Source organism: Escherichia sp. 20412-1, assembly GCF_003027595.1.
GTDB classification, from domain to species: Bacteria; Pseudomonadota; Gammaproteobacteria; order Enterobacterales; family Enterobacteriaceae; genus Escherichia; species Escherichia marmotae.
Genome location: NZ_PYQM01000012.1, coordinates 56,595 through 110,896 on the forward strand (window position 1 = coordinate 56,595; position 54,302 = coordinate 110,896).

General features: G+C 50.7%; 52 protein-coding genes and 1 tRNA gene (1 of these 53 only partly in view). 27 read left to right on the forward strand and 26 right to left on the reverse strand.

Features of this window, described 5'->3' with window-relative positions:
- The 9 genes from modD to dhaK all read right to left on the reverse strand — a co-directional run.
- Window positions 1-99: the beginning of a ModD protein gene (gene modD / locus C7B16_RS10920; protein ID WP_016262064.1), read on the reverse strand. The gene continues 756 nt to the left of window position 1, outside the view; the window shows 99 of its 855 coding nt (coding positions 1-99); the start codon lies at window positions 97-99; its stop codon lies off the left edge, out of view.
- The gene (locus C7B16_RS10925; protein ID WP_107179696.1) at window positions 96-908 is read right to left on the reverse strand and encodes a class I SAM-dependent methyltransferase; all 813 of its coding nucleotides are present in this window, start codon (window positions 906-908) and stop codon (window positions 96-98) included. The genes modD and C7B16_RS10925 overlap by 4 nt, the downstream gene beginning before the upstream one ends.
- A gap of 9 nt (window positions 909-917) precedes the next feature.
- The gene (locus tag C7B16_RS10930; protein ID WP_000173307.1) at window positions 918-1,676 is read right to left on the reverse strand and encodes an ABC transporter ATP-binding protein; all 759 of its coding nucleotides are present in this window, start codon (window positions 1,674-1,676) and stop codon (window positions 918-920) included.
- A complete protein-coding gene (locus C7B16_RS10935; protein WP_001261268.1) occupies window positions 1,673-2,659 on the reverse strand; it encodes a FecCD family ABC transporter permease in 987 nt (328 codons plus the stop codon). The genes C7B16_RS10930 and C7B16_RS10935 overlap by 4 nt, the downstream gene beginning before the upstream one ends.
- Complete coding sequence (locus C7B16_RS10940) at window positions 2,659-3,681, reverse strand: iron ABC transporter substrate-binding protein (RefSeq protein WP_107179697.1); 1,023 nt, start codon at window positions 3,679-3,681, stop codon at window positions 2,659-2,661. The genes C7B16_RS10935 and C7B16_RS10940 overlap by 1 nt, the downstream gene beginning before the upstream one ends.
- Before the next feature lie 338 nt (window positions 3,682-4,019).
- A complete protein-coding gene (locus tag C7B16_RS10945; RefSeq protein ID WP_001516536.1) occupies window positions 4,020-5,717 on the reverse strand; it encodes an alpha,alpha-trehalase in 1,698 nt (565 codons plus the stop codon).
- Between the two features lie 133 nt (window positions 5,718-5,850).
- Complete coding sequence (gene dhaM, locus C7B16_RS10950) at window positions 5,851-7,269, reverse strand: dihydroxyacetone kinase phosphoryl donor subunit DhaM (RefSeq protein WP_107179698.1); 1,419 nt, start codon at window positions 7,267-7,269, stop codon at window positions 5,851-5,853.
- 10 nt (window positions 7,270-7,279) lie between these two features.
- Window positions 7,280-7,912, reverse strand: a complete 633-nt coding sequence (dhaL, locus tag C7B16_RS10955) for a dihydroxyacetone kinase subunit DhaL (RefSeq protein WP_001516534.1) — start codon at window positions 7,910-7,912, stop codon at window positions 7,280-7,282.
- Between the two features lie 10 nt (window positions 7,913-7,922).
- Window positions 7,923-8,993, reverse strand: a complete 1,071-nt coding sequence (gene dhaK, locus C7B16_RS10960) for a dihydroxyacetone kinase subunit DhaK (protein WP_000733746.1) — start codon at window positions 8,991-8,993, stop codon at window positions 7,923-7,925.
- Window positions 8,994-9,219: 226 nt separating this feature from the next.
- Here dhaK and dhaR point away from each other — a divergent pair, with 226 nt between their 5' ends.
- Window positions 9,220-11,139, forward strand: a complete 1,920-nt coding sequence (gene dhaR / locus C7B16_RS10965) for a dihydroxyacetone kinase operon transcriptional regulator DhaR (protein ID WP_001516533.1) — start codon at window positions 9,220-9,222, stop codon at window positions 11,137-11,139.
- A 37-nt stretch (window positions 11,140-11,176) separates the two neighbouring features.
- Here dhaR and C7B16_RS10970 read toward each other — a convergent pair whose 3' ends face one another.
- From C7B16_RS10970 to pth, 3 genes are all read right to left on the reverse strand, one after another.
- The gene (locus tag C7B16_RS10970; RefSeq protein ID WP_016248797.1) at window positions 11,177-11,359 is read right to left on the reverse strand and encodes a hypothetical protein; all 183 of its coding nucleotides are present in this window, start codon (window positions 11,357-11,359) and stop codon (window positions 11,177-11,179) included.
- A 191-nt stretch (window positions 11,360-11,550) separates the two neighbouring features.
- A complete protein-coding gene (gene ychF / locus C7B16_RS10975; protein ID WP_000505858.1) occupies window positions 11,551-12,642 on the reverse strand; it encodes a redox-regulated ATPase YchF in 1,092 nt (363 codons plus the stop codon).
- Between the two features lie 116 nt (window positions 12,643-12,758).
- Window positions 12,759-13,343 (reverse strand): aminoacyl-tRNA hydrolase, encoded by a 585-nt coding sequence (gene pth / locus C7B16_RS10980; RefSeq protein ID WP_000152932.1) that lies wholly within the window; start codon window positions 13,341-13,343, stop codon window positions 12,759-12,761.
- Between the two features lie 276 nt (window positions 13,344-13,619).
- Here pth and ychH point away from each other — a divergent pair, with 276 nt between their 5' ends.
- Window positions 13,620-13,898 (forward strand): stress-induced protein YchH, encoded by a 279-nt coding sequence (gene ychH / locus C7B16_RS10985; RefSeq protein WP_000823885.1) that lies wholly within the window; start codon window positions 13,620-13,622, stop codon window positions 13,896-13,898.
- A 59-nt stretch (window positions 13,899-13,957) separates the two neighbouring features.
- Here ychH and dauA read toward each other — a convergent pair whose 3' ends face one another.
- From dauA to lolB, 4 genes are all read right to left on the reverse strand, one after another.
- Window positions 13,958-15,637 (reverse strand): C4-dicarboxylic acid transporter DauA, encoded by a 1,680-nt coding sequence (gene dauA / locus C7B16_RS10990; RefSeq protein WP_107179699.1) that lies wholly within the window; start codon window positions 15,635-15,637, stop codon window positions 13,958-13,960.
- Between the two features lie 124 nt (window positions 15,638-15,761).
- Window positions 15,762-16,709: a ribose-phosphate diphosphokinase gene (prs, locus tag C7B16_RS11000; protein ID WP_001516529.1), complete on the reverse strand. Its 948-nt coding sequence runs from the start codon at window positions 16,707-16,709 to the stop codon at window positions 15,762-15,764.
- Between the two features lie 150 nt (window positions 16,710-16,859).
- The gene (gene ispE, locus C7B16_RS11010; protein ID WP_001516528.1) at window positions 16,860-17,711 is read right to left on the reverse strand and encodes a 4-(cytidine 5'-diphospho)-2-C-methyl-D-erythritol kinase; all 852 of its coding nucleotides are present in this window, start codon (window positions 17,709-17,711) and stop codon (window positions 16,860-16,862) included.
- Window positions 17,711-18,334, reverse strand: a complete 624-nt coding sequence (gene lolB, locus C7B16_RS11015) for a lipoprotein insertase outer membrane protein LolB (RefSeq protein WP_001130692.1) — start codon at window positions 18,332-18,334, stop codon at window positions 17,711-17,713. Before lolB ends, ispE begins: the two co-directional genes overlap by 1 nt.
- A gap of 213 nt (window positions 18,335-18,547) precedes the next feature.
- On the opposite strand from lolB, the gene hemA reads away from it, so the two are divergent.
- From hemA to kdsA, 6 genes are read left to right on the forward strand one after another with little or no spacing between them, the layout of a single operon-like run.
- Window positions 18,548-19,804 carry a glutamyl-tRNA reductase gene (hemA, locus tag C7B16_RS11020; protein WP_001516527.1) on the forward strand — a complete coding sequence of 419 codons (1,257 nt, stop codon included), beginning with the start codon at window positions 18,548-18,550 and terminating at the stop codon, window positions 19,802-19,804.
- A 41-nt stretch (window positions 19,805-19,845) separates the two neighbouring features.
- Window positions 19,846-20,928, forward strand: a complete 1,083-nt coding sequence (prfA, locus tag C7B16_RS11025) for a peptide chain release factor 1 (RefSeq protein WP_107179700.1) — start codon at window positions 19,846-19,848, stop codon at window positions 20,926-20,928.
- Window positions 20,928-21,761: a peptide chain release factor N(5)-glutamine methyltransferase gene (gene prmC, locus C7B16_RS11030; protein ID WP_061090499.1), complete on the forward strand. Its 834-nt coding sequence runs from the start codon at window positions 20,928-20,930 to the stop codon at window positions 21,759-21,761. The genes prfA and prmC overlap by 1 nt, the downstream gene beginning before the upstream one ends.
- Window positions 21,758-22,150 (forward strand): invasion regulator SirB2, encoded by a 393-nt coding sequence (gene sirB2 / locus C7B16_RS11035; RefSeq protein WP_000200357.1) that lies wholly within the window; start codon window positions 21,758-21,760, stop codon window positions 22,148-22,150. Before prmC ends, sirB2 begins: the two co-directional genes overlap by 4 nt.
- 3 nt (window positions 22,151-22,153) lie before the next feature.
- Window positions 22,154-22,963: an invasion regulator SirB1 gene (gene sirB1 / locus C7B16_RS11040; RefSeq protein WP_001257034.1), complete on the forward strand. Its 810-nt coding sequence runs from the start codon at window positions 22,154-22,156 to the stop codon at window positions 22,961-22,963.
- Window positions 22,964-22,998: 35 nt separating this feature from the next.
- Window positions 22,999-23,853 carry a 3-deoxy-8-phosphooctulonate synthase gene (gene kdsA / locus C7B16_RS11045; RefSeq protein ID WP_000811071.1) on the forward strand — a complete coding sequence of 285 codons (855 nt, stop codon included), beginning with the start codon at window positions 22,999-23,001 and terminating at the stop codon, window positions 23,851-23,853.
- Window positions 23,854-24,032: 179 nt separating this feature from the next.
- On the opposite strand, the gene C7B16_RS11050 is transcribed toward kdsA, so the two are convergent.
- Both C7B16_RS11050 and chaA read right to left on the reverse strand, forming a co-directional pair.
- Window positions 24,033-24,140: a type I toxin-antitoxin system toxin Ldr family protein gene (locus C7B16_RS11050; protein WP_032141347.1), complete on the reverse strand. Its 108-nt coding sequence runs from the start codon at window positions 24,138-24,140 to the stop codon at window positions 24,033-24,035.
- Between the two features lie 408 nt (window positions 24,141-24,548).
- Window positions 24,549-25,649 (reverse strand): sodium-potassium/proton antiporter ChaA, encoded by a 1,101-nt coding sequence (gene chaA, locus C7B16_RS11055; protein WP_001516524.1) that lies wholly within the window; start codon window positions 25,647-25,649, stop codon window positions 24,549-24,551.
- A 268-nt stretch (window positions 25,650-25,917) separates the two neighbouring features.
- On the opposite strand from chaA, the gene chaB reads away from it, so the two are divergent.
- Both chaB and C7B16_RS11065 read left to right on the forward strand, forming a co-directional pair.
- Window positions 25,918-26,148: a putative cation transport regulator ChaB gene (chaB, locus tag C7B16_RS11060; protein ID WP_001146437.1), complete on the forward strand. Its 231-nt coding sequence runs from the start codon at window positions 25,918-25,920 to the stop codon at window positions 26,146-26,148.
- A gap of 157 nt (window positions 26,149-26,305) precedes the next feature.
- Complete coding sequence (locus tag C7B16_RS11065) at window positions 26,306-26,932, forward strand: gamma-glutamylcyclotransferase (RefSeq protein ID WP_107179701.1); 627 nt, start codon at window positions 26,306-26,308, stop codon at window positions 26,930-26,932.
- 43 nt (window positions 26,933-26,975) lie between these two features.
- On the opposite strand, the gene ychN is transcribed toward C7B16_RS11065, so the two are convergent.
- Window positions 26,976-27,329, reverse strand: a complete 354-nt coding sequence (ychN, locus tag C7B16_RS11070) for a DsrE/F sulfur relay family protein YchN (protein ID WP_001516522.1) — start codon at window positions 27,327-27,329, stop codon at window positions 26,976-26,978.
- Window positions 27,330-27,512: 183 nt separating this feature from the next.
- On the opposite strand from ychN, the gene C7B16_RS11075 reads away from it, so the two are divergent.
- On the forward strand, window positions 27,513-28,907 hold the full coding sequence (locus C7B16_RS11075; protein ID WP_000087125.1) for a YchO/YchP family invasin: 1,395 nt from the start codon (window positions 27,513-27,515) through the stop codon (window positions 28,905-28,907).
- Here C7B16_RS11075 and narL read toward each other — a convergent pair whose 3' ends face one another.
- Both narL and narX read right to left on the reverse strand, forming a co-directional pair.
- Entirely contained in the window at window positions 28,908-29,558 is a 651-nt protein-coding gene (gene narL / locus C7B16_RS11080; RefSeq protein ID WP_000070491.1) for a two-component system response regulator NarL, read from the reverse strand.
- Window positions 29,551-31,347 carry a nitrate/nitrite two-component system sensor histidine kinase NarX gene (narX, locus tag C7B16_RS11085; RefSeq protein WP_107179702.1) on the reverse strand — a complete coding sequence of 599 codons (1,797 nt, stop codon included), beginning with the start codon at window positions 31,345-31,347 and terminating at the stop codon, window positions 29,551-29,553. The genes narL and narX overlap by 8 nt, the downstream gene beginning before the upstream one ends.
- A 338-nt stretch (window positions 31,348-31,685) precedes the next feature.
- Here narX and narK point away from each other — a divergent pair, with 338 nt between their 5' ends.
- The 12 genes from narK (at window position 31,686) to C7B16_RS11150 (ending at window position 47,288) form a co-directional block, all read left to right on the forward strand.
- Complete coding sequence (gene narK, locus C7B16_RS11095) at window positions 31,686-33,077, forward strand: nitrate transporter NarK (protein ID WP_000019812.1); 1,392 nt, start codon at window positions 31,686-31,688, stop codon at window positions 33,075-33,077.
- A gap of 391 nt (window positions 33,078-33,468) precedes the next feature.
- Window positions 33,469-37,212, forward strand: coding sequence for a nitrate reductase subunit alpha (locus C7B16_RS11100; RefSeq protein ID WP_000032963.1), 3,744 nt, complete (start codon window positions 33,469-33,471; stop codon window positions 37,210-37,212).
- A complete protein-coding gene (gene narH / locus C7B16_RS11105) occupies window positions 37,209-38,747 on the forward strand; it encodes a nitrate reductase subunit beta (protein ID WP_000702663.1) in 1,539 nt (512 codons plus the stop codon). The genes C7B16_RS11100 and narH overlap by 4 nt, the downstream gene beginning before the upstream one ends.
- On the forward strand, window positions 38,744-39,454 hold the full coding sequence (narJ, locus tag C7B16_RS11110; RefSeq protein ID WP_000571675.1) for a nitrate reductase molybdenum cofactor assembly chaperone: 711 nt from the start codon (window positions 38,744-38,746) through the stop codon (window positions 39,452-39,454). Before narH ends, narJ begins: the two co-directional genes overlap by 4 nt.
- Window positions 39,454-40,131, forward strand: a complete 678-nt coding sequence (gene narI / locus C7B16_RS11115; protein WP_001160120.1) for a respiratory nitrate reductase subunit gamma — start codon at window positions 39,454-39,456, stop codon at window positions 40,129-40,131. Before narJ ends, narI begins: the two co-directional genes overlap by 1 nt.
- 251 nt (window positions 40,132-40,382) lie before the next feature.
- The gene (locus C7B16_RS11120; RefSeq protein WP_010375753.1) at window positions 40,383-41,390 is read left to right on the forward strand and encodes a 3-oxoacyl-[acyl-carrier-protein] synthase III C-terminal domain-containing protein; all 1,008 of its coding nucleotides are present in this window, start codon (window positions 40,383-40,385) and stop codon (window positions 41,388-41,390) included.
- The gene (locus tag C7B16_RS11125; protein ID WP_000699365.1) at window positions 41,387-42,403 is read left to right on the forward strand and encodes an NAD-dependent epimerase/dehydratase family protein; all 1,017 of its coding nucleotides are present in this window, start codon (window positions 41,387-41,389) and stop codon (window positions 42,401-42,403) included. The genes C7B16_RS11120 and C7B16_RS11125 overlap by 4 nt, the downstream gene beginning before the upstream one ends.
- Entirely contained in the window at window positions 42,381-43,187 is an 807-nt protein-coding gene (locus C7B16_RS11130) for an MBL fold metallo-hydrolase (RefSeq protein ID WP_105263530.1), read from the forward strand. Before C7B16_RS11125 ends, C7B16_RS11130 begins: the two co-directional genes overlap by 23 nt.
- Complete coding sequence (locus C7B16_RS11135; protein ID WP_001516516.1) at window positions 43,184-44,470, forward strand: F390 synthetase-related protein; 1,287 nt, start codon at window positions 43,184-43,186, stop codon at window positions 44,468-44,470. Before C7B16_RS11130 ends, C7B16_RS11135 begins: the two co-directional genes overlap by 4 nt.
- Window positions 44,467-45,084, forward strand: a complete 618-nt coding sequence (locus C7B16_RS11140; protein ID WP_010375759.1) for a phosphatase PAP2 family protein — start codon at window positions 44,467-44,469, stop codon at window positions 45,082-45,084. Before C7B16_RS11135 ends, C7B16_RS11140 begins: the two co-directional genes overlap by 4 nt.
- Window positions 45,077-46,204: a sterol desaturase family protein gene (locus C7B16_RS11145; RefSeq protein ID WP_107179703.1), complete on the forward strand. Its 1,128-nt coding sequence runs from the start codon at window positions 45,077-45,079 to the stop codon at window positions 46,202-46,204. The genes C7B16_RS11140 and C7B16_RS11145 overlap by 8 nt, the downstream gene beginning before the upstream one ends.
- Window positions 46,191-47,288, forward strand: a complete 1,098-nt coding sequence (locus tag C7B16_RS11150) for a fatty acid desaturase family protein (protein WP_107179704.1) — start codon at window positions 46,191-46,193, stop codon at window positions 47,286-47,288. The genes C7B16_RS11145 and C7B16_RS11150 overlap by 14 nt, the downstream gene beginning before the upstream one ends.
- A 16-nt stretch (window positions 47,289-47,304) precedes the next feature.
- On the opposite strand, the gene C7B16_RS11155 is transcribed toward C7B16_RS11150, so the two are convergent.
- From C7B16_RS11155 to C7B16_RS11165, 3 genes are all read right to left on the reverse strand, one after another.
- Window positions 47,305-47,389: transfer RNA gene (locus C7B16_RS11155), tRNA-Tyr, on the reverse strand.
- A 159-nt stretch (window positions 47,390-47,548) separates the two neighbouring features.
- The gene (gene purU, locus C7B16_RS11160) at window positions 47,549-48,391 is read right to left on the reverse strand and encodes a formyltetrahydrofolate deformylase (RefSeq protein WP_000555861.1); all 843 of its coding nucleotides are present in this window, start codon (window positions 48,389-48,391) and stop codon (window positions 47,549-47,551) included.
- Between the two features lie 49 nt (window positions 48,392-48,440).
- Window positions 48,441-48,899, reverse strand: a complete 459-nt coding sequence (locus tag C7B16_RS11165) for a YchJ family protein (RefSeq protein WP_001516512.1) — start codon at window positions 48,897-48,899, stop codon at window positions 48,441-48,443.
- Window positions 48,900-49,011: 112 nt separating this feature from the next.
- Between C7B16_RS11165 and rssA the strand changes: the two genes are divergently transcribed.
- From rssA to galU, 3 genes are all read left to right on the forward strand, one after another.
- Window positions 49,012-49,923 carry a patatin-like phospholipase RssA gene (gene rssA / locus C7B16_RS11170; protein ID WP_024191887.1) on the forward strand — a complete coding sequence of 304 codons (912 nt, stop codon included), beginning with the start codon at window positions 49,012-49,014 and terminating at the stop codon, window positions 49,921-49,923.
- Between the two features lie 86 nt (window positions 49,924-50,009).
- Window positions 50,010-51,023: a two-component system response regulator RssB gene (gene rssB / locus C7B16_RS11175; RefSeq protein ID WP_001516510.1), complete on the forward strand. Its 1,014-nt coding sequence runs from the start codon at window positions 50,010-50,012 to the stop codon at window positions 51,021-51,023.
- 201 nt (window positions 51,024-51,224) lie between these two features.
- The gene (gene galU / locus C7B16_RS11180) at window positions 51,225-52,133 is read left to right on the forward strand and encodes a UTP--glucose-1-phosphate uridylyltransferase GalU (protein WP_000719000.1); all 909 of its coding nucleotides are present in this window, start codon (window positions 51,225-51,227) and stop codon (window positions 52,131-52,133) included.
- 143 nt (window positions 52,134-52,276) lie between these two features.
- Here galU and hns read toward each other — a convergent pair whose 3' ends face one another.
- Complete coding sequence (gene hns / locus C7B16_RS11185; protein ID WP_001287385.1) at window positions 52,277-52,690, reverse strand: histone-like nucleoid-structuring protein H-NS; 414 nt, start codon at window positions 52,688-52,690, stop codon at window positions 52,277-52,279.
- Between the two features lie 599 nt (window positions 52,691-53,289).
- On the opposite strand from hns, the gene tdk reads away from it, so the two are divergent.
- The gene (tdk, locus tag C7B16_RS11190; RefSeq protein ID WP_107179705.1) at window positions 53,290-53,907 is read left to right on the forward strand and encodes a thymidine kinase; all 618 of its coding nucleotides are present in this window, start codon (window positions 53,290-53,292) and stop codon (window positions 53,905-53,907) included.
- A gap of 225 nt (window positions 53,908-54,132) precedes the next feature.
- On the opposite strand, the gene C7B16_RS11195 is transcribed toward tdk, so the two are convergent.
- The coding region (locus C7B16_RS11195) for an integrase core domain-containing protein (RefSeq protein WP_143192592.1) at window positions 54,133-54,302 on the reverse strand (170 nt) is incomplete at its 5' end.

Consider the following 54,302-nt stretch of genomic DNA (forward strand, 5'->3'; position numbering starts at 1 on the left):
AGGCTGTTCACCGATGCCTAATGCACGTGTGGTCAGGTCACCTCCCTGGATATCCTCCAGAAGTAACGCATCGATTTGTGCCTGAGAAATGAAAATCATCGCAGTGCCTCCTGTGGCACGCTGTCCCACCAGATGAGTGCCCAGTCGCGGCTGGCAGGGGCGAGGGCGCGAGCATCCTGTTGTTGATACCAGCGATATAACCGTTCGCGTTCATCGTCGTTAAGCGTGCCGAGACTCCAACTGACGTTCTGCTCAAAACGTTCCCAGGTACTGTTATCCTGTTGGCAATTTTGCCCACGGATAAAATCAACGTGAGCATAAATTCCCATCTGATACAGCACGTTAAGTGCAAAGATATAGTTGGGTAATTCGATCACTTCCCGACCTGCCGCCCGCTGGATGGCAGGGGAGACGAACGAGGTACTGACAAGATGGGTGGTATAGACGCGTAACCCTGCCTGATTATTCAGTTTGGTCATCGCCTGGCGCATGTCAGCCACCAGCGTGGATCGGGAAGCCACGGCAATATCGCAGCGTGGCAGGTCACTCCAGTCCTCTTCCCAGGCGCGTTGGATCCAGTGGACATTGTCGGCCTTCATCGCGGCGGCGCGACGGGCGGCAACGTTCAGCATCCCCTGACTGTAATCAACGCCATAAACGGTAGTGACTTTATCAGCCAGTGCCAGTGACACAGTGCCCGGTCCACAGCCCATATCGAATAAGGAATTTGCGCCCTGCAGGTCAATTTTAGCGATCAGTTGTTGCAGATAGCTGTCCGTTGGCGAGGCGCAATTCTCGGCCATTTTTTCCGCCCGTTGATCCCAGTGATCTGGCGTTTTTTCTGTTCGGTGAGCCAGCTTTAATTGCTGAAGATAAAGGTCTGCAAAATCAATATCATCAATGAGCATGATTGTTCCTTAGCGTTTAATGGCAGAGAGGTGATGATGAATCTGGGCGGCGGAAACCCGATACAGGGCTGCCAGTTTGTCCATTGTCAGTTGTTCAGCCGGTAAGCCTTGTGTTACGCGTCCATCTGGCTCAACCCGGATAACGCTGTCGGCAATGGCGTTAGCATGTAGCGGATGATGGGTCGACATCAGCATCGTCATTCCGTTATTTTTTAGCTGCGCCAGGGTGTCCAGCAGTTGGATCTGATGACCAAAATCGAGGCTGGAGGCAGGTTCATCCAGTAACAACAAGCGTGGTTGCTGAAGCAGGGCGCGGGCGATTAATGCCATCTGGCGTTCACCGCCGCTAAGGGTATTCCAGCGCCTTGTCGCCAGATGCGAAATACCCAGCTTTTCCAGTTGCTCTGTGGCTTTCAGGCGTTCTTGCTTACCGGGGACGGAAAACGTCCCCATTATTGGAGTCAGTCCCATTAACACCATGTCCAGTACACTGAAAGCAAAAACACCGTCGTGAGCTTGCGGCACCCAGGCAATAGCTTGCGCGCGCTGGTGATGGCTAAGTTTCTGAACAGGTACGCCATCCAGCAAAATCTCGCCACCTGACAATGGAATCACGCCAAGAATGGTGCGCATCAGCGTAGTTTTACCGCAGCCATTGGCTCCCAGCAGGCAACAAATTGATCCCTGAGACAGGTTGAAGGAAACGTCGTGTAGCACCGGATGGCGGGAGTAACCCAGAGAAGCATGACGGACGGCAAGCAAAGTCACTGGCGACCTCCGCGTAACAACAACAGCAGAAAAAATGGTGCACCAACAAAAGCGGTCAGAATGCCGAGCGGGATTTCTGTTGTCCCAATGCTTCGCGCCAGTGTGTCGGTGAGCAGAAGCAGAATGGCACCTGTAGACATCGCCACAGGCAATAGTTGCTGATGGTTGTGACCAGTCAACAAGCGGGCAATATGTGGGACGACGAGGCCGATCCAACCAATAATTCCTGCTATTGCCACTGTGCTGGCGGTGATTAGCGTGGCGCAGATAATCAACCCTAACCTCAGGCGCGCAACATTCAGCCCCAGCGAGCTGGCTTCATCGTCGGAAAGTGTGAGTAAATTCATGCGCCAGCGGAGGAAAAACAGGGGCAGGGAGCCAATTAGAATGATCGGCGCAGCGTAGTAAAGATCACGCAAGGTTACGGTGGACAGCCCTCCCAGCAACCAGAAGGTTATTGAAGGTAACTGGGTGTAGGGATCGGCCAGAGTTTTTATTAGCGAAATACCGGCTCCGCATAGCGTACCCAGCGCAATACCGACCAGTACCAGAGTTAAGACCGGATCGTGGCGGGTAACCCGGCGTGTAATCAACCAGACACCCGCGACGACCAACAGTCCGCCGCAAAACGCGTACAGTTGGATGTAAACAATCGATAATCCCCACAGGATTGCCGCGCAGGCCCCGAGTCCGGCACCCGCGGAGACACCCAGAATATCTGGTGAAACTAAGGGATTACGGAACATACCCTGATAGGTGGTTCCCGCCCCCGCCAGCGCAGCGCCCAGTAACAGCGCAGCAAGAATGCGCGGTACGCGGATTTGCCAGAAGACAATGTGTTCCTGCACTGGGACATCTTCTTGACGAAGAATGAGCGCCAGCAACTGCTGCATATCGAGATGATAAGCCCCACTTACGGCAGCAAAAGTGATGCTGATGGCTGCCAGCAGCAAAAGCAAAATAAACCCGTTCACTGTTCTCATTAGCTCGCCACCATTTTTTGATAGTCGGCGTCACTTAATGTGCTATGCCAGAACAGTTGGGCGTAACGCTGCATATCATCTTTAAACTGGCTGTTGACTACGGGATCGAGCCAGGCATGCAATCGGCGTAACCCCAAAAGGCGATTGATTCCTGGTGGGGCATCCAGCCAGCCAAAGGGCAAACCAGTTAAAAATAAGATGCGTCGTTCCGCGACAGCTTTTACCCCCTGCCAGAGCGTGTCGTTACGGATAAAGTCAGCAGTGACGGGATCCTGAACCAGAATAATATCCGGCTGCCAGCGCAGCAGGTTTTCCATGGATACTTGCGCCAGCCCATGACGATCGGCAATTTGTGCAACATTGTGCAGACCTAATAATTCTGCCGCCTCAGTATGCAACGAACCTTGTAAACCTGTTTCCAGCCCCCGGGCACCACGCGCGGCATAAAAGCGAATGTTGGCAGCGGGCGAGGCGGCGAACGCCTGAGCTTCACGAACGAAACGGTTGGCGAGACTGGCTTGTTCTGCGGCGCGGTTTTCTTCGCCTAACGTTTTGCCCAGCGTTGTTAACTGTTCTGCGGATTGCTCCAGTTTCCCGTTAAGCAATAACCAGGGGATTTGTGTCTGCTCGCTAACCTGCCGGGCCTGGGAGATCCAGGTGTCATCTGTATTGCCGCAATCAACGACCAGATCGGGCTGCAATGCCATCAGCCCTTCCATCGAGAGCGAACTGGCGCGCCCGGCAAGCCGCCCAAGTTTAGGTAAATGGCGAATCGCCGGGGGTAATGGAATAGCCGCTTCGCGGGCAAAGTCAAAGGAAGAAAAACCGACCAGTTTTTCCGGAGCGACAGCCAGCAAAAGCAGATCCGCAGGCGCACCAGCGCTGACTATGCGCGTAATCTTTTTTGCGTCGGGGAGCATCGGTGAGGCCCAGAATTTAACGGGTTGTGCAAAGGACGGCAAATGATACAGGAGCAGGGTGGATGCAAGAGCCTGCGTAAACATCCGTCTGGTTAGTGGCATGAGTAATATCCTGACAATCAAAACCGCTATATATTTACATATATATCGATAAAGATCATGTTTGATATCAAGATTTATTTAAAGAAACAGATTGGTCTGCTTATTTGCTAAACAGCATTTTGTTTAACAAGAAAAATTATCAGGGAGAATGGGAGACAGACAAAAAATATAAATAGAATCGTAATGATTAATAAATTGATAATGCAAGATTTAACGCTTGCTCTGATATAAGGCGGCTAAGGTATAGAATGTATAATGAGCGATTTTTGATATTTCATGGAAAAAATGGGCAATGCCAATTTAATGTGCGGAATGACATTGCCCGATATACAGTAAATTTAAGGCGTAGGTTCCGCCTCTTTTTGTTTAACCGGCGGTGTTGTTGATTTACTGAGTGGGCGACTTGCCGGAACGTTGTCACACGGTTGCGCTTTCGGGCAGATCAAATCCAGCATTTTCAGCGTCACGCCGTTGGTCCAGCCAAAGCCATCCTGCAACGGATATTCGCCACCGCCGCCACCTGTTCCGGTGGTGCTGACATCATATTTTTCGACCAGCTTTTTCTCCCGGTCATAAGTGTGTTGAACATTGGTCAGGAAATTCCAGCTAATATCCATCGCCACCTCATTTTGCCCGTAGTTTTGCAATCCTTCGGTAGCAACCCATTGCAACGGTGCCCAGCCATTTGGCGCATCCCATTGCTGTCCACTTTTCACCGAGGTGGTGTTCAGTCCGCCAGGTTGCAGCAGATGCGTTCTGGTCGCCGTTGCCATTTTGCTGGCACGATCTTTCGCCGCAGCGTTGACATACAGCGGGAACAGGGCGGCGGCAGTTAACTGATTGCGTACTTTATGGCTCTTCAGATCGTAATCGGCATACCAGCCTTGCTGGTCGTTCCACAGGTATTTTTCGATCCCTTGCTGACGGGCATTGGCTAATGTTTCATATTGACTGGCCATCGCGTTATCCCCGGCGGCTTTACTGGCGCTGGCGAGAATTTTTTCCATTTTATACATCAGACTATTAAGATCGACCGGCACAATGCTGGTGGTGCGCAAGGTATTTAACTGCTGTGGATTATCCATCCAGCGCGAGCTGAAATCCCAGCCAGATGCGGCGGCGGAACGCAGGTCGCGATAGATTTCCGTAGCGGGGCGACCGGGATTGCTTTTGGCTGTGGCGATATCTTCCACCCACGATTCCGGACGCGGTGTATCGCGGTCGTCCCAGTAGCGGTTAAGGATAGTGCCATCCTTGAGCTTTACAACGCGTTTTTCCTGTTGCCCGGCTTGCAGGTTTTCAACGCCGTCCATCCAGTAAGCATATTCTTTTTGCAGTTGCGGCAGATACTGTTTCAACGCTGCATCGCCTTCATGTTGTGCCAGTAACTCCACCATCAGGGCAAAGAAGGGTGGTTGTGAACGGCTCAAATAATAGCTGCGATTACCGTTTGGAATATGTCCGTAAGTGTCTATTTCATAGCCAAAATTCGCCACCATATCCGCAACTTTATCCCAGTGACCGCTTTCAGCAAGCCCCAGCATAGTGAAGTAGCTGTCCCAGTAATATACTTCCCGGAAACGCCCCCCCGGCACGACATAGGGTTTCGGCAACGGCAGCAGAGAGTCCCATTTTTCGGTGCTTTCGGTTGTGCGGGTTAATACCGGCCAAAGCCCATCAATATGTTCACGTAGCGACTGTCCCTTTGGTGGGATGTGTTTCTCGCCTTCTTTTGGCAGGGAGAAATTGACTTTCACGAAGTGACGCAAATCAAACCCGCTCTGGTTCTGTTGCATCCGGTAATCAGCGAGGATCATCAGCGGATCGCTGTTTGGCACGGCGTCGGCAAAGGTTTTTTGATCCGGAAAAAGTTTGGCGTTTTGTACATCGTCAAACAACGGTCCCAACAAAATATCAGGCGATTGTGGTGTGACGGCAATTTCTTCCGCTTGTGCCGATAGCGCGGCAAAACACAAAAAAAGTGTGGTGGGAATTAACGCCATTCTTTGTGGATGACGAGGGACACGTGGTTTCATCAATCATTCTCCTTTGGCGATACCGAACAAAACGGTATTCAAGTATCAGAAAACCTTAGTTCAGGATCGCCGTAAGGACATGATTGAAATCTTATTCTGCGAACTGACAGACAAATCTGACGGAGAATCTAATTTAACTCTGATGCCTGAAGCGTTGTGCTTTTACATCCAGGGTTAATGTCTCTTCAGGTTGTAGCGCATACAGTTTCTCGCCCTGCTGACAAACCCAGCCAATGCCCAGTTCACGGGCAATTAAGGCGCTGTGGGATACCGGGCTTCCGGCGCTAAGACAGATGCCTTTAACGACAGTCGGGTCCAGTTGCAACATGGTGGAAGGGTAAATATTCTCCGCCAGTAAAATAGTCGGCGCGCTAAATTGCGGCAGTTCTTCTTTCGTCTGTGTCAGGTGGAGCAGGGTACGATGCAGAAGATCGTCTACATCAATATAGCGAGCTTGCAAATATTCATCATCAAGCTGCTGATATTGCTGGCTAAGTTCTTTAAGAACCTGCTGCCAGGCATATTCTGCTGTGCAGTGTTCATGCTGAAGGAGTTCGCTTGCCGCCGCCAGTAGCTCAGGATCGTCTAACAGAGTATGGTGGCCGGAAAAGATCGCGGCGATATCGTCGAGCCCGTTTGCCTCTGCCTTTGCCGATAAGGCCATCAAATCTAACAATGTGAAGTCAATCGCCTGGCGTAATCGTTCCTGTTCTTGTTCCGCTGTCAGAGTTGATTTCGCCTGCACTGTGCATAAAACCGGTTGATAATAGAAGGCTTTACCCGTGACAGGAGGGACTGGGCGCAGAGTCGGTGGCGCTATCTCTTCCGTTTCACCAAAGTTATCTTCAGCCAACTGGCGGAAAGCGGCCAGCGCCTCTTCAGCTTCAGGCCCTTTCACAATCAGGCGCAGAGTATCGTTATAGCGGACTTGTAACAGCGCAATCTGGTTAATACTTTCCGGCGTGACGCATTTACCGTTTTTCTCCAGCAACATGTCCGCATTAAATACCGATAAGGTATAGACCAGTCGGGAGGCAGGGCGCACGTGGAGGCCGTTACGGTTTTTAATCACCACCGCCAGAGAACGAGCCTCTTCATCGTGCGGAGGGCATATGTCAGAGATTTCACTGTTGGATGACGGTAAACCCAGTTGTTCGCGTTTGGCTTCCAGCGCATGCATTGCGTCATGGATAACCTGGTTGATATCCGCACCTAACGCCGCGCTGACCGTCGCAGCCAGCGTCCCTTCAACCAACGGTGCGGCGCACAACCGTACTTTTGCGGCGATCTCTGGCGCAAGCAATTCCAGTGCGGTTTCTGCACTCAATAACGCGCTCCCCATATCCATCATGACCAGCACATGGTCGGCATCGGCAACGGATTCGATGGCTTCCATCACTTTGACGGCATCGGTGCCGATGGGATTTTGTGGATCATCAATCCCCGCGGCAACGGCGATTTTACAACTATCGCTCATCAGCATCTGACGGGCTAATTCACCAACACCTTCTCCCAGTCGGGCGCTATGTGAAACTATGACCAGGTTTACCATCACCAATTCCTTACTCTTTCGCGGCTAAAGCCAGCATTTTCATCATAAACATCACGGAGGTCGCGCCAGGATCCTGGTGACCGATACTGCGTTCACCGAGGTAACTGGCACGGCCTTTGCGGGCTTGCATCGTAATCGTGCTTTGTGCAGCGGATTCAGCGACGCTGCTGGCAGCGTCGAGCGCCGCCGGAACAGAGAGATTTTGCTCGCAGGACTGACGTAACGACTCAACCACCGGCACCCAGACATCGCACATGGTCTTATCGCCGGGCTCGGCTTTTCCCCGGCTGATTACGCCATCCGCACCATCGCGGAACATCTGATAAAGCTCTTCCAGCGTCAGGCTTTGTCGTGCCTGAGTTACCTGTGCGGCGCGAATAAAAAACGTACCGAACAGCGGACCACTGGCACCGCCGACGCTGGAAAGCAACGTCATACCGGTATTTTTGAGGATGAAACCAATATCCTTGTCCTCGATGGCGGGTAGTTTCTCCACCACTTTGCTAAAGCCACGATTCATATTCAGCCCGTGGTCAGCGTCACCAATTTCACGGTCAAGGCTGGTGAGATAATCGCTCTCTTTGCTGAAAATTTCTCCACAGCGAGTGAGCCAGTTAACAATCTGTGTTCTGCTCAGTGACATCATCATCTCCTTATTTACCCCAGTTGAGTGCCGGGGTATGGACCGGGGCGTCCCATAGTGCCAACATTTCGTCATCAACTTTCAGTAAGGTGATAGAAAAGCCGGACATATCCAGTGAGGTGCAGTACGCGCCAATTAAATTACGCTCGATAGTCAAACCCGCTTGCTGACAACGCGTGGTCAGGCGGTTATAGACGCCGTATAGCTCAGAAAGCGGTGTGGCACCAAGATTGTTGACCAGTGCAATCACCCGATCGCCAGACTGTAGCGGCTGTTTGGTTTGCGTCTGTTCCAGCCAGTTTCCTTGTTGATAATCCCAGAAACGCAGCGTGCGATGATATGCGCCATTTTCCAGCAGGGTATCGAACATTTCATCGACGGTTTGATTAAGGGAAGAGAAGGGGCGACGGTCAATACCTGGTTCACCATGAATGCCAACGCCAAACTCCATCTCATTATCCGCCAACGTAAAAGACGGTTTGCCTGCGGCAGGAACGGTACAGGCACCGAGGGCGATACCAATTGAGTGACCCTGATTATTCAACTTACGCCCCAGTTCTGCACAGGCGTCCAGTGAGTCGCCACGTTCCGCCGCCGCACCCACCAGTTTTTCAATTAATACCGTGTTGGCAACGCCGCGCCGCCCGGCGGTGTAAAGACTGTCTTTCACCGCAACGTCGTCATCGACAACCACTGTGGTGACTTTTACGCCGCTGTCGTGCAGTAATTCTGTTGCTGTTTCGAAGTTAAGAATATCGCCGGTGTAATTTTTGATAATCAGCAGCACACCTTCGCCGCCATCAATTTGCATGGCGCATTCAAAGATTTTGTCTGGCGTCGGAGAGGTGAATATTTCGCCAGGACATGCCCCCGAGAGCATTCCCTGGCCGATATAACCGCAGTGCATCGGCTCGTGTCCGCTGCCGCCGCCCGACAGTAGAGCGACTTTTCCTGCAACGGGTGCATCAGCTCGGGTGACATACAGTGGGTCCTGATGCAGCGTCAGCGAAGGATGGGCTTTCGCCAGCCCTGCCAGTTGTTCGTTCAGTACGTCTTGCACATCATTGATCAATTTTTTCATTATTTTGCTCCAGCATTTACGGTAGGGCATGGATGATGTTCAACGATACGGCGACCACTGACTGCCGATGAATCCATTGTGCATCAGGCAAGGGAAAAGAAAATTAACCCAAATTGCGTTTCATAATGGAACATATGCTTTAATGAATGTTTCATATTGAAACTTGGATGTGTCTTAATACTAAAAATTGCGAGCCGGAACACCTTTTGTCATAAGTGAGCGGAATATGAATGGCGGTTTTAACGACGATAGCCGGGGGCTTTCTCCCTTAATTGCAGCCTCCTGGGAGCGATGCTGTAAGCTGATGAAACGGGAGTTATGGAGCAAACCGCACCAGGCACAGGGCGTAACATTTGCTTCTATTTGTCGGCGTAAAAAGGCGATGCTGACGCTCGGGCAAGCGGCGCTGGAAGATGCCTGGGAATATATGGCACCCCGAGAGTGCGCCCTGTTTATCCTTGATGAAACGGCCTGCATTCTTAGCCGTTATGGGGATCCGCAGACGTTGCGCCAGCTCAGTCTGCTGGGATTCAGCGACGGTACATATTGTGCTGAAGGGATCATTGGCACTTGTGCATTATCGTTAGCGGCTATCTCCGGTCAGGCTGTGAAAACGAAGGCCGATCAACATTTTAAGCAGATGCTTTGGGATTGGGCATTTTGTGCAACGCCACTGTTTGACAGCAAAGGGCGATTGACGGGGACGATAGCCCTGGCGTGTCCGGCTGAACAATCAACGGCAGCCGATTTGCCGTTGACGCTGGCAATTGCTCGCGAGGTGGGGAATTTACTGCTGACGGACAGTTTGCTTGCTGAAACTAATCGGCATTTAAATCAGCTTAACGCCCTGTTAGAAAGTATGGACGATGGGGTGATTAGCTGGGACGAGCAGGGTAATTTGCAATTTATCAATGCTCAGGCGGCGCGTGTTTTGCGTCTGGACGCGACGGCAAGTCAGGGCAAGGCGATCACTGAACTGTTAACGTTACCCGCCGTTTTGCAACAGGCAATAAAACAGGCGCATCCGCTCAAACATGTGGAAGCGACCTTTGAAAGCCAGCATCAGTTTATTGATGCGGTCATTACCCTTAAACCGATAATAGAAACGCAGGGAACCAGCTTTATTCTGTTGCTGCATCCGGTGGAACAGATGCGGCAATTGATGACCAGTCAATTAGGCAAAGTTAGTCATACATTTGCCCATATGCCGCAGGACGATCCGCAAACCCGCCGCTTGATTCATTTTGGCCGTCAGGCGGCGCGCAGCAGTTTTCCTGTTCTACTTTGTGGGGAAGAGGGCGTTGGTAAAGCCCTGTTAAGTCAGGCAATTCATAATGAAAGCGAGCGGGCAGCAGGGCCTTATATCGCCGTCAATTGCGAGTTATACGGTGATGCGACGCTGGCGGACGAGCTTATTGGCAGCGATCGCCCGGAGAACGAAAATGGTCGCCTGAGTCGGCTGGAACTGGCGCACGGCGGCACGTTGTTTCTTGAAAAAATTGAATATCTGGCAGTGGAGTTACAGTCTGCTTTATTACAGGTTATCAAGCAGGGGGTTATCACGCGGCTGGATGCGCGGCGTTTAATACCGATTGATGTCAAAGTCATTGCTACAACGACCGCGGATCTGGCAATGCTGGTGGAACAAAATCGCTTTAGCCGGCAACTTTATTACGCGCTGCATGCGTTTGAAATTACTATCCCGCCGCTGCGTATGCGGCGCGGCAGTATTCCGGCGTTGGTGAATAACAAGCTGCGCAATCTCGAAAAACGTTTCTCAACCCGCCTGAAAATTGATGACGATGCGCTTGCCCGCCTGGTTTCTTGTGCATGGCCCGGCAATGATTTTGAACTGTACAGCGTCATCGAGAACCTTGCCCTGAGCAGCGATAACGGGCGAATTCGCATCAGTGATTTGCCTGAACATCTGTTTACCGAACAGGCGACAGATGATGTCAGCGCCACACGTCTTTCAACCAGTCTGTCATTTGCGGAAGTCGAAAAAGAGGCAATTATTAATGCAGCTCAGGTTACGGGCGGACGTATTCAGGAAATGTCTGCATTACTGGGGATTGGTCGCACTACGCTGTGGCGAAAAATGAAGCAACATGGCATTGATGCGAGTCAGTTCAAACGCCGTGGATAGTGGGAGAGTATGTACTCTCCCGTCTATGACTTACTAATTAATAGCGACTATGACCAGGGCTGCCATGATTTGGCCCACCATTTGAGGGGGGCATTGGCTTACCGGAGGCCGCAGGGCCACGAGGGCCATCGCTGTGGCGGTGATGATGGTGAGGAACACAAGCACTTAACAGGCTGGCGAAGACAATTGCTAACAGGCTGAAGGTAAATGTTTTTTTCATGACAAACTCTTGAACGGTTAATGCACTGTGATTGTTATCACATAAAAGCCATATTGTTAATATTGCCAGGAGTCTGATTATGAATTTCGGTAACTCAGAATTGGAAGTAGCAGCGTAGCAGGTAAAAAAAAAAGCCATTATGTGCAACTCACATAATGGCTCATTATTAACCGCTCGGGTATTACGCGGAATTAGACGTTGAACAGGAAGTTCATCACATCGCCATCTTTAACGATGTAATCTTTACCTTCTGCACGCATTTTGCCCGCTTCTTTCGCGCCTTGTTCACCTTTGTAAGTGATGAAATCTTCAAACGAGATGGTTTGTGCACGGATAAAGCCTTTTTCAAAATCGGTGTGGATTTTGCCAGCAGCCTGCGGAGCCGTTGCACCAACCGGAATGGTCCATGCGCGCACTTCTTTCACCCCAGCGGTGAAGTAAGTTTGCAGATTCAGCAGTTTATAACCAGCACGGATCACACGGTTCAGACCCGGCTCTTCCAGTCCCAGTTCCTGCATAAACTCGTCACGTTCTTCGTCGTCCAGTTCGGCAATGTCTGCTTCAACAGCAGCACAAACCGGAACCACGATAGAGCCTTCTTTCGCCGCAATCTCACGCACCTGGTCAAGATACGGGTTGTTTTCAAAACCGTCTTCGTTGACGTTGGCGATGTACATCGTCGGTTTCAGAGTCAGGAAGCTCAGGTAACGAATAGCCGCTTTCTCTTCTGCGCTTAAATCCAGCGCGCGCAGCATACCTGCGTTTTCTAGCTGTGGCAGACATTTTTCCAGAACCGCCAGTTCGGCTTTCGCGTCTTTATCGCCACCTTTGGCCTTCTTCTGTACGCGATGAATTGCACGTTCACAGGTGTCGAGATCCGCCAGTGCCAGTTCGGTATTGATAACGTCAATATCGTCCGCCGGGTTAACTTTGCCGGAAACGTGGATGATATTGTCATTTTCAAAGCAACGAACAACGTGGCCGATCGCTTCGGTTTCACGGATGTTGGTCAGGAACTGGTTACCCAGACCTTCACCTTTCGACGCGCCTTTTACCAGACCGGCGATATCGACAAATTCCATGGTGGTGGGAAGCGTGCGCTGCGGTTTTACGATTTCAGCCAGTTGATCCAGGCGTGGATCGGGCATTGGTACGACGCCGGTGTTCGGCTCGATGGTGCAGAATGGAAAGTTGGCCGCTTCAATACCGGCTTTGGTCAGCGCGTTGAACAGGGTAGATTTCCCGACGTTGGGCAAACCGACGATACCGCATTTGAATCCCATGATTTAAATCACCTTAATATCTTAATAATCAACCTGTTATCGTAAACAGATTGTAGAAATGGAAATAACTTTGCCTATTATACACGGCACTCGGCAAAAATGCCGCAGACAACGACTTATTGCGCTTTAAAGGCGTGCAATCGGTTCGTTGCTTTGGTCAGGCCATCTGTAAACCACATTTCAGTACAACGTGCCGCTTCGTCGATGGCGTCATCAATTAACTTCTGTTCACTAACAGGTGGTTTGCCTAACACAAAGCCGACAACTTTGTTTTTATCGCCCGGATGACCAATTCCGATGCGTAAACGGTGAAAGTTAGGGTTATTACCTAATTTACTGATGATGTCTTTCAGTCCATTGTGACCACCGTGGCCACCGCCCAATTTAAATTTGGCGACGCCAGGAGGCAGATCCAGTTCGTCGTGGGCGACCAGAATTTCATCCGGGTTAATGCGGAAAAAACTGGCCATCGCTGCGACTGCTTTGCCGCTGAGATTCATAAATGTAGTCGGGACTAACAGGCGGACATCTTCTCCTCCGAGAGTCACTCGTGAGGTATAACCGAAGAATTTAGCTTCTTCCCGTAGAGGGGCGCGTAAACGCTCCGCCAGTAAGTCAACGAACCAGGCACCAGCATTATGTCGCGTTGCTGCATATTCAGCGCCGGGGTTCGCCAGGCCGACAATCAATTTAATCGTCACGTTTTTTGTCCTGAGTGAGTACATAACTGGCGCGTAGTTTACTGGTTGCGGCCCCGCTTGACAAAAAACAGCGCCTTATATGCTGACAACACAATAATTGCCTCTACAGACTATTAGAAAGTCAGGGTGTTCAGATGGTTATTTGTAAAGTTTTGTTGAAATAAAGGGGGTAATTGTGATCACACCCGCACATAAGCCACAGGGTGTTGTCTATACTTTACACATAAGGATGAGGGGTATTCCCTGTTACAACCCAGAAAGTTCCGGAGGTGACATATGAAACGCAAAAACGCTTCGTTACTCGGTAACGTGCTCATGGGGTTGGGTCTGGTGGTGATGGTGGTTGGCGTGGGGTATTCAATCCTCAACCAGTTACCACAGTTTAATATGCCCCAGTATTTCGCACATGGTGCAGTGCTGAGTATTTTCGTCGGTGCCATTCTCTGGCTGGCGGGTGCCCGTGTTGGTGGGCATGAACAGGTGTGCGACCGTTACTGGTGGGTTCGCCACTATGACAAACGTTGCCGCCGTAGCGATAATCGTCGTCATAGCTAATGTATAATGCAGTTTACTGACCAGTCAGTTTGCGCTGACTGGTCAATTTAATGCCTTTCTTACAGATCAGCCATCGCTGCGCTGCGATTCGGGAAGAACGCCAGGCGTCCCGGAATCGGTTGAATACCGGATCGAGCCATTGTGCGCAGAGGCTGAAATTCCACGTTACACACGCGCAGTTCACACCCTTCAGGCAGTCGCTTCACAAAACGCTGGAACGCATCAAGACCACCGGCATCAAGCACCGGAACGGCATCCCACTTCAGAATAACAATTCGTTTTCCTTCCAGACGTGATTCCAGTTCAGTGAACAGACCTTCAGCCGCAGCGAAAAACAGCGGGCCGATAACACGCAGAACCAGTACATCGTCAGGCACGTCTACTGCTACCGGAGCCAGGCGAGTCATACGGGCGATACGGCGCATAAACAGCAGCGATGCCAGCACGATCCCTACGCTGATGGCAATAACCATATCAAACAGCACGGTCAGTGACATGCACAGCAGCATGACGATGATGTCATCCTTCGGCGCATGACGCAGCAAATCGACCACTTTATGCGCTTCACTCATGTTCCACGCCACCATCAGCAGCAGGGCAGCCATGGCGGAAAGCGGCAGCCAGGAAAGCAGCGGTGCCAGTACCAGCAGGGCAAGAATAACCAGAATAGAGTGAATTACCGCCGAGATGGGGGAAGTCGCCCCGGCACGGACGTTAGCGGCAGAACGCGCGATCGCGGCTGTAGCGGTAATACCGCCAAAGAATGGGGCAATGATATTCCCCAGCCCCTGGCCGACCAGCTCACTATTCGCTTTGTGTTTCGTCCCGGTCATACCATCCAGTACCACAGCGCAGAGCAGAGATTCAATCGCCCCGAGCATTGCCATTGAGAATGCTGCAGGCAGAAGAGTGCGAATGGAGTCCCAGCTTAGCGTGAATTCTGAATTGGGCAGATCCCACGGTAGCACCAACTGCGGCAGCAGTTGCGGGATACCGTTACCCTGGGAGCCATCGGCCAGAACGTAGTGGAATTGCGAGCCGATGGTAGCAACATGCTCGCCGAGCAGGTTAACAATTCCCATCACCGCACAACCGGCCAGCAATGCTGGAAGGTGACCAGGTAAACGGATGCCCAGGCGCGGCCAGAAAATCAGGATCCCAAGCGTAACAATACCAATTGCGGCATCACCCACGTTAATCGTCGGCAGCGCCATAAATAATGCGCCAACTTTTTGCAGATAATGTTCCGGGACATGAGCCATTTGCAGACCGAGAAAATCTTTAATCTGCATCGTACCGATGGTGATCCCGATACCCGAGGTGAAGCCTAAGGTAACGGAAACCGGAATATACTCAATCAGGCGGCCAAAGCGTGCCAGCCCCATCAGGATCAAAAAGATCCCAGACAACAATGTCGCAACCAGCAGGCCTGCCAGTCCAAACTGTTGCGAAACAGGATAGAGAATTACCACAAATGCCGCAGTCGGACCGGAGACGCTAAAGCGCGACCCACCCGTCAGAGCAATGACAATCCCTGCAACAGCAGCGGTGTATAAACCGTACTGTGGAGCTACGCCACTGCCAATTGCTAACGCCATCGCCAGCGGAATAGCAATAATCCCGACGGTAATCCCGGCAATCAGGTCACGGGTAAACCGTGCGGCAGTGTATTTTTCTTTCCAGCAAGCGTCGATCAGAGCGCGGAAAGGCATCACATGTGAGGAGAATATTTTGTTCACAATAATGTTTCATCCGTGAGCGCATCATCTGTCAACTAAATGGCAGGTGAAGGAGGCATAGGTCATACAAATGGATATTACAGACAAAAAAACCCGCCGCAGCGGGTCTTTGAGCCGGGTTCGATTAATGTTCGAACATAGCAGAGATCGATTCTTCGTTGCTGATACGACGAATCGCTTCGGCCAGCATACCTGACAGGGTCAGAGTACGCACGTTCGGCAGTAATTTGATTTCATCGCTCAGCGGAATAGTATCGCAGACAACGACTTCATCAATTACAGAGTTACGCAGGTTGTTCGCCGCGTTGCCAGAGAAGATCGGGTGAGTCGCATACGCAAATACACGTTTAGCACCACGTTCTTTCAGCGCTTCAGCAGCTTTACACAGCGTACCGCCAGTGTCGATCATGTCATCGACCAGTACGCAGTCACGACCTGCAACGTCACCGATGATATGCATCACCTGGGAAACGTTCGCACGCGGACGACGTTTATCGATGATTGCCATATCGGTATCGTTCAACAGCTTAGCGATAGCGCGGGCACGCACAACGCCGCCGATGTCCGGAGAAACCACAATCGGGTTATCCAGATTCAGCTGCAGCATGTCTTCCAGCAGGATCGGGCTACCAAATACGTTATCAACCGGAACGTCGAAGAAACCCTGAATCTGTTCAGCGTGCAGATCCACTGTCAGCACACGGTCAACACCGACGCTGGAGAGGAAGTCTGCAACCACTTTCGCAGTGATTGGTACACGAGCGGAACGGACGCGACGGTCCTGGCGCGCATAGCCAAAGTAGGGGATAACAGCGGTGATACGACCTGCGGAAGCACGACGCAGGGCATCAACCATAACGACTAATTCCATCAGGTTGTCGTTAGTAGGGGCACAAGTGGACTGGATGATGAAAATATCACCACCGCGTACATTTTCGTTGATTTGTACGCTGACTTCGCCGTCGCTAAAGCGACCTACAGCGGCGTCGCCGAGTGAAGTGTACAGGCGGTTGGCAATACGTTGTGCTAGTTCCGGGGTGGCGTTACCAGCAAAAAGCTTCATATCAGGCACGAGAAGAACCTCAGGCATGCGTCCATTGGTGGAAAGAATCTGCCGAAAACTGTGCGGGCCAGGCAATATTCTTTCCAGGCGGTGTATTAAAGAGCGCGATGCAACGTCTGGAACAAGGTGACGTTGTCACCGAAACTCAGCTTGCCCGGCTTAAAGCATGGCTCTGTGCAATGGGGAAAGGTTGACGCCTTTCGCCACAAAGCCATTGAGCCATTCCGGGGCTTGCTCTAGCACCTGGCGGGCTTCAGACTCTGTATCAAATTCAGCAAAGACACAGGCCCCTGTCCCAGTCAGGCGCGACGGGGCGTATTCTAACAGCCAGGAAAGCACCGCATCAACCTCGCGAAAACGTTTTCTTGCGATAACCTCGCAATCATTGCTAAATTCACATTTTAGCAACGTTTCTATTGACCTTTTCGGCGTGTTGCGCGGGAGTTCGGGATCTTTAAAAATTACCGGTGTCGGAATACTCACACCAGGGTGCGCTACCAGATACCATTTTTCTGGCGGATCCACCGGTGTTAATATTTCGCCAACGCCTTCGGCAAAAGCAGCATGACCACGCACAAAGACAGGCACATCAGCGCCCAGCGTCAGCCCCATTTTCGCCAGCTCCTCGATGCTGAGTCCACATTGCCAGAGATGATTTAACGCCACCAGAACAGTCGCGGCATTGGATGAACCGCCGCCCAGACCACCGCCCATCGGCAAACGCTTGTCAATACTGATATCTGCACCGCTTCCCGCCGGAAGACGCCCGCTGGCGGCTGCTGTTTTCATCAGCAAGCGTGCCGCGCGAACAATCAGGTTATCTTCGTTTTCCACGCCTTCAACGGGCGTTAACAGGCGAATTTCCCCATCGTCACGAAGTTCAATGTTGATGGTGTCGCCGTAATCAAGAAACTGAAACAGCGTTTGCAACGTGTGGTAGCCGTCCGCACGCTGACCGGTAATGTATAAAAACAGATTAAGTTTTGCCGGAGAAGGCCACTGAGTCCGCATTATTTCACTATCCAGTTATCCATTTTTAACTTGATGCGCTGACCGCCGTCGGTGAGCTCCATATTGGCAGGCATCGCGGGTTGCGTTTTAGTGTCATAACCACCGTATACCACTTTCCAGTTTTTGCCGTTCTGGCTGTAGGTGATTTCACTCAGGCGATATTGATCGTCCAGTTTGTAGTCGGTCGCGTCTCCCGGCAAACCTAAAATCCACTGACGCAGACTATTGAGCGGTATTGGCATTCCGGTCAATTTGCCTATCATCTCTTCGGCATCATCAGCGGTGTAGCGCTGGCCTTTGTTATCCACTAACTGCACGTTACCTGGTTGCGCATTCAGCTCCAGCTCGGTGCTGCCCAATGGGTTAGTCAGCAGCAGACGGTAACGATCCTGACCGGTTTGCTGCCAGAAAAAGCGGGCGTAGACTTTCTGTTGATCGGAAATATAAGCAAACGCACCGCGAGTCTGATACTGATTAAGATTACGAACGTCTTGCTGATGCTGACGCCACTGTGGCGAATCCGGGCTTTTGCCTGGACCTTTGGGCGTGGTAACGGAACAGGCAGTGAGCACGAGGGCTGCCAGCGGTAGCAGGCGGATAAGACGAAAATCGGGCAGGGGCATAATGATGACAAGTCCTTGAGATACGTTGCAGTTATAACCCTTAATGCTAGCGTTACCGTCCGCTATCGTCTATGTTCAAGTTGTCTTAATTGCCAGAATCTAACGGGTTTCGGCAATTACTCCAAAAGGGGGCGCTCTCTTTTATTGATCCCGCGCATCCTGTATGATGCGAGCAGACTAACCATATCAACGTTGGTATTATTTCCCGCAGACATGACCCTTTTAGCACTCGGTATCAACCATAAAACGGCACCTGTATCGCTGCGAGAACGTGTATCGTTTTCGCCGGATAAGCTCGATCAGGCGCTGGACAGCCTGCTCGCGCAGCCGATGGTGCAGGGCGGCGTGGTGCTGTCGACGTGTAACCGCACAGAACTTTATCTTAGCGTTGAAGAACAGGATAACCTGCAAGAGGCGCTTATTCGCTGGTTGTGCGATTACCATAATCTTAATGAAGAAGATCTGCGTAATAGCCTCTACTGGCATCAGGATAACGATGCGGTTAGCCACTTAATGCGTGTCGCCAGTGGTCTGGATTCACTGGTTCTGGGCGAGCCGCAAATTCTCGGCCAGGTGAAAAAAGCGTTTGCCGATTCGCAAAAAGGCCATATGAAGGCGAGCGAACTGGAGCGCATGTTCCAGAAATCTTTTTCTGTAGCGAAACGCGTTCGTACCGAAACAGATATTGGTGCCAGTGCCGTGTCTGTCGCTTTTGCGGCTTGTACACTGGCGCGACAGATCTTTGAATCACTCTCTACGGTGACGGTATTACTGGTGGGGGCGGGCGAAACTATTGAGCTGGTGGCACGTCATCTGCGCGAACATAAAGTGCAGAAGATGATTATCGCCAACCGTACTCGCGAACGAGCACAAATTTTGGCAGATGAAGTTGGCGCGGAAGTGATTGCATTGAGCGACATCGATGAACGTCTGCGTGAAGCCGATATCATCATTAGTTCTACCGCCAGCCCATTGCCGATCATCGGTAAAGGCATGGTGGAGCGTGCATTAAAAAGCCGTCGCAATCAACCGATGCTGCTGGTGGATATTGCCGTTCCGCGCGATGTCGAGCCGGAAGTCGGCAAACTGGCGAACGCCTACCTTTACAGCGTTGATGATCTGCAAAGCATCATTTCGCACAATCTGGCACAGCGTAAAGCTGCCGCCGTGGAGGCGGAAACCATCGTCGCTCAGGAAGCCAGCGAATTTATGGCGTGGCTGCGTGCACAAAGCGCCAGTGAAACCATTCGCGATTATCGCAGTCAGGCAGAGCAGGTTCGCGATGAGTTAACCGCCAAAGCGTTAGCGGCTCTTGAACAAGGCGGCGACGCGCAAGCCATTATGCAGGATCTGGCATGGAAACTGACTAACCGCCTGATCCATGCGCCAACGAAATCACTCCAACAGGCCGCCCGTGACGGGGATAACGAACGCCTGAATATTCTGCGCGACAGCCTCGGGCTGGAGTAGCAGTACATCATTTTCTTTTTTTACAGGGTGCATTTACGCCTATGAAGCCTTCTATCGTTGCCAAACTGGAAGCCCTGCATGAACGCCATGAAGAAGTTCAGGCATTGCTGGGTGATGCGCAAACCATCGCTGACCAGGATCGTTTTCGCGCATTATCTCGTGAATATGCGCAGTTAAGTGATGTTTCGCGCTGTTTCACCGACTGGCAACAAGTGCAGGAAGATATCGAAACCGCACAGATGATGCTCGACGATCCAGAAATGCGTGAGATGGCGCAGGATGAACTGCGCGAAGCGAAAGAGAAAAGCGAGCAACTGGAACAACAACTTCAGGTTCTTTTGCTGCCAAAAGATCCTGATGACGAACGCAACGCCTTCCTCGAAGTGCGCGCCGGAACCGGCGGCGATGAAGCCGCGTTGTTTGCTGGCGATCTGTTCCGCATGTACAGCCGCTACGCGGAAACCCGTCGCTGGCGTGTGGAAATCATGAGCGCCAGTGAGGGTGAACATGGTGGTTATAAAGAGATCATTGCTAAAATCAGCGGCGATGGTGTGTATGGTCGGTTGAAATTTGAATCCGGTGGTCATCGCGTGCAGCGTGTCCCTGCTACGGAATCGCAGGGGCGGATCCATACTTCTGCTTGTACCGTTGCTGTAATGCCGGAACTGCCAGAAGCGGAACTGCCAGATATCAACCCGGCGGATTTGCGCATTGATACTTTCCGCTCTTCAGGAGCGGGAGGTCAGCACGTTAACACCACCGATTCGGCAATCCGTATTACCTACTTGCCGACCGGCATCGTTGTTGAATGTCAGGATGAACGTTCACAGCATAAAAACAAAGCGAAGGCGCTTTCAGTGCTCGGTGCTCGCATCCATGCGGCGGAAATGGCAAAACGCCAGCAGGCGGAAGCCTCGACCCGCCGTAACCTGCTGGGGAGTGGCGATCGCAGCGACCGTAACCGTACCTATAACTTCCCACAGGGGCGCGTCACCGATCACCGTATCAACCTGACGCTCTACCGTCTGGATGAAGTGATGGAAGGTAAGCTGGATATGCTGATTGAACCGATTATTCAGGAACATCAGGCTGACCAACTTGCGGCGTTGTCCGAGCAAGAATAATGGAATATCAACAATGGTTGCGCGAAGCAATAAACCAACTTCAGGCGAGTGAAAGCCCGCGGCGCGATGCTGAAATTTTGTTGGAACATGTTACCGGCAAGGGACGCACTTACATTCTCGCCTTTGGTGAAACGCACCTGACTGACGAGCAACGAGAGCAACTCGACGCGCTGCTGGAGCGTCGTCGCGCCGGTGAACCCGTTGCTCATTTAACCGGTGTGCGTGAATTCTGGTCGTTGCCGTTGTTTGTTTCGCCAGCGACTTTGATTCCTCGTCCGGACACCGAATGTCTGGTAGAACAGGCGCTGACACGCTTGCCTGAACGGCCTTGTCGCATTCTCGATCTTGGTACTGGCACCGGGGCGATAGCCCTGGCATTGGCCAGTGAACGCCCGGATTGTGATGTTACGGCGGTTGACCGAATGCCTGATGCAGTTGCCCTTGCAAAGCGCAATGCACAGCATCTGGCGATTAAAAATATCCATATCCTGCAAAGCGATTGGTTTAGTGCACTTGACGAGCAGCAGTTTGCGATGATTGTTAGCAATCCACCGTATATCGACGAGCAGGATCCACATCTTCAACAAGGCGATGTCCGCTTTGAGCCGTTGTCGGCGCTGGTTGCGGCAGACAGCGGTATGGCTGATATCGTTCACATCATCGAACAGTCGCGTAATGCACTCGCATCCGGCGGATTTCTGCTTCTGGAACATGGCTGGCAGCAGGGTGAAGTGGTGCGGCAGGCATTTATGCAGGCGGGTTATCGTGATGTCGAAACCTGTCGTGACTACGGTGATAACGAGCGCGTGACGCTTGGTCGCTATTATCGATGACAAGTTTCAACACGCTGCTTTGCGTTCATCTCATCAGTATCGTGCTTTCTGTCGGCTTTTTAGCCCTGCGTTTTTGGTTACGCTACCAGGAGCATTCACTGGCATTTGCTCGCTGGACGCGAGTATTGCCGCCAGTTATTGATACAGTGTTATTGTTCAGCGGCGTTGCGCTGATGGCTAAAGCGCACATCCTGCCATTTTCCGGGCAGGCACAATGGCTGACTGAAAAGCTGTTTGGAGTTATCATTTATATCGTTTTGGGTTTTATTGCTCTCGATTACCGTCGGGTGCACAGTCAGCAGGTGCGCATTATTACCTTCCCGCTGGCGCTGGTGGTGCTGTACATCATCATTAAACTCGCCACCACAAAAGTACCGTTACTGGGGTAAGTCATGAGATCGTTAGCTGATTTCGAATTTAATAAAGCGCCGCTGTGCGAAGGCATGATCCTGGCTTGCGAAGCAATCCGCCGCGATTTTCCCTCGCAAGATGTATACGACGAACTGGAGCGTCTCGTTAGTCTGGCGAAGGAAGAAATTAACCAGCTTCTACCTTTAGAAGAGCAGTTGGAAAAATTGATCGCGCTGTTTTACGGCGAATGGGGGTTTAAAGCCTCACGCGGTGTTTATCGCCTCTCCGATGCTTTATGGCTTGACCATGTGTTGAAGAACAGGCAGGGCAGTGCGGTATCGTTAGGTGCCATTTTGTTGTGGGTCGCTAATCGTCTCGATTTGCCGCTACTGCCGGTGATTTTCCCGACGCAGCTTATTTTGCGCATTGAATGTTCGGATGGCGAAATTTGGCTGATTAACCCTTTTAACGGTGAATCGTTAAGCGAACATATGCTGGATATATGGTTAAAGGGAAATATCAGCCCATCTGCGGAACTGTTTTATGAAGACCTGGATGAAGCAGATAACATTGAGGTTATCCGCAAGCTGTTGGATACGCTGAAAGCATCACTGATGGAAGAAAACCAGATGGAACTTGCATTACGCACCAGCGAAGCCTTGTTACAGTTCAACCCGGAAGATCCGTATGAAATTCGCGATCGCGGGTTGATTTATGCGCAACTGGATTGCGAACACGTTGCGTTGAATGATTTAAGTTATTTCGTTGAACAGTGTCCGGAAGACCCGATCAGCGAAATGATCCGTGCGCAAATTAATAACATCGCGCATAAACATATTGTGCTGCATTAATTAATCGACATTTTACTTAAGATTAAGGCGATCCTATGAAACAAAAAGTGGTTAGCATTGGCGACATCAACGTAGCAAATGACCTGCCGTTCGTGCTGTTTGGCGGTATGAACGTGCTGGAATCCCGCGATCTGGCGATGCGCATTTGCGAGCACTACGTAACCGTGACCCAGAAATTGGGTATCCCTTACGTGTTCAAAGCCTCTTTTGACAAAGCCAACCGCTCCTCCATCCACTCTTATCGTGGGCCGGGCCTGGAAGAAGGGATGAAAATCTTCCAGGAGCTGAAGCAAACTTTTGGCGTAAAAATTATCACCGACGTTCACGAGCCAAGCCAGGCACAGCCTGTTGCTGATGTTGTGGATGTGATTCAGCTACCGGCGTTTCTTGCTCGCCAGACCGATCTGGTGGAAGCCATGGCGAAAACTGGTGCGGTAATTAACGTCAAGAAACCACAGTTTGTCAGCCCAGGCCAGATGGGTAACATCGTTGATAAATTCAAAGAAGGCGGCAACGAAAAAGTTATTCTTTGCGATCGTGGCGCTAACTTCGGTTATGACAACCTGGTTGTCGATATGCTGGGCTTCAGCGTAATGAAGAAAGTGTCTGGCAACTCGCCGGTAATTTTCGACGTTACCCACGCACTGCAATGCCGCGATCCGTTTGGTGCAGCTTCCGGTGGTCGTCGTGCCCAGGTGGCCGAACTGGCACGTGCCGGTATGGCAGTAGGTCTGGCTGGTTTGTTTATTGAAGCGCATCCGGATCCGGAACATGCGAAATGCGATGGTCCATCCGCGCTGCCGCTGGCGAAACTGGAACCATTCCTCAAGCAGATGAAAGCAATTGATGAGCTGGTTAAAGGTTTCGAAGAACTCGATACCAGCAAGTAATCTTTTTGCTTAAAAACAAAAGCCTTAGCGTTTTGGCTGCACCCCAAAAGTTGGACACCCAACTGATTAAGGTGCAGTTTTTTATGGGCAAAGGATACAAAAAAGGCCGCAGGTTGTTACTCCTGCGGCCGGTTTCGGGCGCATATTGCCATCACGGCAGCCTGACACCCGTCTTCACCTTATTTCCGGTTACGCCACCAGCCGACAATCGCTGCGGTGATAATTCCCGCAAGGATCGGTGCTGCCAGGTCGTGCCAGAAAGTTATGGCAAACTGCGCGAGCGTCATATAGCCGCCTTTTTGTTGTAATGACAACGTTTTGCGGCTATTCTTGAAGTGTCTGGTTTCAAGATTAGCCCCCGTTCTGTTGTCAGGTTTGACCTCTCAACGTGCGGGGGTTTTCTCTTTCCAGCAACCAATGCCGCCAGGGATAAAGCCCCCACAACATTGCGCCTCACCGGATAACTCCGGCTTGGCGTGGATACTACACTTCAAGTTTTCTTTACTTCACCCCTGAAACGTTCGTAATGAAGAGTACATTCCGGATTTTCACCAACTGTTGCAGTGATTTCGTGCAAGCGGTGGCACAGGCTCGCAATTCTGATTAATGAATTACTCAGGAAGGTCAAAAGAGATGAAACACGGAGGGATTTTTCTTATCTCCCCCGATCTCTGTCATCAGGGGAGATATCAATGTCAGGCAAATATCGTCATCAAATAGGCGGCAAACAGAGCCAGATGCGCTGCGCCGTTGAGGACGTTAGTACGCCCGGTGGAGAATGAGATATGACACAGTACTAAAGAGGCCACCATCACCACCATCTCCGGTGCACCAAGAGCAAACTGCAATTCGTTGCCCGTCAGAAAGGCGATCAGCGTTACGACAGGTACGGTCAGTGAAATTGTCGCTAATACCGAACCAAAGAACAGATTCATCGCACGCTGGACCTGGTTGTTTAATACGGCTTTTAACGCCCCTAAACCTTCCGGCGAAAGAATCAACAGTGCCACCAGGAAACCGGTAAAGGCCACCGGGGCATTCATGCTGGTGAGGAGCGTTTCCAGTGGGCTGGCGTTCATTTTGGTGACTGCAATCACCGCTATCAGATGGATAATCAACCAGACAGCATGCCACAGACTGCTATGGGCAGACGGTTTGCCGTGGTGCGGATCGTCATCATCGCTGTCATCCTCGTGCTCATAGACAAACAGACTCTGGTGCGTTTTGGTCTGAATCAGCAAAAATACGCCGTACATTGCCGCGGAAATTAAAGCCACCAGTAACGCCTGACCGGTTGAGAAATTCGCCGCAGGCAGAGCCATCGGGAATACCAGCACAATAATTGCCAGCGGAAACAGGGCGATCAAATACTGTTTAATACCAAACAGATTCATATATTGGGTGGCAAATTTGCGTCCGCCCAACAGTAATGAAAAACCAACCAGCCCACCGGTAACAATCATAATGATTGAATAGAGCGTATCTCGCATTAACGTCGGCGCGGCATCGCCGGTCGCCATTAAGGCTGAGATCAGACTGACTTCAAGAATAACCACTGAAAGGCTAAGAATAAGAGAACCATAAGGTTCACCCAGGCGATGCGCTAATACGTCAGCATGACGGACAACACTAAAGGCACTGCTTAAAATACCAATAAGCGCAAGAAGGTTGATGGCAATGACCACTGGTAGTGTCTGAGCGCTTCCCCACAGGAACAGCACCACCAGCGCCAGAACCGGGAAAATAAGCGAGGTCTCCTTGTGGCGGGTTTTTACCGCCTCGTGAGCATTTGTCATTATGGTTATCCCTTTGCAGATGAATTTGTCGGAAATGTAATAAATCGGTGGAAAAAATAACAGAAAGTGTCTGGATATCGGTAACATTTTACGAAATTTTACCCCGCTGCCGCTTTTTTACTCTTTGGGGGATAAAAATAATCAACGCGTTTAGCCAATGTTTGTATTAGCGTCTCTTAAGAAGATTCTAACGTGGGAATTCTTATACGCTGGCAAGCGTGGGTATTGTTGACCACACTTAAAGTTCACCTTTAAAAAGGAGTCAATAATGCCGTATAAAACAAAAAGCGATCTGCCAGAAAATGTAAAACACGTTCTACCGTCTCATGCCCAGGATATCTATAAAGAGGCATTCAACAGCGCCTGGGATCAATATAAAGATAAAGAAGATCGGCGTGATGACGCCAGTCGTGAAGAGACAGCGCATAAAGTGGCCTGGTCCGCAGTGAAACATGAATATGCCAAAGGGGATGATGATAAATGGCATAAAAAAGAGTAATCCCCGGAGATGAACTAAAGCTATTCGTGCGGCGTCGCCTTGCAAGTGGTCTGAGAAATGCATATTGTCCCGAGAGTGGTTTCAAAATGAGCAGTAAAAATGTCCGGAAGACACCAATAAGTTGTCGCAAGGAAGTATGCAGTGGCGGAGGTATAAGGTGATAACGCGTGATTTCTTAATGAATGCCGATTGTAAAACGGCATTTGGTGCCATTGAAGAATCACTCTTATGGTCAGCAGAACAACGGGCGGCCTCGCTGGCGGCGACGCTGGAGTTTATCGAGTCGTGTACCGGTACGTTGGTTGGGTGGCACCGGGCGTTTTGTCTGCGTCTGACCGCGGGGCGCGGGACAGTGCACCAGCCGGGACGGATGCTTGCTCTGAAAGAGGGCGGTCGCACCACAGGGGTGGCGTATCGCTTACCGGAAGGGGCGCTCGAGCAGGAACTGACTTTGCTGTGGAAGCGGGAGATGATTACTGGCTGTTATCTGCCAACCTGGTGCCAGCTTGATCTTGATGACGGGCGCACAGTAAACGCACTGGTATTTATTATGGATCCACGGCATCCAGAATATGAATCCGACACTCGTGCTCAGGTCATCGCGCCGTTGATTGCGGCAGCGAGCGGTCCGCTGGGAACCAACGCACAATACCTGTTTTCACTGGAACAAGAGCTTATCAAGCTGGGGATGCAGGATGACGGGTTAAATGATTTGCTGGTGTCGGTGAAAAAACTGCTGGCGGATAATTTTCCGGAGGGTGTGTTACGGCCAGGATTTGCCTGATGAAACATCTGTCATAGTGGGGCGTCGGACGCCCCGCCAGACATTAAAATGTGAGCACTTTATCGGCTGCCAGCGTCCATTGCGCCAGTTCGATCAGGGTGCCAATTTCAACCCCGTCAATCAGCGGAAGTGGGCTGATGCCGCGACCATCGGTGCAGGTCTTGCACAGTTTCACGGGTACATTTTGCGCCGTGAGGATCTCCAGCATTTGCTGAATATTGTAGCCTTCCCCTGGTTTTTGTCCGCGCAATCCGGCAGTGACCGCATCAGACATCAGAAACAGACGCAGATCCAGGTCGCTCTTCTGCTCTCGTAGCGCAATGGCCAGCCGCAGGCTGTTAAATAAGGATTCACTCCCGTAGGGGGCTCCATTGGCAACGATCACGATTTTTTGCATTATTCACTCCTGTATTCAGAGAATTAGACTTTCTATTTATATCTTACTGTTTTTGTGCTGTCTGACCAATTTGCCGCATTTTTAGGATTTTCCATAAAGCGTGAGAAAGTACGAGAAAAGTTACCAGTAATCGTTATTCTATAAAGTAATGAGTGTTCATTTTTATCGGAAACTACTGACGTTTTGAGCCGTATCGTCTTTCGTGTTATCCCGCTTTTTTTACTCTTGCTGCTGGCAGGCGGTATGGCTGATGCACAGCCATCCTTTGAGCAGCAATCGGCAAATCCTTTTGATAACGATAATGATGGTCTGCCGGATTTAGGAATGGCACCGGAAAATCATGACGGTGAAAAACACTTCGCTGAAATTGTGAAAGATTTTGGTGAAACCAGTATGACTGATAACGGTCAGGATACAGGCGAACAAGCGAAAGCCTTTGCGCTGGGAAAAGTCCGTGATGCGCTTAGCCAGCAGGTTAATCAGCATGTAGAATCCTGGCTTTCGCCGTGGGGGAACGCCAGTGTTGACGTCAAAGTGGATAACGAAGGACATTTCACCGGAAGTCGGGGAAGCTGGTTTGTACCGTTGCTGGATAACGAGCGCTATCTCACATGGAGCCAGGTTGGACTGACCCAGCAGGACGATGGTCTGGTAAGTAATCTTGGCGTGGGTCAACGCTGGAAGCATGGCTCGTGGTTGATGGGATACAACACGTTTTATGACAACTTGTTGGATGAAAATCTTCAGCGGGCAGGCTTTGGCGCTGAAGCCTGGGGAGAATATCTGCGCCTGTCGGCAAATTATTATCAGCCTTTTGCCTCATGGCGTGAACAGACAGCTTCGCTTGAGCAACGTATGGCGCGCGGTTACGATCTGACCGCCCGAATGCGAATGCCGTTTTACCAACATATCAACACCAGCGTCAGCGTCGAACAATATTTTGGCCAGAGTGTTGATCTGTTTAACTCTGGCACGGGGTATCACAATCCAGTTGCCTTGAGTCTGGGGCTAAATTACACACCTGTGCCACTCGTCACAGTGACCGCCCAGCATAAACAAGGCGAAAGTGGAGAACGCCAAAATAACCTCGGACTGAATATTAACTACCGTTTTGGCGTGCCGCTCAATAAACAACTGTCTGCTGGTGAAGTTGCGGAAAGTCAGTCGCTGCGCGGTAGTCGCTATGACAATCCGCAGCGAAATAATTTGCCGGTTATTGAGTATCATCAGCGTAAAACTTTAACGGTGTTTCTGGCGACGCCGCCCTGGGATCTTAAACCCGGCGAATCTGTACCGCTGAAATTACAAATCCACAGTCGTTACGGTATTCGCCAATTGATCTGGCAGGGAGATACGCAGATGTTAAGTCTGACGTCGGGAGCAACTGCCAACAGTACGGATGGCTGGACGCTGATCATGCCGGACTGGCAGAGCGGGGAAGGGGCGAGCAATCACTGGCGATTGTCGGTGGTGGTGGAAGATAACCAGGGACAGCGTGTCTCCTCCAATGAGATCACGCTAACGCTTGCCGAACCTTTCGATGCGATGGCAAAGGACGAACTGCGCTGGGAACCATAATCAGAAAATACGTTCCTGATGCACCCATACCGCGGCTTCCACACGAGATTTGAGCTTCATTTTTTTCAGCATGTGCTTCACATGTACTTTTACCGTGCTTTCTGTGATGTCCAGGCGGCGGGCAATCATCTTATTCGGTAAGCCCTGAGCAATCAGCTTCAGAATATCGCGCTCGCGCGGCGTTAACTGGTTGACGTCGCGTTCAGTAGTCGCGCGGTTAGCACGCAGGCTGGCGGCCAGAACGGGGGTTAACGCCTCGCTTAATACCATTTCGCCAGCAGCAGCCTGATGTAACGCTTTCAACAGATCTTCCGGCTCCATATCTTTTAACAGATAGCCATCTGCGCCGCGTTTCAGGGCGGTGACCACGTCCTCTTCATGGTTAGAGACGCTGAATACCACAATGCGACCGGATAAAGATTTTTCACGCAGTTTATCCAGCGTTTCCAGACCGTTCATGCCGGGCATATTCAGATCAAGCAGAATCAGATCCGGATCGAGAGATTCCGCCAGTTCAATACCCTGCTCGCCATTACTTGCTTCGCCAACCACGGTGATATCGGGGGCCATGCTGATAAGCTGTTTTACGCCAGTTCGCAGCATCGGGTGATCGTCGATCAGCAGGATAGTAGCCGGTTCCTGATTACTCATGGGTATCTCCTTGGACGTCTGTGAAATTTTTTTCGGGAATAAAAGTGACCACCACTTCGGTGCCACCTGATTCACGACGGCGGACGCGGCAGTCGCCACGCAGACTTTGCGCACGGTCACGCATAATTATCATGCCGTAGTGATTGCTGCGGATGGTATTTTCAGGCACTCCGCAGCCGTTATCCTGGACGGTCAGTTTGACCTGATTATCGTTTTGCGCCACTGTTACCACGACCTCGCTCGCTTGCGAATGTTTGAGGGCGTTACTTAATGCCTCACGGGCAATTTGCAACAGATGGATTGCCTGATGCGAAGGCACCAGGCGCGGTGGCAATTGGTAATCCAGCTTCACCGGAAAGCCAAATTTGGCGCTGTATTCTTCACAACTTGCTTCCAGTGCCGGGCGTAACCCCGGTTCGGTGAGCTGTAAACGGAATGTGGTGAGCAGCTCACGCAACTGCGCCCAGGAAGCATTCAGTTCGTTACGGATCTGGCTTAACAGGTCGCGGCTGCTTTCTGGCAGCGCGTCGCCTTGCATCTGTAAACAACTCACCTGCATCTTCATGCAAGAGAGAGATTGGGCAATAGAATCATGCAGTTCGCGCGCAATGGTGGCACGCTCTTCCATCACGATCAACTGCTGCTGGCGTTCCTGATGGCGATCCAGTGCCAGAGTGGCGGTTAATTGCTCAACCAGCGTATCCACCAGTTGCTGTTGATCATGGCTTAGATGGCGACCCTGCGGCAGAGTCGCCAGCAAAATTCCGTACTGCATATGAGAATCGGTCAGTCGCCATTTCAGGGTCGTGCCGCGATCGCCAACAGGTAATACGCCGCGCGGGCAGAGTTGGCAGCCTTTGTCGTCGCAGGTCATATCCGACTGGCAGGTGAACTCCTGATGGTTCTCTTCATCTTCAGTGTCATACACCCGCAGTTCGATATCACGCAGTAGGGTTAAATTTTGTAAGCCGTTGAGTACGGGAGACAGGCGTTCACACAGCGGGGCGCGAGAATGCAAACGACGGTTAGCCTGCCACAAAAAAGAGAGGATCTGATTTTTATGTTCCAGACCGGCGGTTTTTTCCCGTACTCGCTGCTCAAGTACGGCATAACTCTCTGCCAGTTCCGCAGACATATTGTTCAGCGCTGTTCCTAACATCGCCATTTCATTGCGACCGCTGATATGTGCCCGCTGGCTAAAATCACGGTGACTTACCGCACTCGCCATCACCAGCAATTGCCGCCACGGTTGCAGCAGTCGCGCTCGCAGCCAGATAATGGTGAAGACCAAGAGCAATGTCATAAACACCGCCATCACCCGGTGGACCATCACTACCGTCTCAATGCGCATTTCAGTGGTGTGATCAAAACCTGAGACTAACTGATCCAGCCCGGCAACAAACTGACTGACGTCTGCCGATACGGTTTCTCTGGTTTGCGCACGTAATAGTCCTGGAACGAGTTCATTGCGCCAGTACTCCTGCAAACTTTTTAGTTGTTCCTGTTGCCCGTCGCGTTCTGCGGCACGGCTTAATTCTGGGCTAAAGGCGGTTTGCTCCATCTCTTTTAGCAACGGCGTGTCTTTCTCGCTTAATGGCACCGCTGCCAGCAGGCGGTAACTTTGCATACGCAGCGATCCTGCTTTGTTGATGGCATGAGCGCTGCCCTGAACGCCTTGCACCAGCCAGCCAGAAACAGCCATCCCCGCCAGTCCAATGGCGGTAGAAAGCAAAACAATAAGCGCAACCTGATTGACCAGGGTGAGCGGAGAGAGACAACGTTTAAGCATGTAAACCTCTTCCTTCAGGCTTTGAATGAGCAATAACCTTAATGAATGTGATGATACATTCTGAAATGGCATTATTCTCAGCTATTGGCTGAAGTATACCCATACCCGGAAAGAGTTACTCCTTATTTGCCGTGTGGTTAGGCGTTTTACATCAGTAAGGGTAGGGATTTTACAGCGCCGTGAAAAATCTCATAATTTTTATGAAATCTCTGTACTCACTATGGGTAATGATAAATATCAATGATAGATAAAGTTATATTGTCGTTTGATTTATATCAAATTACCTTTAGCTACAGCCACTAAGGTGGCAGACATCGAAACGAGTATCAGAGGTGTCTATGAGTCACTCATCCGCCCCCGAAAGGGCTACTGGAGCTGTCATTACAGATTGGCGACCGGAAGATCCTGCGTTCTGGCAACAACGCGGTCAACGTATTGCCAGCCGCAACCTGTGGATTTCCGTTCCCTGTCTGCTGCTGGCGTTTTGCGTATGGATGTTATTCAGTGCTGTCGCGGTGAACTTACCGAAAGTCGGCTTCAATTTTACGACCGATCAGCTATTTCTTTTAACCGCACTACCTTCGGTTTCTGGCGCATTATTGCGGGTGCCATACTCCTTTATGGTTCCAATCTTCGGTGGGCGTCGCTGGACGGCGTTTAGTACTGGTATTCTGATTATTCCTTGTGTCTGGCTGGGTTTTGCCGTGCAGGATACCACTACGCCATACAGCGTATTTATCATCATTTCTCTGCTGTGCGGCTTTGCTGGCGCGAACTTCGCTTCCAGTATGGCAAACATCAGCTTCTTCTTTCCGAAGCAGAAACAGGGTGGCGCGCTGGGCCTGAATGGTGGTCTGGGTAACATGGGCGTCAGCGTTATGCAGTTGGTTGCTCCGCTGGTGGTATCACTGTCGATTTTTGCTGCGTTTGGTAGCCAGGGCGTAACACAACCGGATGGCAGCGAATTGTATCTGGCTAACGCCTCCTGGATATGGGTGCCGTTCCTCGCCATCTTCACCATTGCGGCGTGGTTTGGCATGAACGACCTTGCTACCTCGAAAGCCTCCATCAAGGAGCAGTTGCCGGTACTCAAACGGGGTCATCTGTGGATTATGAGCCTGCTGTATCTGGCGACTTTCGGCTCCTTCATCGGCTTCTCTGCGGGTTTTGCCATGCTGTCAAAAACGCAGTTCCCGGATGTGCAGATTCTGCACTACGCCTTCTTCGGACCGTTTATTGGCGCACTGGCACGTTCTGCGGGGGGGGCTCTATCTGACCGTCTCGGCGGCACTCGTGTAACGCTGGTGAACTTTGTCCTGATGGCGATTTTCAGCGGCCTGCTGTTCCTCACCTTACCGACTGACGGGCAGGGCGGAAGTTTCATGGCGTTCTTCGCGGTCTTCCTCGCGCTGTTCCTGACGGCGGGGTTGGGGAGTGGTTCCACCTTCCAGATGATTTCCGTGATTTTCCGTAAACTGACGATGGATCGCGTGAAAGCAGAAGGTGGTTCTGACGAACGCGCTATGCGTGAGGCAGCAACCGACACTGCAGCGGCGCTGGGCTTTATCTCTGCCATTGGTGCTATCGGTGGCTTCTTTATCCCGAAAGCGTTCGGTAGCTCACTGGCATTAACGGGTTCGCCAGTTGGTGCAATGAAAGTATTTTTGATTTTCTATATCGCCTGCGTGGTAATTACCTGGGTGGTATATGGTCGGCATTCTAAAAAATAAATCGTAATATTTGATTATCCTTTGCGCGGCGTAATGTCGCGCTTTTTTTATTTGTCATTTAGTTACAACATACTTTCAGAGGGATAATTATTTCAACGGCGTCATTAAGCATCATTAATATGTCATCCATGGGGGATACTCCTTAATACCCACCTGTATAAAAATCCGAAGCGTTTAAATGTGCTTAGATGTAAAAGTTATTAACTTACAATATGTTAGGTGAAACATTTTAATTACCCCAAAGAGGTATATTAGGAAATTACTTTATTTTTCATCCCCTCCACACTTGATCGTTATCAATTCCCACGACGTTTCAGAGCGTTACCTTCATTTTAAACATTAGCAATGTCGATTTATCAGAGAGCCGACAGGCTCCCACAGGAGAAAACCGATGAGTAAATTCCTGGACCGGTTTCGCTACTTCAAACAGAAGGGTGAAACCTTTGCCGATGGGCATGGCCAGCTTCTCAATACCAACCGTGACTGGGAGGATGGATATCGCCAGCGTTGGCAGCATGACAAAATCGTCCGCTCTACCCACGGGGTAAACTGCACCGGCTCCTGTAGCTGGAAAATCTACGTTAAAAACGGTCTGGTGACCTGGGAAACCCAGCAGACTGACTATCCGCGTACCCGTCCGGATCTGCCAAACCATGAACCTCGCGGCTGCCCGCGCGGTGCCAGCTATTCCTGGTATCTCTATAGCGCCAACCGCCTGAAATACCCGATGATGCGCAAACGCCTGATGAAAATGTGGCGTGAAGCGAAAGCGCTGCATAGCGATCCGGTTGAGGCATGGGCTTCTATTATTGAAGACGCCGATAAGGCGAAAAGCTTTAAGCAAGCGCGTGGACGCGGTGGTTTTGTTCGTTCTTCCTGGCAGGAAGTGAACGAACTGATCGCCGCGTCTAACGTTTACACCATCAAAAACTACGGTCCGGACCGTGTTGCTGGTTTCTCGCCAATCCCGGCAATGTCGATGGTTTCTTACGCATCGGGTGCCCGCTATCTCTCCCTGATTGGCGGTACTTGCTTAAGCTTCTATGACTGGTACTGCGACCTGCCTCCAGCTTCTCCGCAAACCTGGGGTGAGCAGACTGACGTGCCGGAATCTGCTGACTGGTACAACTCCAGCTACATCATTGCCTGGGGTTCTAACGTTCCGCAGACCCGTACTCCAGATGCTCACTTCTTTACCGAAGTGCGTTACAAAGGCACCAAAACCGTTGCCGTAACACCTGACTATGCTGAGATCGCTAAACTGTGCGACCTGTGGCTGGCACCGAAACAAGGCACCGATGCGGCGATGGCGCTGGCGATGGGCCACGTAATGCTGCGTGAGTTCCATCTTGATAACCCAAGTCAGTATTTCACCGACTATGTGCGTCGCTACACCGACATGCCGATGCTGGTGATGCTGGAAGAACGCGATGGTTATTACGCTGCGGGTCGTATGCTGCGTGCCGCCGATCTGGTTGACGCGCTGGGCCAGGAAAACAATCCTGAATGGAAAACCGTGGCCTTTAATACGCAAGGCGAAATGGTCGCGCCGAATGGTTCTATTGGCTTCCGCTGGGGCGAGAAGGGCAAATGGAATCTGGAGCAACGTGACGGCAAAACCGGCGAAGAAACCGAACTGCAACTTAGCCTGCTGGGTAGCCAGGATGAGATTGCTGAAGTGGGCTTCCCGTACTTTGGCGGCGACGGCACTGAACACTTTAACAAAGTGGAACTGGAAAACGTTCTGCTGCACAAACTGCCGGTGAAACGCCTGCAACTGGCTGATGGCAGCACCGCGCTGGTGACTACGGTTTATGACTTGACGCTGGCAAACTATGGCCTGGAACGTGGTCTGAACGACGTCAACTGCGCAACCAGCTATGATGATGTGAAAGCCTACACTCCGGCCTGGGCTGAGAAGATCACCGGTGTCTCACGTTCGCAAATTATCCGTATAGCCCGTGAATTTGCTGACAACGCTGATAAAACGCACGGTCGTTCGATGATTATCGTTGGTGCCGGTCTGAACCACTGGTATCACCTCGATATGAACTATCGTGGTCTGATCAACATGCTGATTTTCTGCGGTTGTGTCGGTCAGAGCGGCGGCGGCTGGGCACACTACGTAGGTCAGGAAAAACTGCGTCCGCAAACCGGCTGGCAGCCGTTGGCGTTTGCCCTTGACTGGCAGCGTCCGGCACGTCATATGAACAGTACCTCTTATTTCTATAACCACTCCAGCCAGTGGCGTTATGAAACCGTCACGGCGGAAGAGCTGCTGTCACCGCTGGCGGATAAATCCCGTTATACCGGCCACATGATCGACTTTAACGTGCGTGCTGAACGTATGGGCTGGCTGCCATCTGCTCCGCAGTTAGGCACTAACCCGCTGACCATCGCACGTGAAGCAGAAAAAGCCGGGATGAATCCGGTTGACTATACGGTGAAATCCCTGAAAGACGGTTCCATTCGTTTTGCTGCGGAGCAGCCGGAAAACGGCAAAAACCATCCGCGTAACCTGTTCATCTGGCGTTCTAACCTGCTGGGTTCTTCCGGTAAAGGTCACGAGTTTATGCTCAAGTACCTGCTGGGGACGGAACATGGTATCCAGGGCAAAGATCTGGGGCAGCAGGGCGGAGTGAAGCCGGAAGAAGTGGACTGGCAGGACAACGGTCTGGAAGGCAAGTTGGATCTGGTGGTGACGCTGGACTTCCGTCTGTCTAGCACCTGTCTCTACTCCGACATCATTTTGCCGACTGCAACCTGGTACGAAAAAGACGACATGAATACTTCGGATATGCATCCGTTTATTCACCCGCTGTCTGCGGCGGTCGATCCGGCCTGGGAAGCGAAAAGTGACTGGGAAATCTACAAAGCCATCGCGAAGAAATTCTCCGAAGTGTGCGTTGGTCATCTGGGTAAAGAAACTGACATCGTCACGCTGCCGATCCAGCACGATTCTGCCGCTGAACTGGCGCAGCCGCTGGATGTAAAAGACTGGAAAAAAGGCGAATGCGACCTGATCCCAGGTAAAACCGCACCGCACATTATGGTCGTAGAGCGCGATTATCCGGCAACTTACGAACGCTTTACCTCTATCGGTCCGCTGATGGAGAAAATCGGCAACGGTGGTAAAGGTATCGCCTGGAACACCCAGAGCGAGATGGATCTGCTGCGTAAGCTCAACTACACCAAAGCGGAAGGTCCGGCGAAAGGCCAGCCGATGCTCAACACGGCGATTGATGCGGCGGAAATGATCCTGACGCTGGCACCAGAAACCAACGGTCAGGTAGCCGTGAAAGCCTGGGCGGCACTGAGTGAGTTTACTGGTCGTGACCATACGCATCTGGCGCTGAATAAAGAAGACGAGAAGATCCGCTTCCGCGATATTCAGGCACAGCCGCGTAAAATTATCTCCAGCCCGACCTGGTCTGGTCTGGAAGATGAACACGTTTCTTACAACGCCGGTTACACCAACGTTCACGAGTTGATTCCGTGGCGCACGCTCTCTGGTCGCCAGCAGTTGTATCAGGATCATCAGTGGATGCGTGATTTCGGTGAAAGCCTGCTGGTCTATCGTCCGCCGATCGACACCCGTTCGGTGAAAGAAGTGATGGGGCAGAAATCCAACGGTAATCCGGAAAAAGCCCTCAACTTCCTGACGCCGCACCAGAAGTGGGGGATCCACTCCACTTACAGCGACAACCTGCTGATGCTGACCTTAGGTCGCGGTGGCCCGGTGGTCTGGCTGAGCGAAGCTGATGCGAAAGAGCTGGGTATTGCCGATAACGACTGGATTGAAGTCTTCAACAGCAACGGTGCGCTAACTGCCCGTGCGGTTGTCAGCCAGCGTGTTCCGGCAGGGATGACCATGATGTACCACGCGCAGGAACGTATCGTTAACTTGCCTGGTTCAGAAATCACCCAACAGCGTGGGGGCATCCATAACTCGGTCACCCGTATTACGCCGAAACCGACGCATATGATCGGTGGCTATGCCCATCTGGCATACGGCTTTAACTACTACGGCACCGTAGGTTCTAACCGCGATGAGTTTGTTGTAGTGCGTAAGATGAAGAACATTGACTGGTTAGATGGCGAAGGCAATGACCAGGTACAGGAGAGCGTAAAATGAAAATTCGTTCACAAGTCGGCATGGTGCTGAATCTCGATAAGTGCATCGGCTGCCACACCTGTTCAGTTACCTGTAAAAACGTCTGGACCAGCCGCGAAGGCGTGGAGTACGCGTGGTTCAACAACGTTGAAACCAAGCCGGGTCAGGGTTTCCCGACCGACTGGGAAAACCAGGAAAAATATAAAGGCGGCTGGATCCGTAAAATCAACGGCAAACTGCAACCGCGCATGGGTAACCGCGCCATGTTGTTGGGTAAAATCTTCGCTAACCCGCATCTGCCGGGGATCGACGATTATTACGAGCCGTTCGATTTTGACTATCAGAACCTGCATACCGCGCCGGAAGGCAGCAAATCGCAGCCGATTGCTCGTCCGCGTTCGCTGATTACTGGCGAACGGATGGCGAAAATCGAAAAAGGGCCGAACTGGGAAGATGACCTGGGCGGCGAATTTGACAAACTGGCGAAAGACAAGAACTTCGACAACATCCAGAAGGCGATGTATAGCCAGTTCGAAAACACCTTCATGATGTATCTGCCGCGCCTGTGCGAACACTGTCTGAACCCGGCATGTGTGGCGACCTGCCCGAGCGGTGCGATCTACAAGCGTGAAGAAGATGGCATTGTTCTGATCGATCAGGATAAATGCCGTGGCTGGCGTATGTGCATCACCGGATGCCCGTACAAAAAAATCTACTTCAACTGGAAGAGCGGTAAGTCTGAGAAATGCATTTTCTGTTATCCGCGTATTGAAGCGGGTCAGCCGACCGTGTGTTCAGAAACCTGCGTGGGTCGTATCCGTTATCTCGGCGTGCTGCTGTACGATGCGGACGCTATTGAACGTGCAGCCAGCACCGAGAACGAGAAAGATCTCTACCAGCGCCAACTGGAAGTGTTCCTCGATCCGAACGATCCGAAAGTCATTGAGCAGGCAATTAAGGACGGTATTCCGCTGAGTGTTATTGAAGCGGCACAGCAGTCGCCGGTTTATAAAATGGCGATGGAGTGGAAGCTGGCGCTGCCGCTGCATCCGGAATATCGCACGCTGCCGATGGTCTGGTACGTTCCGCCTCTGTCACCGATTCAGTCTGCGGCAGATGCGGGCGAACTGGGTAGCAACGGCATTCTGCCAGACGTTGAAAGTCTGCGTATCCCGGTTCAGTATCTGGCGAATCTGCTGACCGCCGGTGATACCCAACCGGTGCTGCTCGCGCTGAAACGTATGCTGGCAATGCGTCATTACAAACGAGCTGAAACCGTTGACGGTAAAGTCGATACCCGTGCGCTGGAAGAGGTCGGTCTGACCGAAGCTCAGGCGCAGGAGATGTACCGTTATCTGGCGATTGCTAACTATGAAGATCGCTTTGTGGTGCCGAGCAGTCATCGTGAACTGGCGCGGGAAGCTTTCCCGGAGAAAAATGGCTGCGGCTTTACCTTTGGTGACGGCTGCCACGGCTCAGATACGAAATTTAATCTGTTCAACAGCCGCCGTATCGATGCCATCGACGTGACCAGCAAAACGGAGCCGCATCCATGATCGAACTCGTGATTGTTTCGCGCCTCCTTGAATATCCGGATGCTGCCTTGTGGCAGCATCAACAAGAGATGTTTGAGGCTATTGCCGCGTCGGAAAACTTACAGAAAGAAGATGCCCATGCGCTGGGCATTTTCCTGCGTGATTTAACTGCGCTTGATCCGCTGGATGCGCAGGCGCAGTACAGCGAACTGTTTGACCGTGGTCGCGCCACATCGCTACTGCTATTCGAACATGTTCATGGCGAATCCCGCGATCGTGGCCAGGCAATGGTTGACCTGTTGGCGCAGTACGAGCAGCACGGCTTGCAGCTAAATAGCCGTGAATTGCCGGATCATCTGCCGCTGTATCTGGAGTATCTGGCGCAGTTGCCGAAAAGCGAAGCGGTAGGGGGCTTGCAGGACATTGCGCCGATTCTGGCGTTGCTGAGTGCTCGTCTGCAACAGCGTGAGAGCCGCTACGCGGTGTTGTTTGATTTGCTGCTCAAACTGGCGAATACCGCTATCGACAGCGACAAAGTGGCGGAAAAAATTGCCGATGAAGCACGCGATGATACGCCGCAGGCGCTGGATGCCGTCTGGGAAGAAGAGCAGGTTAAGTTCTTTGCTGACAAAGGCTGCGGTGATTCGGCAATCACTGCCCATCAACGTCGCTTTGCGGGTGCCGTCGCGCCGCAATATCTGAATATCACCACCGGAGGACAGCACTAATGCAATTCCTGAATATGTTCTTCTTTGATATCTACCCGTACATTGCAGGGGCGGTCTTCCTGATTGGTAGCTGGCTGCGCTATGACTACGGGCAGTACACCTGGCGCGCGGCGTCCAGCCAGATGCTGGATCGCAAAGGGATGAACCTGGCGTCGAACCTGTTCCATATCGGGATTCTGGGGATTTTTGTCGGTCACTTCCTCGGTATGCTGACGCCGCACTGGGTTTACGAAGCGTGGTTGCCGATTGAAGTGAAACAGAAAATGGCGATGTTTGCTGGTGGTGCCAGCGGCGTGCTGTGCTTGATTGGCGGTGTGCTGTTACTGAAACGCCGTCTGTTCAGCCCGCGCGTGCGTGCAACCACTACCGGAGCAGACATCCTGATCCTGTCACTGTTAGTCATCCAGTGTGCGCTGGGTTTGCTGACCATTCCATTCTCCGCTCAGCATATGGACGGTAGTGAGATGATGAAACTGGTTGGTTGGGCGCAGTCAGTAGTGACCTTCCACGGTGGCGCTTCTCAACACCTCGACGGCGTGGCGTTTATTTTCCGTCTGCACCTGGTGCTGGGAATGACTTTATTCCTGCTGTTCCCGTTCTCGCGTTTGGTACACATCTGGAGCGTACCGGTAGAGTATTTGACGCGTAAGTATCAGTTGGTGCGCGCTCGCCACTAAGCCAGAAAAATAAGTCGTCTGGCGCAAAATGGCAAAGTGCCTGATGCGCTGCGCTTATCAGGCCTACGAGAATTCTGCAATATATGGAATTAGCTCATTTTTGTAGGCCTCACGCCGCATCCGGCATAACGCAGAGTACGTTGTCAGCCTGCTGAAATTGCCAGTTACACACTGTCAATTTTTTCGGATTGTAGGGAAACGTATCCCACCTCTATGATAGGTCCCCCTGGAGCAGTGAAGGAGCACTGACCGTGGATCGACCTAATCAACCGACGATCTCCGCGGCGTTAAAAATAATCGCCACGGGGATCGCCTTACCACCGAATAAAATCACTTCTCAACAACTGGATGTTCAGCTAAATAAACCTGCGGGCTATGTTGAGCGACGTTCCGGCATTTGCTGGCGTTATTTCGCCAGTAACGACGCCAGTCAGGCCGAACTGGCAGCAGAAGCTTTGCATAATGCGTTGTCGACTGCTGCGTTAAAACCGTGTGATATTGATCTGTTAATTTGTGCGTCAGCCGTTGCTGTACAGGCATTACCCTGTAGCGCAATTCATATTCTCAAAGCCGCAGCCATGCCCGCAGGCATTGCCGGGTTTGATATCAACAGCAGTTGCGTTAGCTTTATTTCTGCACTGGAAGTGGCTGCCGGATTATTAAACAGCGGAGCATATCGGCGGATCGCCATCGTTTCGGCGGATATCGCTTCACGCGGTATTGACTGGAACCATGAAGAATCGTCATTAATTTTTGGTGATGGTGCGGCGTGCGCGATTGTTGAGCGGGGCAATGGTCGCAGCGGGATTATTGCCAGCCTGATCGAAATGTACCCCGAAGGCAGCGAACTATGTGAAATACGCGCTGGCGGCACGCGGTGTAATCCACGCTCAGGCGTCAGTAACAGCGACTTTCTTTTTCATATGCAGGGGAAACCGCTGTTTCGTTTTGCCTCTTCGCTTATTGAAGATTATTTTTCGCGCTTACTGCAAAAAAGCGACCTGCGACTGAGTGATATCGGCACGGTCGTTCCTCACCAGGCCAGTCATCTATCCCTTGAACATATGCGAAAACGGCTGCAAGTGCCGGGACCCGCGCTCGTCGATGTCTACCGTTTCTACGGCAATCAGGTGGCGGCCTCTATACCCACAGCGCTGCATGAAGCGGTGATTAGCGGTCGTTTCACTGCAGGTAGACCTGCGATGTTGATTGGCACGGCAGCAGGATTAACACTGGCTGGTCTGGTGCTTTTACCGTGAAGATCCTCGTGACGGGGGCAACCAGCGGCCTGGGGCGAAATGCTGTGCAATATTTGTTGCAATCGGGTGTGTCGGTAGTGGCAACAGGGCGAAATTGCGAGGTCGGTAAAAATCTGACAAGCGCAGGCGCACAGTTTGTGGCTCTCGATTTAACCCTGGCAACTGAAGATGATTGCGCACGGCTGGTAGAAGGCTGCGATGCTGTCTGGCACTGTGCGGCGAAGTCTTCGCCCTGGGGCAACAAAACGGCATTCTGGCTCGCCAATGTCAAAGCGACCCACACTCTGGCACAGGCGGCAGGCAGGCTGAGGATCCCCCGGTTTATCCATATCTCTACGCCTGCGGTTTACTTTGATTTTCAACATCACTATGACTTGCAAGAAACCTATCTTGCGCGAGCATTCTCCAGCCATTACGCCCGCAGTAAATACGCCGCTGAGCAGGCTATTGCCAGGGCAGTAGCTCAATATCCTGCCACGAGGTTTATTCTTTTGCGTCCCCGTGGTTTGTTTGGCCCTCATGACCAGGTGATTGTTCCCCGTCTGATGCAGCAACTGCAACAGGGCGGCGGCTGCTTACGTTTGCCGCGGGGTGGTGAAGCGTTACTGGATCTCACTTTCGTGCAGAACGTGGTGTATGCCATGCAACTGGCAACGCAGGTTGCAGGCTTACGCTCGGGCAGTATTTACAACATCAGTAATCATCAGCCGCAGAAATTATCTGTAATGCTTGACGCCTTGCTGCACCAGCAATTGGGCTTGAGCTACCGAATTGCTGCCGTTCCCTGGCCATTGCTTTCTGTGGTTGCGCGAGGCCTGGAACTGTACGGGAAATGCGTTAATCAGGAACCTGTCATCACACGTTACAGCGCCGGAACACTCTGTTTTGATATGACGCTGAGTGCGCAAAAGGCCATTACAGAGCTGGGATATCACCCGCGCTTTTCGATGGAACAAGGTATTGCAATCACGGGACAATGGCTGAGGGAACATGGCAAAAATAACCGCATTTGAAACGGGCTGGTGTACACATATTGGCTGTATTGCGCTGAAAGGGGCAGGGCTGAAAGTGTGTAAATTCCCCGCCCGTGCGTGGCTGCTGGAAGCGGGTGAGAAACGCTGGCTGTGGGACACTGGCTATTCTTCGTGGTTTGCACATTACACGCAAGCCGGCGTATTTCGCTTTTATCGTCAGGTCACTCCGGTATATTTCGATCCGCAACAAGCGCTGGTACGGCAACTCTCCGCACAGGGACTGATGGCGAAAGATGTTGATACGATTATTCTGTCGCATTTTCACGCCGATCATATTGCTGGCCTGCGAGATTTCCCTAATGTCGCCTGCATCTGTTCTGGTGAAGGTTGGCGGCAGGTAAGAACTCTGCGTGGTGTCGCTGCGCTGCGCCAGGCCTTTGTGCCAGGGCTAATCCCGGAGAGTTTTGAGTCCTCACTCCGTTTTATTGAAAGTTTTGAAGCGGTAAGTTTGCCTGCACAACTGGCACCGTTTGAGCATGGTTACTTGCTACCAGAAAGCCGTGGTGAAGTCATTCTTGTACCGCTGCCGGGCCATGCTGTCGGACACATTGGGGCGTTTGTTCTTACTGATGACGGCTGGATTTTACTGGCTGCCGATGCCGCGTGGGCACCTGCTAGTTATCGGGAACTGCGTGGACCGTCACCGCTGGCGCATCTGGTTATGTCTGACAGCCACGCCTACTACCGCACGCTTGGGCAATTACATCAGCTTTGGCAAAACGGCGCAGTGGATATTCGATTATGCCACGAGGGGGAACTATGATCCCGCTGACGTTGCTCTGGCGCTACTTTCGTACCCGCAGGCTGCATTTTACCGATCGTCAGGCGCTGGAAAACTGGCAGGCAAAAAGGTTGCATTTGTTCCGGCAAAATACCTTGTCTAAAAGTCTGTGGTTTCAGCGTTATCTGGCGTTGCCCTTTAACCAGTGGCCATTGATGGACAAAGCGTTAATGATGACGCATTTCGATGAGATGAATACCGCAGGTTTAAAGCGCGATGAGCTTCTCGCCTGTGCGATGCGCAGTGAGCAGAGCCGTGATTTTAAACCCTGTGTTGGCAAGTTCAGCGTTGGACTTTCATCTGGCACATCGGGGCGTCGTGGGCTTTTTGTCGTTAGCCCACAGGAGCAGCAGATTTGGGCCGCAGGTGTGCTGGCAAAAGTGTTGCCCGATGGATTGTTTGCCAAAGAGCGAGTAGCACTGTTTCTGCGAGCAGATAACAACCTCTATCAAAGTGTGAATAATCGCTGGTTAAGCCTCGATTTTTACGATCTGTTAGCGCCATTCCAGGCGCAAACCAAACGGCTGGAACAACGTTCGCCTACGATCATTGTCGCACCAGCTCAGGTATTACGCGCACTCGCGCTGGCGGTCATTGCGGGAGATCTGACGCTGAAGGTCAAAAAAGTGGTTTCGGTGGCGGAAGTTCTGGAGCCGCAGGACAGGGAATTACTGCGCAGCGTGTTCAACAATGTGGGCGAAATTTATCAGGCGACAGAAGGGTTTCTCGCTTCTACCTGCCGTTGTGGCACGTTACATCTCAATGAAGAATTTATTCACGTTGAACCACAATGGCTGGATGAACGCCGTTTCGTACCGATCGTCACTGACTTTACTCGCACCACACAACCGGTGGTGCGTTATCGACTTGATGACGTGTTGGTGGCAAGCGAACAGCCATGCCCCTGTGGCAGCGCGACAATGGCGATTGCGCGTATCGAAGGGCGGCAGGATGATCAACTGCAACTGCCGACAAGATCTGGTGATGTTCAGACCGTTTTTGCCGATGCCTGTAGCCGTGTGCTGGCGATGACGTTGCCGCTAACAGCCGATTATCGACTGCTACAAACCGGAGCAGCACAGTTGACGTTATTAGCTGATTGCGAACTGCGGATGCTGGAGCATTGTCGGGAGGCGTTGAATGCCTTGTTTATGCGCCAGAATATCGCGGTAGAGCAACTGATATGGTCGCTGGAATCGCAAACTGTGCCTGTTGCTTTTACAGCCAAGCGGCGGCGGATTGTGCGTCAGTGGGGGCGGGAATGAGCAATCTGTTGCGACGCCTGAAACAGATGCTGTTTGGCTGGGGAACTGTTGGGGTTATCTACAACTTTAGCGATCGCCTGCAAGGTGAGGGATGTCAATTAACGCCTTCCGTGATTGATAATCTGATTCCATTTTCCCCTTCAGCCGTGTGGTTGTATCTCTCGTTTTTTCTTGTTGTACCGTTAGGCTATTTATCAACACCACTTTCCCACCTGCGCTGGCTGGCCCGGTCAATGCAACTTTCGGCACTGGCGGCTGGTGTGTTTTATCTTCTCTGGCCCACAACAATGCAATATCCCCCGTTTGTGCAGTCTGGGGTATCTGCGGGTGCACTAAACGGGCTGATAGCGATTGACTCAAGCCAGAACTGTTTCCCTTCTTTACACGCTGCGCTCACGCTGTTGACAGTATGGGCAATAGCCAAAAAGGGGAACCGTTGGCTGACGCTGATGAGCGTGGTTTGGGCGATAGCTATCGCCTTTTCAATTCTGCAATTACGCAGGCATTTATTTATTGATTTAGTCGGTGGCGTGATGTTGGCGTTGATTTGCGGTTGGATAGCTGCGTGGCTGGATATGCGCGACAGGCGAGAAAGGAATATGAATCATGAGTGACTTATTAACCCCTATTATCCTGATGATGTTATTTGTGTTAGTCGAAGCCGGAGTATTGCAAGTATCAGGACGACAGAAAATCGACTGGCTGGACGTTATTTTCAATATCAACTCCGGACATATGATGCTGTGGCTATTTCGCTGCCTGGAAGTACTCTGCTATAGCCTGGTGGTCAATCACTTTAGCTTTGGGCTGTTTGATAATGCGCCCGTGATCCTGCTGTGGCTGTTTACTTTGCTGGTGTGGGATTTCGGTTTTTACTGGCTACATCGATGGCATCACGAGGTGCGCCCGCTGTGGGCGGTTCATGTAGTGCATCATCAGGGGGAACACTACAACCTGTCATTAGGTGTACGTAACTCGTGGTACTCCTCATTGACCTCAATTCCGTTTTTTATGCTGCTGGCGCTGCTTGGAGTACCACTAAGTGTCTTTCTGGCAGTTTCCATCGCGCATTACAGTTGGCAGTTTTTTAACCATAATGCGCTAACGCCGAAACTGGGTTGGCTGGAAAAGGTGCTGATCACGCCTTCTCACCATCGCATCCATCATTTGAATGAAAAACAATATGCCGATACCAATTACGGTGGCACCTTTTTGTTGTGGGATAAACTTTTTGGTTCGTATAGCGCCGGGCCGGATCATGGCAATGTTGCCTATGGCGTAAAAAATAGTCGATTATCCTGTAATCCGATGCGCGAAAGTAATCTGCCTTTTTTACGCTTAATGGGTTTTCACTCTGTTGGCAAAGCGATTGAACGCCGATACCAGAGTTCTCCGTGGGCTGTGGGTGCAGGGGTTATTCTGCTGTTTATGATGGTGCTGGGCTACATCCAGCAATATGGCTATGGCATTGAGTATATTACCAGTGAGCAGGCTGTATTATTCGTGTTACTGGTGGCAGGCTCAGTAGCTCTGGGGGGCATGGGCGATGGACAACGTTGGGGAATGATTTTGTGGTGCTCTGTGACGTTGTCACTGCTTTATTTTATTCTTTATATGTGTTCATGGAGCACTCTGCTCTGGAAGGGATTAGCTGGCGTTTTGCTGGCCCATTGTGTGTTATTCGTGAGTGGTGTGGGGCGTAAGTCGCTAAGGAAACACTATGAATCTGTTTAATCCCAACAGGTTAATCACTTTTCCTGCCGATGATCCGCACCTGGTAAAACAGTTGCAAAAGGGTACGAAAGCGTATCTGGCAAAATCAGGTGATCATCGATATGCCGACGGATGGGCATTCGCCAAAATGGTGACACTGATTATTGCTTGCCTATCCTGTTATTCACTGGCGTTGTCTCAAAGCCAGTGGGTGTTATATCTATTGTGGTATCTGGCGATGATATTTTGCGCCATGTTGTTAGCGGTCAATGTGGTGCATGACGCTTCGCACGATGCATTTTTGCGTGGTAAAAAGGCCAATGCCTGGCTTAATCGGATGGTTGCTTTTCCGATAGGGCTTGATCCTGACTGCTGGCGGGTGCGCCATGTACGCTTTCATCACGGTTTTACCAATATCGAATTTTACGATCCTGACACCGCAGAAAATGGCATTCTTCGCCAGACGCCATGGCAACGGTGGCGACCTTTTATGTGCCAGCAACATCGCTACTGGCCGCTGGTCGCGGCGCTAACCTTTCCCTGGTATATCTGGGTAGTGGACTGGCTCGATCGTGGAGGGTTCACGCCGGTAACGCCGCATCTGGCATTGCGTGGTTTTACTGGCTGGGGGTATTTTTTAGGCGGCAAACTGGCGCACTTCGCCATGTGCCTGCTGCTTCCTTTCTGGCTATTGTCCGATGTGTTTAGTTTTAGGGCTATTCTGCTGATTTATTTGCTCAGTCAAATGCTCGCTTCTCTGATCTTTGTCATGCTGATCATAGGAACACATTGGGCAAAGGGGAATACCCAGTTGCCGCCAGAAGAGGGGAAAATAGCAGTGGGCAGGCTGGCTCATACTTTCGCTACAACCTTTGACTGGACGCCACAACCGGCATCGCTTGGCTATTGGTTGGGAGGGATTAATTTGCATCTTACCCATCATCTTTTTCCCCACTGGAATCATCGCCACTATCCGGCGTTAAGTCGCATTATTGCGGATATCGCAAAGCAGAAGGGGCTGGATTACCAGTTACTGACGTTATCGGATTTGTTGGGGCTACAGCAGCAATTTTTACGGCGAATGGGTGAGAAGCCTAAGAATTGAGATAAGAACTAAGTGATGGTGGTGGGGGAAGGATTCGAACCTTCGAAGTCGATGACGGCAGATTTACAGTCTGCTCCCTTTGGCCGCTCGGGAACCCCACCACGGGGTAATGCTTTTTACTGGCCTGCTCCCTCATTGGGAAGCGGGGCGCATCATATCAAATGACACGCCGCTGTAAAGTGTTACGTTGAGAAAAATGAACTAGTTGCGTAATTTTCATCCGTAACGGATTAAAGGCAACCAGTTCTTTTGGCTGGCGATTAAAGAATAATCGTCCGGTTACCGTAAACAAAAACGCGCTGGGCCAAAACCTGGTAAAGCGCGCGGCTTAATACATTTTTCTCGACATCACGACCTGCCCGCATCATATCTTCAGCAGTGTAAGTATGATCCACATGAATAACGTCCTGCATGATGATTGGACCTTCATCCAGATTGTCATTTACGTAGTGTGCTGTTGCACCAATAATCTTCACCCCGCGCTCATACGCCTGATGGTACGGGCGTGCGCCAATAAATGCCGGCAGGAATGAATGGTGAATATTGATAATCTTATTCGGAAAGCGCGCCACGAACTCCGGCGTTAATACACGCATATATTTCGCCAGCACCACGTAATCAGGCTGATAAGCATCAATAGCATCTGCCATCTTCTGATCGTGTTCGTTACGACTTAATCCTTCATGGCTGACCAGTTCAAACGGGATATCAAAACGCTCCACCAGTGAACGCAAAGTGTCGTGGTTGCCGATGACTGCCGCTATTTCCACATCCAGTCCGCCATAAGTGGCTTTCATCAGCAGATCGCCAAGGCAATGTGCTTCTTTAGTGACCAGAATGACTATCCGACGACGACCGGCGGGAGTGAGCTCACGCACAGAACCTTCCGGCAATGCGCTATCGAGATCCGCCAGCAGGGTGGAATCATTAAATATGCCTTCCAGCTCCGTGCGCATAAAAAAGCGCCCGGTGCGGTGATCAACAAATTCATTGTTCTGCACGATATTTAACTCGTGCTTGTAGCAAATATTAGTAATACGCGCGATCAGACCCTTTTGATCCGGGCAAATGGTACGCAAAACTTTTCGTTGGAGTGAATGCATTGCTGGAAAAACCTTGTTGAGAGTGTTTGCTTAACCGTACCGTCAACCATTATTGGCCGCAGCACTTTTTAAATTTTTTACCTGAACCACAAGGGCAGGGATCGTTGCGGCCAAACTGTGGACGTGTACCGTCAATATAGTACCACTGACCGTTTTCTTTCAAAAATCGCGAACGTTCAATTATCGCTCCTGTTTTACCCTGTTCGGTAAATCGAGCGACGAAACTAACATAACCTACGTCATCACCTTCATGGTATGAGCGTTCAAATACGGTCAGCCCCAACCATTCGGTATGCGCAAATCCGGCCATCAATTCGGTACGCAACGCTGCAGCGCCACAGGATGGATGCCAGGTCTTTATTAAATAATCTGCGTCTTGCATCACAAAAGCGCAGTAACGCGAACGCATGAGATGTTCAGGATCAGGTGCAACCTTTTCACCAGACACATAAGGGTGGCAACATAGGCTATACTCGACAGCACTACCACAGGGACAAAGCTCAGACACAAATAATCTCCCTGGAAACAATAACGGCGTATTAATCGCCTGCGTAGCACTATGTTAACCGAGCAGTAGCGATGTGGCTACGGCTGCATTCCAGGGGAAGCTTGCAGGAATAATGAGAAAGATAAAAATAGGGCTGGCGCTAGGATCCGGTGCGGCGCGAGGATGGTCGCATATTGGCGTCATTAACGCGCTAAAAGAAATGGGCATTGAAATAGATATCGTTGCAGGATGTTCAATCGGTTCGCTGGTGGGCGCAGCCTATGCATGTGATCGCCTGTCCGCGCTGGAAGAGTGGGTCACCTCTTTTAGCTACTGGGATGTTTTACGGCTGATGGATCTCTCCTGGCAGCGTGGCGGATTGCTGCGCGGTGAGCGTGTATTCAATCGGTATCGCGAAATTATGCCGGAAACAGAGATAGAAAATTGTTCACGCCGTTTCGCTGCGGTCGCCACAAATTTAAGTACGGGGCGAGAACTGTGGTTTACCGAAGGCGATCTCCATCTTGCTATTCGAGCATCATGCAGCATTCCCGGCCTGATGGCACCGGTCGCTCATAACGGCTATTGGCTGGTTGATGGCGCAGTTGTTAATCCGATTCCTATTTCCCTCACGCGTGCGATGGGCGCTGATATCGTAATAGCGGTTGATCTCCAGCACGATGCGCACTTGATGCAACAAGACCTTCTTTCATTCAATGTCAGTACTGAAAATGATGACACTGAAGATGCTTTACCGTGGCATGCACGGCTGAAAGAGCGGTTAAGCAGTTTTACTGCGCGCCGGGCTGTCACGGCACCGACAGCGACAGAAATTATGACTACCTCAATCCAGGTGCTGGAAAACCGCCTCAAACGAAACCGCATGGCTGGAGACCCGCCTGATATTCTGATTCAACCTTTATGTCCGCAGATATCTACCCTGGATTTTCATCGTGCCAACGCCGCGATTGCGGCAGGACAATTGGCGGTAGAAAAGAAAATGGATGAACTTTTACCGCTGGTTCGAACTAACGTTTTAATCTGATTTTTTATCTACACTTAAGTTAATTCTGACAGGCACTGATGGCAATAGCATGTCACTATTGAATAAAGCCAGTCAGGGGAGAGAACATGACGCAGCCATTGGTCGGAAAACAGATTCTCATAGTTGAAGATGAGCCAGTCTTTCGCTCGCTTCTGGATTCGTGGTTTTCCTCATTGGGAGCGACAACGGTACTGGCGGCTGATGGGGTGGATGCCCTTGAGCTACTGGGAGGTTTCACACCCGATCTGATGATATGTGATATTGCAATGCCAAGAATGAATGGCTTAAAACTGCTGGAGCATATCCGTAACCGGGGGGATCAAACTCCTGTCCTGGTGATTTCTGCTACGGAAAATATGGCAGATATTGCGAAAGCGTTACGCCTGGGGGTAGAAGATGTTTTGCTGAAACCGGTTAAAGATCTTAATCGCCTGCGTGAGATGGTTTTTGCTTGTCTTTATCCCAGCATGTTTAACTCCCGGGTTGAGGAAGAAGAAAGACTTTTTCGCGACTGGGATGCAATGGTGGATAATCCCACCGCTGCCGCGAAATTATTGCAAGAATTACAGCCACCGGTTCAGCAGGAGATTTCCCATTGCCGGGTTAATTATCGCCAACTCGTAGCTGTTGATAAACCTGGTCTGGTACTTGATATTGCAGCACTATCGGAAAATGATCTGGCTTTTTATTGTCTTGATGTAACCCGAGCTGGACATAATGGCGTCCTTGCCGCTTTGTTATTACGTGCGCTGTTTAATGGCTTATTACAGGAACAGCTTGCGCACCAAAATCAACGTTTGCCAGAGTTAGGCGCGTTATTGAAGCAGGTAAACCATTTACTACGCCAGGCCAATTTGCCTGGTCAGTTTCCGCTATTAGTCGGCTATTACCATCGTGAATTGAAAAATCTCATTCTGGTTTCCGCAGGCTTGAATGCGACGTTGAATGCGGGCGAACACCAGATTCAAATCAGTAATGGCGTTCCGTTAGGGACATTAGGTAATGCCTATTTGAATCAATTGAGTCAGCGATGTGATGCCTGGCAATGCCAAATTTGGGGAACCGGTGGAAGGCTGCGGTTGATGTTGTCTGCGGAATGAGCAAACGATAATTTTGGATAAAATTGCATTACCCGCTAATGTTGGCTGGTGGTACTATCGTCGCCATTCGTATAAGTAATTGTCTTAATTATGTTAACTCACATCCTTTTCGGAACCAGGCCTTGTCAGGGTACTGATATACTGGGATGTGATACAGAAATATGAACACGTTCAATACACGAACAGTCCAGGAGAATTTAAATGGCTGCCATTAACACGAAAGTCAAAAAAGCCGTTATCCCGGTAGCGGGATTAGGAACCAGGATGTTGCCGGCGACAAAAGCTATCCCGAAAGAGATGCTACCGCTTGTCGATAAGCCATTAATTCAATACGTCGTGAATGAATGTATTGCGGCTGGCATTACTGAAATTGTGCTGGTTACTCACTCATCTAAAAATTCTATTGAAAACCACTTTGATACCAGTTTTGAACTGGAAGCTATGCTGGAGAAACGTGTAAAACGCCAGTTGCTTGATGAAGTGCAGTCTATTTGTCCGCCGCACGTGACTATTATGCAAGTTCGTCAGGGGCTGGCGAAAGGTCTGGGGCACGCGGTATTGTGTGCTCACCCGGTCGTTGGTGATGAACCTGTGGCTGTTATTTTGCCAGACGTTATTCTGGATGAATACGAATCCGATTTGTCGCAGGATAACCTTGCAGAGATGATCCGCCGCTTTGATGGAACTGGTCATAGCCAGATCATGGTTGAACCTGTTGCTGATGTGACAGCATATGGTGTTGTGGATTGCAAAGGTGTGGAATTAGCGCCTGGTGAAAGTGTGCCGATGGTTGGTGTAGTAGAAAAACCGAAAGCAGATGTTGCACCATCTAATCTCGCTATTGTTGGTCGTTACGTACTTAGCGCTGATATTTGGCCGCTGCTGGCAAAAACTCCTCCGGGAGCAGGCGATGAAATTCAACTGACCGATGCTATTGATATGCTGATCGAGAAAGAAACGGTTGAAGCCTATCATATGAAAGGGAAGAGCCATGACTGTGGTAATAAATTAGGTTACATGCAGGCATTTGTCGAATACGGTATTCGTCACAATACACTGGGTACTGAATTTAAAGCCTGGCTTGAAGAAGAGATGGGCATTAAGAAGTAACATCTATAGCGATGTTTTCTACGGAACGGCATTGAGTTATCAATGCCGTTTTTTTATAGCTTATTCTTATTGGATAGTCTTAAAACGGACAATAAAAAATCCCGCCAATGGCGGGATTTTAAGCAAGCTGAATCTAAAAAAGATTATTGCTTGATCAGGAAATCGTCGAGAGATTTACCTTGCTCATCCATTGCTTTTTTGATTACTGCCGGAGTACGACCCTGGCCAGTCCAGGTTTTGGTTTCGCCGTTCTCGTCAACGTAGCTATATTTAGCCGGACGCTGTGCACGTTTAGCTTTGGTGCCAGATTTAACAGCAGCCATGCTATTCAGCAGTTCGTTCGGGTCAATACCGTCAGCGATCAGCATTTCACGATATTGCTGCAGTTTACGAGTGCGCTCTTCAACTTCAGCAGCAGCCGCACTTTCTTCTTCGCGACGTTCGTTAACGACAACTTCTAATTTTTCCAGCATTTCTTCCAGCGTTTCAAGTGTACATTCTCTTGCCTGCGCACGAAGAGTACGGATGTTGTTCAGAATTTTAAGTGCTTCGCTCATTGTAGTAATCTCAAACTTATATTGGGGTGGTTTGTTGAGGTAATAATAGAGCCTTAAATTCAGTTGTGCAATAGCCAGGAATGTAAGGAATTCAAAATTGTTCTTTATTTTGTGCCGCCAATAAATATCTTTTCATAAAATTAGTCAGAAAAGACGCGGCATATAGCCCTATTTGCATCGGTACTTTTGCACCACCTAAGGTTAAAACTTCCTGATTCATGTCACATTTTATGTAGGGATTAACATGTGCTGGCACCTTTTACTCTTCGGTATTAGTCATGTTTACGAAATCCCCTATTAAGCGAATGATGAAAAGTAGAACAGTTGCAATAAGTGCAGGGACTTTGTATTGCCGTATGCTGGAGGTCAACAGGGGGTTATTACTTGTGCAACAAGTTAAAGATTGTGAATAGTTACCAGGAGTCATTTACGCAGTTATAACAAGCAAAGCAGTCGCAATGATAGCTCTGAAGGATTATGCCATCCTTCTAAAAGAATGACGTATATACCTCTTTTGCGCGTACTGTTGCGCTGTAAAACTGGCGAATTATGATAAACTTCAACCAACTTTATTTCATATCATTGAGGGTCTGTGGCTGATGGCACAGCTATATTTCTACTATTCCGCAATGAATGCGGGTAAGTCTACGGCATTGTTGCAATCTTCATACAATTACCAGGAACGCGGTATGCGCACTGTCGTATATACGGCGGAAATTGATGATCGTTTCGGAGCTGGGAAAGTCAGTTCGCGTATAGGCTTGTCATCACCTGCAAAATTATTTAACCAAAATTCATCATTATTTGATGAGATTCGTGCGGAGCATGAACAACAGGCAATTCATTGTGTATTGGTTGATGAATGCCAGTTTTTAAGCAGACAACAAGTATATGAATTATCGGAGGTTGTCGATCAACTCGATATACCTGTACTTTGTTATGGTTTACGTACCGATTTTCGCGGTGAATTATTTACCGGCAGCCAATACTTACTGGCATGGTCAGACAAACTGGTCGAATTAAAAACCATCTGCTTTTGTGGCCGTAAGGCAGGCATGGTGTTACGTCTCGATCAGGAGGGTAGACCTTATAACGAAGGCGAGCAGGTGGTTATTGGTGGTAATGAGCGTTATGTCTCAGTTTGCCGTAAACACTATAAAGAAGCGTTAGAAGTCGGCTCTCTGACGGCTATTCAGGAAAAACACCAACACGATTAATAAGATTTTCTTTACTGACAGGATGAACGGGACGCCTTTATCCTGTCAGTTCGTTTTACTAACTTCTTCCGAGTCATAAATCCTTCCCTACTCTTAACCATCGCTAAAAGTGTAACCAAACGGTTTTAGTGCTCCGATGCTTCGTCATCTACGAAGTAGAGTCGTTTACAGGTTATCGCAGTTTTCGCACATTAGATAACAGTATAAATATGAGTGGATTTGCCCCTATATTTCCAGACATCTGTTATCACTTAACCCATTACAGGCCCGCTGCCGCAGATATTCCCGTGGCGAGCGATAACCCAACGCACTATGCGGATGCCATTCGTTATAATGCTCGAACGCCTCTGTAAGGTTCTTTGCTGCCGTTAACCCGTCTGGTTTGGGCATGATAC

Excerpts from the sequence above, each read along its gene's own strand:
- hns (WP_001287385.1), bottom strand. The coding sequence starts at position 52,690 with ATGAGCGAAGCACTTAAAATTCTGAACAACATCCGTACTCTTCGTGCG.
- C7B16_RS11150 (WP_107179704.1), top strand. The coding sequence starts at position 46,191 with ATGAATCTGTTTAATCCCAACAGGTTAATCACTTTTCCTGCCGATGAT.
- narL (WP_000070491.1), bottom strand. The coding sequence starts at position 29,558 with ATGAGTAATCAGGAACCGGCTACTATCCTGCTGATCGACGATCACCCG.
- lolB (WP_001130692.1), bottom strand. The coding sequence starts at position 18,334 with ATGCCCCTGCCCGATTTTCGTCTTATCCGCCTGCTACCGCTGGCAGCC.
- sirB1 (WP_001257034.1), top strand. The coding sequence starts at position 22,154 with ATGAGATCGTTAGCTGATTTCGAATTTAATAAAGCGCCGCTGTGCGAA.
- C7B16_RS10935 (WP_001261268.1), bottom strand. The coding sequence starts at position 2,659 with ATGAGAACAGTGAACGGGTTTATTTTGCTTTTGCTGCTGGCAGCCATC.
- C7B16_RS11135 (WP_001516516.1), top strand. The coding sequence starts at position 43,184 with ATGATCCCGCTGACGTTGCTCTGGCGCTACTTTCGTACCCGCAGGCTG.
- C7B16_RS11140 (WP_010375759.1), top strand. The coding sequence starts at position 44,467 with ATGAGCAATCTGTTGCGACGCCTGAAACAGATGCTGTTTGGCTGGGGA.
- ychH (WP_000823885.1), top strand. The coding sequence starts at position 13,620 with ATGAAACGCAAAAACGCTTCGTTACTCGGTAACGTGCTCATGGGGTTG.
- ychF (WP_000505858.1), bottom strand. The coding sequence starts at position 12,642 with ATGGGATTCAAATGCGGTATCGTCGGTTTGCCCAACGTCGGGAAATCT.
- chaA (WP_001516524.1), bottom strand. The coding sequence starts at position 25,649 with ATGACAAATGCTCACGAGGCGGTAAAAACCCGCCACAAGGAGACCTCG.
- chaB (WP_001146437.1), top strand. The coding sequence starts at position 25,918 with ATGCCGTATAAAACAAAAAGCGATCTGCCAGAAAATGTAAAACACGTT.
- kdsA (WP_000811071.1), top strand. The coding sequence starts at position 22,999 with ATGAAACAAAAAGTGGTTAGCATTGGCGACATCAACGTAGCAAATGAC.
- prfA (WP_107179700.1), top strand. The coding sequence starts at position 19,846 with ATGAAGCCTTCTATCGTTGCCAAACTGGAAGCCCTGCATGAACGCCAT.
- C7B16_RS10925 (WP_107179696.1), bottom strand. The coding sequence starts at position 908 with ATGCTCATTGATGATATTGATTTTGCAGACCTTTATCTTCAGCAATTA.
- C7B16_RS10970 (WP_016248797.1), bottom strand. The coding sequence starts at position 11,359 with ATGAAAAAAACATTTACCTTCAGCCTGTTAGCAATTGTCTTCGCCAGC.
- narH (WP_000702663.1), top strand. The coding sequence starts at position 37,209 with ATGAAAATTCGTTCACAAGTCGGCATGGTGCTGAATCTCGATAAGTGC.
- ychN (WP_001516522.1), bottom strand. The coding sequence starts at position 27,329 with ATGCAAAAAATCGTGATCGTTGCCAATGGAGCCCCCTACGGGAGTGAA.
- narX (WP_107179702.1), bottom strand. The coding sequence starts at position 31,347 with ATGCTTAAACGTTGTCTCTCTCCGCTCACCCTGGTCAATCAGGTTGCG.
- C7B16_RS11145 (WP_107179703.1), top strand. The coding sequence starts at position 45,077 with ATGAGTGACTTATTAACCCCTATTATCCTGATGATGTTATTTGTGTTA.
- narJ (WP_000571675.1), top strand. The coding sequence starts at position 38,744 with ATGATCGAACTCGTGATTGTTTCGCGCCTCCTTGAATATCCGGATGCT.
- C7B16_RS11130 (WP_105263530.1), top strand. The coding sequence starts at position 42,381 with ATGGCAAAAATAACCGCATTTGAAACGGGCTGGTGTACACATATTGGC.
- galU (WP_000719000.1), top strand. The coding sequence starts at position 51,225 with ATGGCTGCCATTAACACGAAAGTCAAAAAAGCCGTTATCCCGGTAGCG.
- purU (WP_000555861.1), bottom strand. The coding sequence starts at position 48,391 with ATGCATTCACTCCAACGAAAAGTTTTGCGTACCATTTGCCCGGATCAA.
- sirB2 (WP_000200357.1), top strand. The coding sequence starts at position 21,758 with ATGACAAGTTTCAACACGCTGCTTTGCGTTCATCTCATCAGTATCGTG.
- dhaL (WP_001516534.1), bottom strand. The coding sequence starts at position 7,912 with ATGTCACTGAGCAGAACACAGATTGTTAACTGGCTCACTCGCTGTGGA.
- rssA (WP_024191887.1), top strand. The coding sequence starts at position 49,012 with ATGAGAAAGATAAAAATAGGGCTGGCGCTAGGATCCGGTGCGGCGCGA.
- narI (WP_001160120.1), top strand. The coding sequence starts at position 39,454 with ATGCAATTCCTGAATATGTTCTTCTTTGATATCTACCCGTACATTGCA.
- dhaK (WP_000733746.1), bottom strand. The coding sequence starts at position 8,993 with ATGAAAAAATTGATCAATGATGTGCAAGACGTACTGAACGAACAACTG.
- C7B16_RS11100 (WP_000032963.1), top strand. The coding sequence starts at position 33,469 with ATGAGTAAATTCCTGGACCGGTTTCGCTACTTCAAACAGAAGGGTGAA.
- C7B16_RS10945 (WP_001516536.1), bottom strand. The coding sequence starts at position 5,717 with ATGAAACCACGTGTCCCTCGTCATCCACAAAGAATGGCGTTAATTCCC.
- prmC (WP_061090499.1), top strand. The coding sequence starts at position 20,928 with ATGGAATATCAACAATGGTTGCGCGAAGCAATAAACCAACTTCAGGCG.
- ispE (WP_001516528.1), bottom strand. The coding sequence starts at position 17,711 with ATGCGGACTCAGTGGCCTTCTCCGGCAAAACTTAATCTGTTTTTATAC.
- dhaR (WP_001516533.1), top strand. The coding sequence starts at position 9,220 with ATGAATGGCGGTTTTAACGACGATAGCCGGGGGCTTTCTCCCTTAATT.
- hemA (WP_001516527.1), top strand. The coding sequence starts at position 18,548 with ATGACCCTTTTAGCACTCGGTATCAACCATAAAACGGCACCTGTATCG.
- rssB (WP_001516510.1), top strand. The coding sequence starts at position 50,010 with ATGACGCAGCCATTGGTCGGAAAACAGATTCTCATAGTTGAAGATGAG.
- C7B16_RS11050 (WP_032141347.1), bottom strand. The coding sequence starts at position 24,140 with ATGACGCTCGCGCAGTTTGCCATAACTTTCTGGCACGACCTGGCAGCA.
- narK (WP_000019812.1), top strand. The coding sequence starts at position 31,686 with ATGAGTCACTCATCCGCCCCCGAAAGGGCTACTGGAGCTGTCATTACA.
- tdk (WP_107179705.1), top strand. The coding sequence starts at position 53,290 with ATGGCACAGCTATATTTCTACTATTCCGCAATGAATGCGGGTAAGTCT.
- C7B16_RS10940 (WP_107179697.1), bottom strand. The coding sequence starts at position 3,681 with ATGCCACTAACCAGACGGATGTTTACGCAGGCTCTTGCATCCACCCTG.
- dhaM (WP_107179698.1), bottom strand. The coding sequence starts at position 7,269 with ATGGTAAACCTGGTCATAGTTTCACATAGCGCCCGACTGGGAGAAGGT.